This window comes from Luteimonas terrae, from assembly GCF_004358165.1.
GTDB classification, from domain to species: domain Bacteria; phylum Pseudomonadota; class Gammaproteobacteria; order Xanthomonadales; family Xanthomonadaceae; genus Luteimonas; species Luteimonas terrae.
Genome location: NZ_SMTG01000009.1, coordinates 54628 through 112298 on the forward strand (window position 1 = coordinate 54628; position 57671 = coordinate 112298).

The window sequence follows — 57671 nt, forward strand, 5'->3', positions numbered from 1 at the left end:
CGGCAAACGCCTGCGCCACCAGGTGGGCCGCGCGATCGCCGACTTCGGCATGATCGAGGACGGCGACAAGGTCATGGTGTGCCTGTCCGGCGGCAAGGACAGCTACACCATGCTCGACATCCTGCTGCAGCTGCAGAAGAAGGCGCCGGTGTCGTTCTCGATCACCGCGGTGAACCTGGACCAGAAGCAGCCCGGTTTTCCCGAGCACATCCTGCCCACCTATCTCGAATCGCTGGGCGTGGATTTCCACATCATCGAGCAGGACACCTATTCGGTCGTCAGCCGGGTGATTCCCGAAGGCAAGACCATGTGCTCGCTGTGCTCGCGCCTGCGCCGCGGCGCGCTGTACACCTACGCCGAGGCCAACGGCTTCACCAAGATCGCCCTGGGCCATCACCGCGACGATCTGGTGGCGACGTTCTTCCTCAACCTGTTCTTCCACGCCAAGCTCAGCGGCATGCCGCCCAAGCTGCGCAGCGACGACGGCAGGCACGTGGTGATCCGCCCGCTCGCCTACGTCGCCGAAGCGGACATCGTGGCCTATGCCGACGAGCAGGCATTCCCGATCATTCCCTGCAATCTCTGCGGTTCGCAGGAGAACCTGCAGCGCAAGCAGGTCGGTCTGATGATGCAGCAGTGGGAACGCGACACGCCCGGCCGAATCGAGACCATCTCGCGCGCACTGGGCGACATCCGCCCCTCGCAGCTCAGCGATCCGAAGCTGTTCGATTTCCTCGCGCTGGGTGCGAGCGGCGCGACAGCGCACGCCGACCTGCAGGCCTGGCATTCGTCCGAATCCGCGATCGGCGACGCCTGATCGTTTGCCCCCACCCGACCCTCCCCCGTGCACGGGGGAGGACGTCCGTTTTCTGCACCAGGTAGCCATTCGCATGTTCTTCCGCAATCTCACGCTGTTCCGCTTTCCCACCAACCTCGACCTGACCGAAATCGATGCGCGCGTGGCCGAGTTCCCGCTCAAGCCGGTCGGTCCGCTGGAAATGTCCTCGCATGGCTTCATCTCGCCGCTGGGCCGCGATGCCGACGTCGGCACGCACCGCATCGAGGACGCGATCTGGCTGACCGTCGGGGGCGAGGAGAAGATCCTGCCCGGCCCGGTGGTCAACGAACTGCTGGCGCAGCGCATCGAACAGTTCGAGGAGAAGCAGGGCCGCAAGCCCGGCGGCAAGATGCGCAAGCAGATGAAGGACGATCTGCTGCAGGAGCTGATGCCGCGCGCGTTCGTCAAACCCGTGCGCTCCGACGCGCTGATCGATCTCGAACACGGCGTGGTCGCGGTCAACACTTCCAGCCGTAAGAGCGCCGAGAACCTGGTGTCGAACATCCGCACCGCGCTCGGCAGCTTCCCGGCGCTGCCGCTCAATGCCGAAGTCTCGCCGCGCGGCATCATGACCGGCTGGATCGCGGGCGAGCCGCTGCCCGACGGCCTGACCCTGGGCGAGGAATGCGAACTCAAGGATCCGTCCGACCAGGGCGCGATCGTGCGTTGCCAGCGCCAGGACCTGCGCCACGAGGAAATCACGCGCCACCTCGATTCGGGCAAGCAGGTCACCAGGCTCGCACTGAATCTCGACGACCACGTCTCCTTCGTGCTCGGTGAGGATCTGATCATCCGCAAGTTCAAGCTGCTCGACGGCGCCCTCGATTCACTCGAGCACACCGAGAACGACGACATGCGCGCCGAACTCGACGCACGCTTCGCGCTGATGCGTGGCGAGTTCAAGCGGCTGTTCACGGTGCTCGAAGGCGCGCTGAAGCTGTCGAAGGCCGACTGACTGTCGCAGACCCTGCGTCGGCGCAGGTCTACACTTCCGGCCATGCCGTCCCTGTCGCGTCTGCTGTCGCCTGCGAAACGCCCGTCGATCCAGCGCGATGCGGTCGCGCTGCGCCTCGACGACGGCCGCGAGATCGAGGTGCTGCGCGTGCGCGACCCGCGCGCGCGGCGCATCCGCCTGAGCGTCAGCGAACGCGGCGCGCGGCTCACGCTGCCGCTGCGCGCGAGCCTCGCATCCGGCGATGCCTTCCTGCAGCAGCATCGCGCGTGGCTGGCCGCCCAGATCGCCGCGCACGGCGAGACCTTGCCATTGCAGCGCGGCGTCACCGCGCAACTGCCGCTACGCGGCGCATCGCGTCCGTTGCGCTGGGAATCGGGCCGTTTCAGCCACGTGCGCGAGGACGCCGACGGCGCACTGGTCTTCGTCTCGCCCGACCACGCGGGCCCGGCCGCGCTGCAGCGCGCGCTCCGCGAGTTCTACGAGGCACAGGCCCGCGCCGACATCGGACGCTGGCTGCCGGCCTACCTGCCCGGTCTGCCGCGGCCGCCGCGACGGATCCGGCTCAAGTCGATGTCTTCGCAATGGGGCTCGCTGGCACCCGACGGCACGCTCAACCTGGACCTGTCGCTGGTGCTCGGCGCGCCGTCGGCCTTCGAATACGTGCTGGTGCACGAGCTCTGCCATCTGATCCACGCCGACCATTCGCGCAGCTTCTGGCGCGAGGTCGAAGCGCGCTGCCCGGCGTGGCGCGAGGCGCGCGACTACTTCCGCGACAACGGCCGCCGTCTGAAGGCGGACCTGCACGCGCTGTTGTCCTGAGTGCGGATCTGCGGCCCAAGCCCGCGTGGTGGCACCCGGTCGTCGTCGCTGTCCGCTTCCGGCGCGCCACGCCGTTGATTCGCACGAGCGGCCGGTGCCGCCGGAGACCCCCATGGTCCGCGCCCGCGCCCTGCTGCCGCTCCTGCTGCTCGCCGCCGAACTGCTGTCGGGCTGCCGTCCGTCGCCGGAGGCGCTGGGCACGCCCGTTCGCTTCGACGCGCTCGGCGACCGCGTCGCAGCGACGCCGGACCGGCCACGGACGACCACCCTGCGCCTGCCGGCGGACTTCCCCGGCGACGTGCACCTGCCGGCGCGCTACGCGCTCGACACGGTGACCGACATGCCCGGCACCCGGGTGGTCAGCCTGCTCGCGGAAGGCGACGTCGCGCGGCTGTCGCAGGACACACGGCAGGCGATGGAACAGGACGGCTGGCAGCGGCGCCTTGCGACGCAGCTCGGCAGCGACAGCGCCGTGCTCGCCTTCGAGAAAGACGGACGCAGCGCGCTGTTCGCGTTCGACCGCAACCGTGCGGCGCAGCCGTCGGACGATACGGGCGTGACCGTCAGCGTGCAGCTGCAGGGCGGCGCGGCGCCGCCCTGATTCGCTCTGCACCTTCCCCCGTTTGCGGGGGAAGGCCGGGATGGGGCGACCGGCCATATCGCGGGAATGATCGCCACGCATCGAGGGACCGCACGTGGCACACACGGCGCGTGTACCTGATGGGTTGCCCCCGCCCACCCCTCCCCCGCACGCGGGGGAGGGCTCAGATCTTCGGCGCGCTTCAACGTTGCAGGAAATCCCCGATGGCCGCGGCGACCTCCGCCGGCTGCTCCATGTGCAGGTGATGCCCGCCGGCCATGACCACCAGATCGCCCTGCGGCAGCAGCCGCGCGCGGCGCGAGCGATCCGGCTCGGGCAGGTAGGGCTGCGGCGGATCGGCGTAGATCACCCGGGTGGGACAGTCGATGCCGGCGATCAGGGCATCGACCTGGCCGGGCGTCATGCGCACGGCGGTGGGAATCGTCAGGCGCGGGTCGCTGCACCAGACGTGGCCGCCGTCGACCGGCTGCACGCCGCGCTCGACCAGCAGACGCGCGACCGGCTCGCTCAGCGCGTTGACGCGCATGCGCGCGCGGACCGGTGCGTCGAGATCGGGAAACACGCGCAGCGGGCGCTGGCCGAGACTGCGCGAGGCAGCCACCGCGTCGCGCAGGCGCGGCACCGTTTCGGGTTCTGTCTCGGGCAGCGCGCCCAGCGCTTCGATCGCGACCAGGCGCTCGACGCGGTCGGGCACCGCGGCCGCGACGAGGCTGGCGATGCCCGCGCCCATCGAATGCCCCAGCAGCGCGAAGCGCTGCCAGCCCAGCGCATCGGCGATGTCGAGCACCTGGTGCACGGCGCCGACGAAGGTGTAGTCGGTGCCCGGCGGCATGTGCGCGCTGCGGCCATGGCCCGGCAGGTCCGGCGCGACGAGATCGAGCCCGTCGAGTTGCGCGGCCAGCGGCACGAAGCTCGCGGCGTTGTCGAGCCAACCGTGCAGGGCCAGCACGCGACGGCCGCCCTCGGTTCCGAAGCGCAGGCCGCGCACGGTGCCGATGCCGATCTCCAGTTCGAACGGCCTCCCGGATGTCCCGCTCATGCGCGCGCCGCCAGGTCGCGGCGCGTCAGTGCGGCCAGCGCGCGCGCATGCGCCGGCGCGTCGTTGAGACAGGGGATGTAGCGCAGGTCGCGACCGCCGTGCGCATGGAAGATCTCGGCGTTCTGCAACGCGATCTCCTCCAGCGTCTCCAGGCAATCGACCGCAAAGCCGGGGCACACGACGTCGAGCACCCGCACGCCCTCGCCGGCGAGCGCCTTGAGCGTCTCATCGGTGTAGGGCTGCAGCCAGGGCTCGCGACCGAAACGCGACTGGAAGGTCAGCAGCGCTGCGTCCGGTGCCAGTCCCAGCGCGCGCACGATCGCATCGACGCTCGCGCGGCACTGGGCCGGGTACGGATCGCCGGCATCGGCGAGGCGCTGCGGAATGCCGTGGAAGGAGAACAGCAGACGCTCGCCGCGGCCGTGCGTGTCCCAGTGCGTGCGGATCGAGGCGGCGACCGCGTCGACCCAACCTGCATCGAGGTGGTAGTCGTCGCGCATGCGGGCGACGCCCTGCGCGCCGAACACCGCATCGACGATGTCGCCGACCGAGGCCGTGGTCGTCGTCGAGTACTGCGGATACAGCGGCAAGACCTGCACGCGCGCATGGCCTGCGTCACGCAGGTCGGTCAGCACGGTGCGCAGCGAGGGATTGCCGTAGCGCATGGCGTGCACGACGTCCGCCTCGGGCAGTTCCGCCTGCACGGCCTTGGCCAGGCGCGCGGTCAACACCGCGAGCGGCGAGCCCTCGGTCATCCACACGCCGGCGTAGAGCCTGGCCACGCGCGGCGAGCGGAATGGCAGGATGATGAAGTGCAGGAGCGGGCACCACAGCCAGCGGGTCAGTGCGACCACGCGATGGTCGTGCAGGAACTCGGCCAGATAGCGGCGCACCGCCTTGGGCGTGGGTGCATCGGGCGTGCCGAGATTGACGAGCACGACGGCATCGCGCGTCGCGCGGGAGGCGGAGGGTTCGGACATCCGCATAGGATGGCAGGCAGGCCGGTGCAATGGCAGCGCCCCGCACGCCGGAAAAACTCATCTGCGATTCATTGCCCCGTCACTAGCCTGAATCCGTTCCGCGTGCGCGCCACCGCGACGCGGCATCCGATCCGCGTCCTTGCCCCGGAGTCACCATGACCGCTCGTCCGTTCCGCCACACCGTGCTGGTTGCCGCCCTGGCGACCGCATTCGTCGCCGGCCCCGCCTTCGCCGGTCCGACCGAGGATTCGCGTGCGCAGAACGCGGTGCGCGTGCTCAACGAGATCCAGGCGATTCCCGAGTCCGGCATTCCGGACAAGCTGCTCGACGAAGCGCGGGCGATCGTCGTCATCCCGGACACCATCAAGGCGGGCCTGATCATCGGCGGCCGCCGCGGCCATGGTCTGATGTCGGTCAAGACGCCGGAAGGCACGTGGTCCAGCCCCGCGTTCGTCAAGCTCACCGGTGGCAGCATCGGCTTCCAGGCCGGCGTGCAGTCGTCCGACGTGGTGCTGGTGTTCCGCAACGAACGCAGCCTGGAGTCGATCGTCAACGGCAAGTTCACCCTCGGCGCCGATGCCGGCGTGGCCGCCGGCCCGGTGGGCCGCAATGCGGCGGCGCTGACCGACGGCCAGCTCAAGGCCGAGATCTGGTCGTGGTCGCGCGCTCGTGGCCTGTTCGCCGGTGTTGCGCTGGACGGCGCGGTGCTGCAGATCGACGACGACGCCAACATCGCCGTCTACGGCAACACCACCACGCCGCGCGCGATTCTCGAAAACCGCCCTGGCCGCCAGCCGTCGAACGCGGTCGTCGATTTCCGTGATCGCCTCGAAGAAGCCAGCGCCACCGCGCGCGTCGCCCGCGGCGGCAGCGCGGTCCCGGTGTCGCGCAGCGCGCCGCAATCGCAGGCCCCGATGATCCAGGACGTGCCCGAGGCCAGCACCGCACCGCTGCAGTCGCAGCAGGGCCAGCCGGCGACGCAGGGCTTCCAGAACGTCGACGACCAGCCGGCGACCGTCGAACCGCTGCCGGAATACTGAGCGTCCGCACCCGCGCGTATGCGGCACGCGGTTGCGGTGCGTTATCCTCCGGGGCCACCCGCAGCTCTTTCGGAAGTTCCGCCATGGGCAGTTTCAGCATCTGGCATTGGCTCATCGTTCTCGTCGTCGTGCTGCTGGTGTTCGGCACCAAGCGCCTGCGCGGCGCGGGCCGTGATCTCGGCGAGGCGGTCAAGGGCTTCAAGAAGGGCATGCACGACGACGAGGCGCCCGAGCGCCTCGACGACCGCTCGCAGGACGCCGCGGCGCGTGACGCCGACAGGACGCGCCACGACGACAACGTCTCCCGCTGACGCGGGGACTGCAGTTCGATGTTCGGAATCGGTACCGGCGAGCTGATGATCATCGCGCTGGTCGCGCTGATCGTGCTCGGTCCCGAGCGGCTGCCCAAGGCGGCCCGGTTCGCGGGCCTGTGGGTGCGGCGCGCCCGCGCGCAGTGGTATTCGGTGAAATCCGAACTCGAACGCGAACTCGCCGCCGAAGAACTCAAGCGCAGCGTGCGCGAGGCCCAGCGCTCGATCGAGGACGTCGGCACCCAGCTGCGCGATGCCGAGAGCCGCGCCCGCAGTGGGCTCGACGATGTGCGCAAGGGCGCCGAGGATCTGGTGGCCGATGCGCGCCGCATGCCCGGCGATGCGCCCGCGACCCATCGCGATCTTCCCGCGCCCCCGGTTGCACCCGCCCCGGACGAAGCGCCCCTGCCGCCCGAGGCCATCGCCGGCGATCCCACGCGTCCGCCGGTCGTGCCGCCGGTGACCGACGAGGAGGTCCCGCGTGGCGCTGCACGCTGACGACGACGCCGGCGAAGGCAGCCTGATCGACCATCTGATCGAGCTGCGCATGCGCCTGATGCGCGGCCTGGCCGGCACCGGCCTGGTGCTGCTGTGCCTGCTGCCGTTCGCCAACAAGCTCTACGGCATGCTCGCGCAGCCGCTGCTCGACAAGCTGCCGGCCGGCTCGAACCTGATCGCGATCGAAGTCGCCTCGCCGTTCTTCGCGCCGCTCAAGCTGGTGTTCTTCACCGCGCTGGTGGTGACGATGCCGTGGCTGCTCTACCAGGCCTGGGCCTTCGTCGCGCCCGGCCTGTACAAGCGCGAGAAGCGCCTCGCCCTGCCGCTGCTCGCCTCGGCCGTTGCGCTGTTCTACATCGGCTGCGCGTTCGCGTTCTTCTTCGTGCTGCCGTCGGTGTTCAAGTTCCTGACGATGGTGACGCCCGACGGCGTGGCGATGATGACCGACATCAACGCCTATCTGAATTTCGTGCTGGTGATCTTCCTCGCCTTCGGCATGAGCTTCGAACTGCCGGTGGCGCTGGTGATCCTGGTGCTGCTGGGCTGGGTGACCACCGACCAGTTGCGCGAGGCGCGCGGCTACGCGGTGGTCGGCGTGTTCGTACTGGCGGCGGTGATCACCCCGCCCGATGTCGTGTCCCAGCTGATGCTGGCGATTCCGATGTGTCTGCTCTATGAAGCGGGCATCATCGCCGCACGTCTGCTGGCCCCCAGGCCCGGCGCGGTGCGCGACGAGGCATGAGCAGCGCGGCCGCCGCGCCCACGCCACTGCTGCGCCGCTATGCGGCGTGGTCGCTGGATGCGGCGGCAATCGGAGCACTGGCGGGGGTGCTGATGCACCGTCCGCTGCGCGACGCACTGCGCACCTGCGACCGCGCCATCGACGCGCTGTCGCAGACCATGGCCGCACTGACGCAGCAGACGCTCGATCTCGCCGCCTCGCCGGCTGCGCTGCTGCAGGCGTGGATGGCCGACCCCGCGCTGCAGGTGGCGATCACCGCGCTGGCGCTGGCGATCTCGTCACTGGTGCTGCCGGCGATGCTGGTGTTCTCGCTGGTGGCGCTGGCGTGGTTCACCGCCTTCGAAGGCACGCGCTGGCAGGCCACGCCGGGCAAGCGCCTGCTGGGATTGCAGGTCGTCGACGACGACGGTCTGCCGCCGGGCTTCGTGCGCTCGGGCCTGCGCAACGCAGCCGGGCTGCTGTCGTGGCTGAGCTTCAACATCGGCCACCTGCTGGCCGCACGCGGGCCGCGGTACCAGGCGCTGCACGACCGCATCGCCGGCATCCGCGTGGTCCGTCGCGATCACGCCCCGATGCCGTTGGCCGCGCGCCTGTGGCTGACGCTGCAGCCGCCGGCGTTCTTCCTGCTGCTTGCCCTGCTGATGCGCCATCTGGACCGCAGCATGGCCGCCGCGCTCGAGGCGACGCTGGGGCTCTAGGCCCCGGCCGGCATCAGAGTTCGATGCGGCTGCCGTCGTGGCCGGCGCCCGGCGTCGGACCCGGCGCGGCGTCGGCGTCCTGCGGTCCGCAGACATCGCGCCACATCGCGTACATCGCACCGAACATCACGATGTAGAGCACCAGCAGCAGGATCAGATAGAGCGGCAGTACCAGCAGCGCCGCGAGACCCGGATGCACGAGGCTGGCGACGACGCTGATGATGGTCACCACCATCGCGAAGGCGAGCATCAGTGCGAAGCCGCCGGCCATGGCGATGACCGCCGCGACGATCACCGGCAACACGTTGCGCAGCGCACCGCCGAGCCCGTCGGTGAAGGCCTGCAGTACCGGGCGTCCGCCCAGCGAGACCTGGCCCAGGCCGATTGCGTAGACAGTCGCGTAATAGACGCCGAAGAAGATCGCCAGCGCCATCAACGGGCCGATGCCGGCGGGCGGCAGCGGCAGGTCGGGCGGCGTGGCGGGTGTCGACTGCGCGCCCATTTCCTGGCTGATCGTCAGGATCTGCATGTACCACTCCATCACGCCGTCGCCGAACGCGCTGACCAGCGCATAGAACGTCGCGATGTAGAGCGCGCCCATCAGCACGCCGAAGCCGATCAGCCGGCCGGCATTGCCGCCGGTGAAGGTCGCGAACACGTCGGTCGGCCGCGCGGGACGTCTGTGTTCGACCGCGTCGATGACCTGCAGCACGCCGCCGATCAGCAGCGGATAGACGATGATCGACACCAGCGACATCGCACCGACGATCATGATCTGCGTGCCCGCATCCAGGCCGAACGCGAGCTGCAGCACCGCCTGGATGACGTTGGGAATCAACGCGAGCAGCGCGACGACCGCAGTCGCCCCGTACACCGCACGCGGATTGGCGCGACCGACGTTGACGCCCTGCACGATCCACTTCCAGCCGTGGCCGGCTCCTACCGTCCGAGTCGTCATTTCCGCCGTGTTCCAGTGTGCTGTCGCGTGGCCGCGCCACGAAGGGCGCCATCGTATCGCAGGCGTGCAGCAGGCCGCAGAGGCGTCGGCGACGTTCAGCCGCGATCGCGCGGCCGCGCCTGTCAGGCGCGCGCCAGCCTCACGAACCGTTGCAGTACGGCGCGGGCCTCGGGCGCCGCGCGCACGGCCGCGACGGCGGCCACGGGATCGAGACCTTCCTGGTACAGCGCGCCGCTGCGCGCGCGGATGTAGCCGCGCATGTGGGTGGCACTGAACTCGGGATGGAACTGCACGCCCCAGACCCGCGCGCCCCAGCGGAACGCCTGGTGCGGCTCAAGCGCGGACTTCGCCAGCAGCGTCGCGCCCTCGGGCAGGCGCAGCACGCTCTGCAGGTGCGTGACCTGGGCGACGAAGCGCGGGCCGGCGCTCGCGAACAGCGCATCGTCGGCCGCGGCGTCGAGCGTCTCGACCTCGAAGCTGCCCATTTCGCGTCCGCGCGGGTTCGGACCCACCTCACCACCGAGCGCATGCGCGATCAGCTGGTGGCCGTAGCAGATGCCGAACAGCGGCACGCCCGCATGCGCCGCCTCGCGCAGCCAGGCCGCGCTGCGTTCGCTCCAGTCGGCGCGGTCGGTGACCATCGCGCCCGAGCCGGTGACCAGCACGCCGGCATAACCCTCGGCGGACGGCAGCTCCGCCCCGCGTTCGACATCGACCACGTCGACCTCGCGTTCCGACAGCCCGGCGGCGACGCGGATCCAGTGCGGGAAGCCGCCGTAGCGACGCATGGACGGCACGGGCTGGCCGGTTTCGATGATCAGGAATGGGCGGGTGTCGGACATCGTTCCGGATGTGGGCGGGCGATGCGGAAGCGTAGCGGTTCGGCGTCCTTGTGGGAGCGGTCTTGGCCGCGATCGCGCGCGTGCATCGGCGCCGAGGGATGCCGGGCGCCCACGGCGCCAGGCGCATCACGCGCAAGCGCACTCCCACATTCGAGTGTGCCCGTCGCGTGGATGGAGGGCACGAGCGGGATCGAAGCCCTCCCCCGCATGCGGGGGAGGGTTGGGTGGGGCGAACGGTCAGCCGAGCTTCGGTCGGGAGCGCGCGCCGGCCCGGAGTCTTGGCCTGTCGAGGTCGCGAGTTCCAGCTTTGCCCCCATCCCGGCCTTCCCCCGCGAGCGGGGGAAGGGGCGGATTCGGACTACGCGGAGTTCGCTGCGAAATGCACTGCCAGCTCCGTGGAGTAGGCCTCACTCCGTCGGCGGCAGCACCGTCATCACTTCCTCCACCGTCGTCAGGCCCTGCGCGACCTTTTCCGCGCCGGCCATGCGCAGCGTGCGCAGGCCTTCGCCGACGGCGGTGCGGCTGAAGCCGGCCAGCGCCATGTCCGGCTGGATCTTCGCGCGCAATGCCGGCGTGACCGGCATCAGTTCGTAGATGCCGACGCGGCCGAAATAACCGGTGTTGCGGCATTCCAGACAGCCGACCGGGCCGCAGGCGGTCTCCGGTGGCGGCACGTCGCTGTCGGGGCCCAGCAGCGCGCGCCAGCCCTCGGGGTCGACGGCCGCGGGCTGCTTGCAGTGGCGGCACAGCGTGCGCACGAGGCGCTGGGCGAGTACGCCGTTGAGCGTGGACGCGATCAGGTAATGCGGTAGGCCGAGATCGAGCAGTCGGGTGATCGCCGACGGCGCGTCGTTGGTGTGCAGCGTCGACAGCACCAGGTGACCGGTCAGCGAGGCCTGCACCGCCATCTGCGCGGTGTCGAGGTCGCGGATCTCGCCGATCATGATGATGTCGGGATCCTGGCGCAGCAGCGTGCGCACGCCCTGCGCGAAGGTCAGGTCGATCGCGTTGTGCACCTGCATCTGGTTGAGTTCGACCGAGACCATTTCGATCGGATCCTCGACCGTACAGACGTTGACGTCGTCGGAGGCCAGCTTCTTGAGCGTCGAATACAGCGTGGTCGTCTTGCCCGAACCGGTCGGGCCGGTCACCAGCACGATGCCGTGCGGGCGCTGCACCAGATCGTCCCAGGCCGCCGCCTCGCCGGCATCGAAACCGAGCTGCTCGATCGGCTTGAACGCGGTATCCGGGTCGAAGATGCGCATCACGCACTTCTCGCCGAATGCGGTGGGCATCGTCGACAGGCGCATCTCGACCTCGCGGCCACCGGGCGAACGCGTCTTGATGCGGCCGTCCTGCGGACGTCGGCGCTCGGCCAGATCCATGCGGCCCAGCACCTTGATGCGGCTCACCGCGGCGGTCATCACCGGCGGCGGCATCTCGAAGACCTTGTGCAGCACGCCGTCGATGCGGAAGCGCACGCGGCCGACGTCGCGGCGCGGTTCGAGATGGATGTCGGAGGCGCGCTGCTCGTAGGCGTACTGCAGCAGCCAGTCCACGATGTGGACGATGTGGTGGTCGTCGGCATTGACGTCGCCCGAGCGGCCCAGTTCGACCAGCTGCTCGAACGTCGGCGCGGTGTTGTGGGTCTCCTGCCCGTCCCGGGCGCCGCGGATCGAGCGCGTGACGCCGAAGAACTCCATGGTGTAGCGGTGCAGGTCGAGCGGATTGGCCACGACCAGATCGATCTCGCGCCGCAGCAGGCGCTGGATGTCGGGCAGCCAGTCCAGCGCCAGCGGTTCGCTGGTCGCGATGCGCGCATGGTCCGGACGCACCTCCACCGGCAGGATGCGGTGGCGCTTGGCATAGGCGTGCGAGAACAGGTCGGTGACGTCGCCCACCGCGATCTTGGTCGGATCGATGCGCAGGTAGGCGTGACCGGTGGCCTGCGCCAGCCATTCGGTCAGCGTTTCGAGGCCGAGCTCGGTGCCGGGCCGACGCGCCGAGGGCAGTTTCAGATTCGCCAGCAGCACCAGCGGATGCACCGCTTCGAGACCGCGCGTGTTGCGGCCGCCGACGCGGGCGCGTTCGGCATCGGCCGGTGCCAGCAGGCCGTCGGCCAGCAGCGCGTCGATGACCGGTTCGAGGGTCAGCTTGCCGGCCGGCAGACGACCGCCGAACGCGGCGGATGCACGGGTGCCGATCGATGTCTGCGGAGCGCGCGGATCGTTCAAGCCGGTGCCTCCTGGCGCTTGGCGCGGCGGTCGCATGGACGTGGGCCGCTATACTAGCGCGCCGCCGCAGACGCGATTCTTCCGATGACCGGACCGACGTTCCAGGAGCTGATCCTCACGCTCAACGCCTACTGGGCCAAGCAGGGCTGCGTGCTGATCCAGCCGCTGGATCTGGAGGTCGGCGCCGGCACCTTCCATCCGGCGACGTTCCTGCGCGCGCTCGGCCCGGAGCCGTGGAACGCCGCCTACGTGCAGCCCAGCCGCCGCCCCACCGACGGCCGCTATGGCGACAACCCCAACCGCCTGCAGCGCTACTACCAGTACCAGGTGGCGATGAAGCCGAACCCGGACAACATCGTCGAGCTGTACTTCGACTCGTTGAAGGCGCTGGGTATCGATCCGCAGGTGCACGACCTGCGCCTGGTCGAGGACAACTGGGAATCGCCGACGCTCGGCGCCTGGGGTCTGGGCTGGGAGGTCTGGCTCAACGGCATGGAAGTCACGCAGTTCACCTACTTCCAGCAGGCCGGCGGCCTGGAGTGCAAGCCGGTGCTGGGCGAGATCACCTACGGCCTCGAGCGCCTGTGCATGTACTTGCAGAACTGCGACAACGTCTACGACCTGATCTGGACGCACGGCCCCGACGGCACGCCGGTGACCTACGGCGACGTCTACCACCAGAACGAAGTCGAGCAGAGCGCCTACAACTTCGAACACGCCGACGTCGCCGAGCTGTTCCATCGCTTCGACGCCTGCGAGGGGGAAGCGCTCAAACTCGTCGAGCTGGGCCTGCCCTTGCCGGCCTACGAGCAGGTCACCAAGGCCAGCCACAGTTTCAACCTGCTCGACGCACGCCGCGCGATCAGCGTCACCGAGCGCCAGCGCTACATCCTGCGCGTGCGCGCGCTGGCGCAGGGCGTGGCCAAGGCCTACTACGCGCAGCGCGAAGCGCTGGGTTTCCCGGGCATCAAGGGCTAGAGCTGTCATCCCCGCGCAGGCGGGGATCCAGTGACTTCACTCACTTCAAAGGCGCTGGATTCCCGCTTCCGCGGGAGTGACGGGCGACAAGAACGCAGGCACGACGCCATGACTGACATGCACCCCCTCCTGATCGAACTGGGCACCGAAGAACTGCCGGTCAAGGCCCTGCCCGGCCTGGCGCAGGCGTTCTTCGACGGCGTCATCGCGGCGCTCGACAAGCGTGGCGTCGCGATCGAGCGCGGCGACGCGAAGCCTCTGTACACGCCGCGCCGTCTGGCGGTGCTGCTGCCGGGCGTGGCGGGCGAACAACCCGAGCAGCGCTCGGAGGTGCTGGGCCCGTATCTCAACATCGCGCTCGACGCGGACGGCAACCCGACCAGGGCCCTGCAGGGCTTCGCGGCCAAGGCCGGCATCGACTGGACACAGCTCGAGAAGACCAGCGACGCCAAGGGCGAGCGTTTCGTGCACCGCGCGGTGACGCCGGGCGCCGCCACCGCGACGCTGCTGCCGGACGTGCTGCGCGAGGCGATCGCGGCGATGCCGATTCCCAAGCCCATGCGCTGGGGCGCGCATGCCTATGCGTTCGCGCGTCCGGTGCATTGGCTGGTGCTGCTGCACGGCACGCAGGTGATCGACGCCGAACTGTTCGGCGTGCGCAGCGGCCGCACGAGCCGCGGCCACCGCTTCATGCACGACGCCGCGGTCGAGATCGCCGCGCCGGGCGACTACGTCGAAGCGATGCGCAGCGCCAAGGTGCTGGTGGATGCGGACGTGCGTCGCAGCCGCATCGTGCAGGAAGTCGAAGGCGTCGCGCGCGCACTCGGCGGCGATGCCCGCATCGAGCAGGACAACCTCGAGCAGGTGACCTGTCTGGTCGAATGGCCCAAGGCCGTGGCCTGCACGTTCGAGCACGAGTTCCTCGCCGTGCCGCAGGAAGCCCTGATCGCGACGATGGAAGCGAACCAGAAGTTCTTCCCCGTGCTGCAGGACGGCCGCCTGACCGAGCACTTCATCGGTATCGCGAACATCGAATCGCGCGATCCGATCGAAGTCGCCAAGGGCTACGAGCGCGTGATCCGCCCGCGCTTCGCCGATGCCAAGTTCTTCTTCGACGAGGACCTCAAGCAGGGCCTGTCGGCGATGAACGACGGTCTGGCCAGCGTGACCTACCAGGCCAAGCTGGGTAGCGTTGCCGACAAGGTCGCGCGCGTTGCCGCGCTGGCCGAGGTCATCGCCCCGCAGGTCGGCGTGGACGCTGCACTCGCGCGCCGCACCGCGCTGCTGTCGAAGGCCGACCTGCAATCGCGCATGGTCAATGAATTCCCGGAACTGCAGGGCATCGCAGGGCGCGACTACGCCAGGCGCGACGCCGCCCTGGCCGACCTCTCCGACGACGACCGCACCACGCTCGCCAACGCCATCGACGAAGCCTGGCAGCCGCGTTTCGCCGGCGACGACATCGCGCTCTCGCCGCTCGGCAAGACGCTGGCGATCGCCGAGCGTCTCGACACGCTGGCCGGCGGTTTCGCCGCCGGCCTCAAGCCGACCGGCAACAAGGACGCGTTCGCGCTGCGGCGCAATGCGTTGGGCCTGGCGCGCACGTTGATCGAGAGTGGGTTCGATCTGGACCTGCATGCACTGCTTGCCAGCGCGATCGAACGCGTCGGCGCCCTGCCCACCGGCAAGGACGGCGCCACGGCGTTTGCCGACCGCGGCGAGCTCTACGACTTCATCCTCGACCGCCTGAAGGGCTACTACGCCGACAAGGGCGTGACCGTGCAGCAGTTCAACGCGGTCGCCGCACTCCAACCGAAGTCGCTGTACGACCTCGACCGCCGCATCGACGCGATCGGTACCTTCGCCGCACTGCCGGAAGCCGAGGCGCTGGCCGCGGCCGACAAGCGCATCCGCAACATCCTGCGCAAGGCCGACGTCGAAATCCCGGGCATGGTCGATCCGGCGCTGCTGCGCGAGCCGGCCGAAGCCGCGCTGGCCGAAGCGGTGGAAGCGGTGCAGGCCGAGACCGGCCACGCGCTTGCGCATGGCGACTACGTGTCGGTGCTCACGCATCTGGCGCGCCTGCGCCCGCAGGTCGATGCATTCTTCGACGGCGTGATGGTCAATGCCGACGACGCCGCGCTGCGGGCGAACCGTCTGGCGTTGCTGAAGCGGCTGTCGGAACGCCTGGGCAGCGTGGCTGCGATCGAGCATCTGTCAAGCTGATCGCGCTTCGCCGCTTCCCCCGCACGCAGGGGATGAGAGCGTTCTGCTTGCGCGGCACTGCCGCGCGGATCGATCGAATGCCCGGCGTGCTTCGCCGGGCCGGGCCGGGCCGGGCCGGGCAGGCTGGGATGGGAGGCAAACCCCGAGCATCGACTTCTATGCATCGAGCGCATTCCCATCTTCCAAACCACCTGACGTCGTTGGCTCGAGGTCGGGCCGTTCGCCCCCTCCCAACCCTCCCCCGCAAGCGGAGGAGGGCTCCAGTTCGCCGCGGCTTGGGACACCTCGACCCTCACGAAGCACATTCGTGCAGCGCTGCCCTGCGTTTCGCGACACCGTCGTTAATCGACTCTTGACGTCGCTCCGGTATCCTCGCGCGATGCCTCGCGCCCCCGTGTGTTTCGCCGCCGCCGTGCTCCTTCTCTCGTCGGCCGCGGCGCATGCCGCGCGTGTCGACAAGGTCGACATCGTCGGTCTCGACGAGGAGATGACCGAGAACGTCCGCGTCTCGCTCGCGCTCTACGAATCGGTCGGGCGCGACATCTCCGGCCGGCGCATGGCCTACCTGCTGCGCGAGGCCGAGAACCAGACGCGCAAGGCGCTCGAGCCCTTCGGCTATTACTCGCCGACCATCGACGTGCAGCGCAACCGCGAAGGCGAGACCTTCACCGTGCGCGTGACCGTCGATCCGGGCCAGCCGGTGCGCGTGCGCAACAGCGACATCGCGATCATCGGCGAGGGCGGCCAGGACCGCTATCTGGCGCGCGACATCGCGCGTTTCGTGCCCAGCGAGGGCGCGGTGTTCAGCCACCCCGACTACGAGACCAGCCGCAACCGCCTGAGCCGGCGCCTGACCGAGCGCGGGTATTTCGATGCCGACTTTGTGTCGCGCCGCGTCGAGGTCACGCGCGCCGACTTCGCCGCCGACATCGACCTGGTCTGGAACAGCGGTGCACGCTACAACATGGGCCCGACGACGTTCGAACAGACGCCCGAGCGGATCATCAACGACGATCTGCTCGAGCGCCTGGTCTACTGGGAGGAAGGCAGCTACTACCACCAGGGCCGCATCGACCGTCTGCGCGCGTCGCTGGGGCGTCTGGACTACTTCGCCGACATCGACATCGAGCCGATGGTCGAGGAGGCGAACGCGAATCGCGAAGTGCCGGTCAAGGTGAAGCTGACCCCGGCCAAGCGCAGCATCTACACCTCGGGCGTGAGCTACGGCACCGACAGCGGCGCCGGTATCCGCCTCGGCGTCGAGCGGCGTTACGTCAACATGCGCGGCCACAAGGCGCTGGCGCAGATCGACTACGCCCAGCGCCGCAAGACCGCGACGCTGCAGTACCGCATTCCCGCTTTCGCGTGGTTCGACGGCTGGTACACCGCCAGCCTGCAGATGGCCGACGAGCAGACCGACTACATCGACAGCCGACGCGTCGAACTGGTCGGCAGCCGCAACGGCCAGTACAACGAGTTCCTCAACCTCGTCGCGTCCTTCCACGTGCTGCGCGAGCGCTGGGCCTATGCGCCCGAGGAAGACCCGACCAACCCGCCGGTCAACGGCGACGAATTCGATGGTGCGCTGTACCGCTACGCGACCTTCGCCTATCCCTCGCTGCGCGCCGAGTACATCGACGTCGACGACCGCCTGTTCCCGACCGCCGGCATCGGCGGATCGGTGATGCTGCGCGGCGGTCTGGAAGGCGTGGGCTCGGATGCCTCGTTCTCGCAGATCCACGCGCGCGCCAGCTGGTTCAAGGGCCTGGGCGAGCGCAGCCGGTTGATCGTGCGCGGCGAGCTGGGCCACACCTTCACCGACACGCTGGTGGCGATGCCGCCGAGCCTGCGTTTCTATGCCGGTGGCGACCGCAGCATCCGCGGCTACGACTGGCGCGAAGTCGGCCCGCGCATTCCCGCACGCGACGGCCGCCGCGCCTACGCGCTGGGTGCCAAGAACGTGGTCACCGCGAGTGTCGAGTTCGAGCGCTATTTCACCGAGACCCTCGGTGCGGCGGTGTTCGTCGACAGCGGCGACGCCTTCGACGGCAGCTCTCCGGAGTGGCGCACCGGCGTGGGCATCGGCGCGCGCTACCGCTCGCCGGTCGGGCCGCTGAAGCTCGACATCGGGCGCGGGCTCGACAATCCCGATTCGTCGTTCACGATCGGCCTGTCGATCGGCGCGGAGTTCTGACATGGTCTTTGGCCGCCACCGTCTGCCCAACGACCTGACGCCGGAAGAGCGCGAGGCGCGCATCGCCGAATTGCGCGCACGCCGTCGTGCGCGCGCACGCAAGCTCGCGATCCGCAGCGCGATCGGCATCGCTGCCCTGATCGTGCTGCTGATCATCGTGGTGTGGTGGCTGCTGACCACGTTCGGCGGCCGCGACTTCCTGTTGAACCAGGTCGCCTCGCGCCTGCCCGCCGGCACCGAACTGACCTGGCGCGCCGCCGAAGGGCCGGCCTCGGGTCCGCTGACGATGTACGACGTGCGCTACGTGCAGCGCAGCTGCCCGGACGTCGAAGAGCAACCCGTGGCCTACGGCGACTGCGACGAACCCCGCGTGCTGGTGTTCGAGGCCGAGCGCGTGACCATCGACCCGGCGCTGATGCCGCTGGTCGGCCGCCGCCTGCGTCTGGACGTGCTCGACATCGACAACGCCGTGCTGTCGCTGCCGCCGCCCGTCGACACGCCGTTCGAGCTGCCGCGCTGGCCCGATTCGCTGCCCCGTATCGACCTGCCGCTGTCGCTGCAGGCCGACACCATCCGCATCGACGGCTTCCGTGTCGAACAGACCGGCACATCGCTGATCGACATCCGCAGCGTGCGCGGCGGTCTGGACGCGCAGCAGGGCGAACTCAATCTCGCCAACGTCGTCGTCGACAGCGACCGCGGCCGGTTCACCGCGAACGGCGTCTATGCGCCCGACGACGACTACCGCATGGATCTGACCGCCAGCGCGCTGATGCCCGCGCCGCCGGCACGCACGCGGCCGCGCATCGGTCTGGTCGCGCGCGGTGATCTCTCGCGCCTGGACGTCGCGGTGGTCGGCCACGTGCCCGAACGCCTGCGCGCGATGCTGACGCTGCGCGGTCGCGAGAATCCCGGCTGGGCGCTGCGCGCCGACACCACGCGTCTCGATCCGTCGCTGCTGATGGGCAGCGGTGAAACCGGCACCCCGCTCGCCTTCGATCTGCGCGCCGAGGGCGAAGGCGGCGCAGCCGAGCTGCAGGGCAACGCCACCTACGGCGAGGCCGACGCGAATCCGATCCGCGTCGTGCTGCAGCCGTCGAAGGTCGCGCTGGAAGACCAGCGTCTGGACCTCGATCCGCTGGTCGTCGACATCTTTGACGGCCGCGTGACCCTGCGCGGCTTCGCCGACGTCGCCGAACCGGGCGATGTGCGCTTCCGCTTCGCGACCAATGCGCGCGGTCTGCAGTTCGGTGCCGATCCGGAGGCCGCGGAACCTGCGCCGCCGATCACTGCCGACGCCGACCTCGGCATCGCCGGCAGCACGGCTGCCTGGGCGGCGATCGGCAAGGCGACCGTCGAGCGCGACGGCCTGCAGGCCACGGTGGATTTCGACGGCCGCGGCGATGCCGAGCGCATGCGCCTGCACACCGCGCGCGTCGGGATGCCGACCGGCACGCTGGACGCGACCGGCGATGTCGCCTGGGCACCGGCACTGCAATGGAACGTCGACGCGAAGCTCGCCGGTTTCGACCCCGGCTACTTCGCCCGCGACTGGAAGGGCGCGATCAACGGCCGCTTCGCCACGACCGGCGACACACGCGACGACGGGGGTCTCGAAGTCGCGGTGGATGCCAGCGACCTCGGCGGTACCCTGCGCGGTCGCCGCCTCGACGGACGCGCGATGTTCGCGATGCACGGCCCGGCCACCGATGCGGGCGAGGCCGGCCGTACCGATTTCGAAGGCGACGTGGCCCTGACGCTCGGCGGAAGCCGCGTCGATGCGCGCGCGAAGGTCACCGACACGCTCGACATCGACGCACGTCTGTCGCCGCTGCAGCTCGCCGACTTCGTGCCGCAGACCAACGGCGCGCTGCGCGGCACCGTGCGCGTGACCGGCCCGCGCACCGCGCCTGACATCGCCGCCGATCTCACCGGCGATGCGCTGCGCTACGGCGACTACGCGGCCACGCACGTCCGCATCGACGGACGATTGCCGTGGCAGCGCGCGAACGGGGCGCTCGACGTCAGTGCGACCGGCGTGCAGGCCGGTGTCGCACTCGACACCGTGCGGGTCAGCGCGCGTGGCGCGGTGCAGGACCTCACGCTGGAGGCCGATGCGCTCGGCAACATCGGTGCACTCGCGCTCGCCGCCGATGTCCAGCAGCGGGGCGGCAACTGGCAGGGCACCCTGTCGAATCTGCGATTAGCGCCGACGACGGGCGCGAACTGGTCGCTGCAGTCGCCCGCGCAGTTCCGTCAGATCGGCACGCGCTACACGCTCAGCGAGAGCTGCTTCGCCTCGAGCGGCGGCGGCTCGCTGTGCGCCAGCGCCGACTGGCCGCGCAATGGTGTCTCGATCACCGGCACCGGCCTGCCGCTCGCGCTGGCGACGCCGTATCTGCCCGAGCAGGACGGTGGCCGCCCCTTCGTGCTGCGCGGCGAGATCGCGCTCGAAGGCAGCGCACGGCCGGTCGGCAACGGCTTCGTCGGCAGCGCCAGCGTGCGCTCGGCCAATGGTGGCGTGCGCACGTCCGAGCGCGCGCGCAACGACGTGGTGAGCTATCGCGATTTCGTGCTCGACGCCGAGTTCGACGCCAACCGTTTCAGCGGCACGCTGTCGACCACGCTCAACGAGGTCGGCCGCATCCAGGCGCAGGTCACCAACGGCTGGGATGCCTACGCGCCGCTGTCGGGTTCGCTGGTCGCCAACGTCGAGGACCTGACCTTCGTCGAGCTGTTCTCGCCCGACATCGTCGAGCCCACCGGCCGCTTCACCGCCGATGTCACGCTCGGCGGCACGCGTGCGCAGCCGACCATCGGCGGCCAGGCGCGCCTGAGCGACTTCAAGACCGAGATTCCGTCGCTGGCGATCGCACTCGAGGACGGCAACGTCTCGCTCGACGCGTTGCCCGACGGCACCGCGCGGATCGCCGGCAGCGTGCGTTCGGGCCAGGGCACGTTGAACATCGGCGGCGGCATCGGCTGGCAGGGCGAAGGCACGCCGGTGGTGCTGACCGTCAGCGGCACCGACGTGCTGGTGTCGGACACCAGCGACATGCACATCATCGCCTCGCCCGACATCACCGTGCGCTACACCGCGCTGCAGCCGCTCAACGTCAGCGGCAAGGTGTTCGTCGACGTCGCCCTGCTGGATCTCGAAGGCCTGACCGAAGGCGTGTCGACCTCGCCCGACGTGGTGGTGCTCGACCCGGTGGATCCGGAAGAGAACAACACCGCATCCTCGATCGAACTCGACCTCACCCTGACCGTGGGCGACAACGTCGGCCTGCGCGGCTTCGGCTTCGACGGGCGCATGAAGGGCGAACTGCGTGCGCGTGCGATTCCCGGGCGCGAGATGACCGGCAACGGACGCCTGTCGGTCGACGGCCGCTACAAGGCCTATGGTCAGGACCTGCGGGTCACGCGCGGCAACCTGGTCTTCAACAACGGTCCGATCTCCGACCCCATCGTCGACGTGCGCGCCGAACGCCGCATCGAAGCCGAAGACATCACCGCCGGCATCGACGTCAGCGGCCGCGCCTCGTCGCCGCAGGTCAACATCTGGACCAATCCGTCGAGCGACGATTCGCAGGCGCTGTCGTATCTGGTGCTGGGACGCTCGGCGGCGAGCCTGACCAGCAGCGAGGGCGAACAGCTCGACGCCGCCGCGGCTGCGCTCAACGCCGGCGGCAATCTGGTCGCCGGCCAGCTCGGCAGCAAGATCGGCCTCGACAACGCCGGCATCACCCAGTCACGCGCGCTCGGCGGCAGCGTGCTGGGCTTCGGCAAGCAGCTCTCGCCCAAGCTCTACGTCGGATTCGGCGTGTCGCTGCTGGGCACCGGGCAGGTGCTGACGCTGAAGTACCTGCTGCGCGCGGGCTTCGATGTGGAGATCGAGTCGAGCACGATCGAGAACCGCGGGTCTGTGAACTGGCGGCACGAGCGGTAAGGCTTCTCGCTCGCGAACAGTCTCGTGCTCGTCATCCCAGCGGATGCTGGGATCCATGTTCGCGGTAATGTCTTAGATCAAAATGGGCCCCAGCTTTCGCTGGGGCGACGGCTGAAAGTGATGCGACATCGATTCGTCGCCCTAGACATCACTAGGCTGCAGCACTCTTCTTCAACACCGTCATTCCGGCGAAAGCCGGAATCCAGTGACTTGGGGCCTCAGAGCAGAACGCAAAGACGCTGGATTCCGGCTTTCGCCGGAATGACGGGGATTTTCTGGAGTTCCCTTCCGGACGATGCAAGCAGACCCGCGCGACTCAAAGCATCAACGCCCATCCGGCAACACGATCTCGTCCTCGCGGAACACCGCAACATGCGGCACGCCGTCGGCGCCGATCCAACCGCGGTACATGCCCGGCGTATTGAACGGGAACGCCACGCGGCCGTTCGCATCCAGCGCGATCGCGCCGCCGTCGCCACCCGCGCCCGGGATCAGCTGGTCGATCACCGCGTCGGACGCGATGCGGATGTCGTCGCCGCGCAGGCGCACGCGCGCGCAGATCTCGTGCGCGGCGGCGGCGCGGATGTAGTACTCGCCCCAGCCGGTGCCCGACACCGCGCAGCGCGCGTCGGCCCAGGTGCCGGCGCCGATGATCGGGGCGTCGCCGACGCGGCCGTAGCGCTTGTTGGTCATGCCGCCTGTCGAAGTGCCTGCCGCCAGCAGACCATCCGCGTCGAGCGCGACCGCGCCGACCGTGCCGAAGTACGGACGCGCATCGCCGGTCAGTACCGAGGCCTGCGGCTGTGCCTTGCGCTCGGCTTCGAGCGCACGCTGCAGCTGCTGCCAGCGACGCTCGGTGCGGAAATACGACGGGTCGACGAGATCGAGCTTCTGCTCGTGCGCGAAGGCTTCGGCGCCCGCGCCGACCATCATCACGTGCGCCGAGGACGTCATCACCCGGTCGGCCAGCAGGATCGGATTGCGCACGCGCGACACGCCCGCGACGGCGCCGGCCGCGCCGCTCGCGCCATCCATCACCGCGGCATCGAGTTCGTTGCGACCGTCGTGGGTGAACACCGCGCCCTTGCCGGCGTTGAAGCTCGGCGCATCCTCCAGCACGGTGATCGCGGCCTTGACCGCATCCATTGCCGGCGCGCCGGCCTGCAGCTTCGCGTGACCAGCGCGCAACGCCGCTTCGAGCGCGGCGCGTGCTTCGGCCAGGCCCGCTTCGTCGAGATCGCCGCGCTCGACACCGGCGCCGCCGTGGATCGCCAGCACCATCGGCACGCCCTCGGAGGCCGGCAGTTCGCGCAGGCGGCCGCGCTCGACGGCATAGCTCTGGCGCGAGACCGCGTTCTCGACGCGCCCACTCGGCAGGTGCAGCACCGATTCGCTGCCGACGCCAACCGTATCCACGCGCGCCAGCCGCAGCGGCTTTCCACGCTGCTGGGATTCTGCAAAGCCCCCACGCACGACCAGGGCGCCGCCGCTCTGCGCGGTCAGCGGATAGACGCGCGCCGTGCCATCGCCTTCCACCGCGACCGCCGCGTCCTCGTCGACGCCCAGACCGATCACCACCCGGCCGTCGCTCAGCGTCTCGGCCTTGGCGATGAAGGCGATCAGGCGACCAAGACGGTCGCGTTCGCGGAAGTGCGTGTCGGTGACCACGCCGCGGAGAAGCGGCACGCGCAGGAAATCGCGTTCGATGGTGTTGGCGTCGCCGAGCGGATCGGACAGTGCCTGCGGGCTGCGCAGGCTGCCGCCGTCCATCGCGCCGTAGAGAAACTCGCCGAGGATCGCCAGGCCCGCGCTGGTGCCGCCGATCGGCTTGCCGGCCGCGATGTGTGCATTGAGCGCGTCCTCGACCGGCGTGCCCTTCCAGAAGTTCACGTAGTTCGACTGGTCACCGCCGGCGATGAAGATGCCGTCGGCCTTAGCGAGGCTTGCGAGCACGGCCGGATCGGTCGAGGCCTCGCGGCTGGAGAACACGAACGTCTCCACCGAGGCGACGCCGCCGACGTCGTTGTGGAATTCCTCGCCGATCTCGCCGCCGTAGGACGCGCGCAAGACGACCACGTGGCCATGCCCGGCCTTGCCGAGGAACCAGCGGATCGCCTCGTAGTTGCGGTCGCCGCCGCCCATCAGCAGCAGGCCCGGCGTCGGCGTCTCCGGCGTGGGCAGTGCGGTGTCGCCGATCACGTGGCGCTCGACACCGTTGGCGGCATTGGCCATGCCTGCAACGCCCAGCCACAGCAGCAGCGCCCACTGCATCCCGATTCCCGACTTGCGCATGGTTCCAGTTCCCCGTGTCCGGCGTGGCGAGGGCCACGCGTGTGCGATCCATTGACGAACGGAGGCGCGCGATCCCCCCGCTGCCGTCCCGTCGTCGCTTGGGCTATGTTGCCGCATCATGACCGCCGCCCTCGATGCCTGGTTCGTCGAAGAGATCCTCGTCCACGAGGGCGCGCTGCGTCATTACCTCGCGCGGCACTGGCCCAACGTCGACGAGCGCGCCGATCTGCGGCAGGAGGTCTACGCACGCGTCTACCAGGCCGCGGCGACCGAGCTGCCGCGGCATCCCAAGGCCTTCCTGCTGACCACCGCGCGCCATCTGGTGGTCGACCGCGCACGCCGCGGCAAGGTCGTGTCGATCGAGCCGATGGGTGATCTGGAGCCCTTGCACGTCCTTGTGGACGAGGTGTCGCCGGAACGCTGGTGCGGCGGACGCCAGGTGCTGCATCGCCTGTCGGATGCCCTCGACCGCCTGCCCGCCCGCTGCCGCGAGGTGGTGTGGCTGCGGCGGGTCGAGGAACTGTCGCAGCGCGAGGTGGCGCACCGCATGGGCATCACGGAGAAGACCGTGGAAAAACACATCGCCAAGGGCATGCGTCTGCTCGCCGACCAGTTCCTGGGCGGCGACGACGCGTGGCCGCGCACGCGCAGGGACGCCGGTGCCGATCACAGGGATGCGGACGACGATGCACGCCACGCCGACTGACGCCGCGGCCATCGAGGCGGCCGCCGCCGACTGGATCGCGCGCCGCGATGCCGGCGCGTGGTCGGACGACGATGCGCGCGCCCTCGAGGCCTGGCTGCAGGCCGCGACCGCGCATCGCGTGGCGTTCCTGCGCCTGGACGCGGTATGGGCCGAAAGTGGCCGGCTGCAGGCCCTGGGGGCCGGCCGCGGCCGGACAGGGGTGCCGCCGCGTGTGCCCGCCGGTCCTGCGGATCTGTCGACGCTGACCTTCGCGCCGCGTGCGCCCGTGCGTGGGCGGGGTCGCGGCGCCTGGGCTGCCGCCGCGTTCGCTGCGTGTCTGGCGCTCGTCGCGGGTGGCGCGTGGTTCGTGTCGGCGCCGGTCGATCCGGTCGACTACCGCACGCCGCAGGGCGTCACCCGCACCGTCGCGCTGGCCGACGGCTCCAGCACCACGCTCGCCAGTGACACCGCTCTGGCGGTGCGGCTGTCGCGCAGCGAACGCCATCTCCTGCTGGCCTCCGGCGAAGCCTTCTTCGAAGCCGCCAAGGATCCGCAGCGCCCGTTCGTGGTCGAAGCGGGCAACCGGCGCGTCGTCGCGATCGGCACCCGCTTTTCGGTCCGGCGCGAGGCGGACGCATTGCGCGTAGTGGTGACCGAGGGCACCGTGCGCCTGGAGCCGGCATCGGGCGACACGCGCCAGCCGACCACGCTGCTGCCCGCCGGCAGCGTCGCCACGGTGCGCCGCGACGCGGTGCTGGTGCGCAGCCTGTCGCTGGCCGAGGTCGAGGAACTGGTGGACTGGCGCAGCGGCCGGCTGGTCTTCCGCGACACCGCGCTGACCGATGCGGTGGCCGAGTTCAACCGCTTCAACACCCGCCAGATCGTCATCGCCGATGCGAGCGTCGGCGCGCTGCGCATCGGCGGCAGCTTCCGCTGGGAGAACGTGGAAGGATTCGTGCGCCTGCTTGAACGCGGGTTCCCGGTGGAGGCGGAGTACGGGCAGGAGCGAATCGTGTTGCGTACGCCGTAGCTTATGGAGCCCTCCCCCGCGGCGCTGGGGACGGTTGGGTGGGGGCACACCATCAGGTCGCGGCGGACAGTTCGGAAAAAGCAGCCAGTTCCACGACGCTTTCCTTCTCCGCCAATCAGCTGCGATCAGTTCCGCAAGCCCTGAGGATTTGCCCCCTCCCAACCCTCCCCCGCTTCGCAGGGGAGGGCTTGAAGGAGGCTCGCCGCGGCAGCTACGCATCGCAGCGTCCGAAAGCACACGCCCGATAACACGACCGATGTGTCAGCACGGGGGGATTTCCGTGACTCGTTCGTCGGAATGGGATGGGGAGGCGCCGTCCAGGTGCCGATGAAGAAGGGGAAGGTCTTGAATCGCTCACGTCCGTTGCGCGCCGTTCTGCTCGCGCTCGCCGTTTCCGCCGCCCTGTCGGCACAGGCCCAGTCCCCGATCGCCTCGCCGGTGCCGGCCGGTGAGCTCGCGCCGGCGCTCGATGCCTACGCCCGCCAGACCGGCGTGCAACTGGTCTACCGCGCCGACCAGCTGCGCGGTGCGCGCACGCACGGTGTCCAGGCGGGCCTGCCGCCGCAGCAGGCGCTCGACCGGTTGCTGCGGGGCAGTGGCCTCGTCGCGCAACGTGATGGCGACGGCGCGGTGCTGATCGTGCCGGCCCCCTTGCTCGCGCAGGCCGGTCCCGCACCCGCGCCGCGTCCGGCGCCCGCCCCTGTGCCACAGGCCGCGCCTGCGCCCGCGCCGGTCACCGAACTGCAGACCCTGCAAGTCACCGGCTCGCGCATTCCGCGTGCGGAGATCGAAGGCCCGGCGCCGATCACGGTCATTACCGCCGACGACATCGCTGCCGGCGGTTTCACCTCGGTACCGGATGTCATGCAGTCGCTGACACAGAACGGCGGGCAGACGCAGAGCCAGCAGTCGGCCGGCGGCGCGGACTTCTCGCCCGGCGCCCAGCAGGTCGACCTGCGCGGGCTGGGCCCCAACCACACGCTGGTGCTGGTCAACGGCCGCCGCATCGCCGACTTTCCGCTGCCCTTCGGCGGCCGCAGCAACTTCACCGACGTGTCGAGCCTGCCGCTGGGCATGATCGAACGCATCGAGGTGCTGACCGGCAGCGCTTCGGCGATCTACGGCTCGGACGCGATCTCGGGTGTGGTGAACTTCATCCTCAAGCGCAAGGCCGACGGCACGACGCTCGATTACCGCTACGGCCAGACGGAGCGCGGCGATGCGGAGTCGCACCGCTTCAATCTGTCCAGCGGCTTCTCCAGTGGCGCGCTCGATGTCGTCGCCGGTTTCGAATACCGCCGCCAGGAACCGCTGTGGGGCTTCGACCGCGCGCAGCAGGATTCGACCTTCGACGGCCCCACCGCGAACTCGCGGCTGCCGCAGCGCAACTTCCTGATCACCGACTACTACGACGATTACCTCGACCCGGGTGAGGCCACCTGCGACGCGCTGTCCGGGCTCAACGAAGGCAGCATGCAGTACGCCTTCCGTCCGCGTTACGGCTACTACTGCGGCAGCGATCGCTCGGTGGCCTACCGCACGATCATCAGCAAGCGTGACGGCGTCAACGGCTACGCCTCGCTGACCTATGCATTCGGCAACGGCAGCGAATGGTTCGCCGACCTGCAGGCCGGTCGCCACGAGGTCTCGCTGTTTCGCGCGCCGCGCAGCTGGGCACTGATGACGCCTGACGGTGTCGAGCACGATTATTTCTACAACCGGAACACCGAGCAGCTGGAGTACTGGCAGCGCCAGTTCACGCTGGAGGAAATGGGTGGCCTGCGCACCGGCATGGTCGAGACCACGCAGAAGACATTGGGCGTGACCACCGGCCTGCGTGGCAGCTGGGCCGGCGACTGGGATTACGAGCTCGCCCTGTCGCATTCGCAGTACACCGCGCGGATCAGCTGGCCGCAGATCGTCGCCGAGCGTGCGAATGCACTGTTCCTCGGCCCGCTGCTGGGCTACGACGAGGACGGCTACCCGATCTACGACGCCGACCACGCGCGCATGTACCAGCCGCTCTCCCGCGCCGAGTACGACAGCATCTTCGCGCGCACCACCTATCACCCGGAGTCGGAAAGCCAGACGCTGTCGATGACGCTGACCCAGGGCGAGCTGTTCACCCTGCCCGGGGGCGCCGCGGGCTTCGCGGCCACGGCCGAGATCGGTCATCAATCCTACGATCTCAAGCCCGATCCGCTGGCCACGCAGTACTACTACTACAGCTGGAAGGATTCCGACGGCGCCGGCAGCCGCAATCGCTGGGCATTGGCGAGCGAACTGCGCATGCCGTTGCTCGATTCGCTGAGCCTCAGCGCCGCCGCGCGTTACGACCAGTACCGCTTCGCCGGCCGCGATCCGGCCAAGTTCACGTGGAGCACCGGTCTGGAATGGCGCCCGGTCGACACGCTGCTCGCCCGTGCGTCCTATGGCACCGCGTTCCGCGCGCCCGATCTGCATTACGTGTTCACCGGGCCCGGCAACGACGAGACATCGGTCGACGATCTGTACCGCTGCGCCGTCGAGGAGCCGGACGAAGCCATCGACGACTGCAGCTACAGCGGCGAAGGCATCATCCGCAGTCGCGACGGCAATCGTGATCTCGAACCCGAGACCAGCACCTCGTGGACGGCCGGTGTGGTGTGGTCACCGCTGCGCGGCGTGGACCTGTCCGTCGACTACTTCGACATCGACATGCGCAACCAGGTGCGCGACATGGGCACCCGCGAAATCCTGCAGGCCGAACGCGACTGCCGTCTGGGGCTCGACGGCAACACGCTCGGTTCGCCGTTCTGCAACGAGATGCTGGCGCGCATCACCCGCACGCCCAGCGGCAGCCTCTACGGTGTGCACGTCAATCCGATCAACATCGCCCGCGAAAGCACCAGCGGCATCGACGCGTCGCTGACGCTGCGTTGGGACACCGCGATCGGCACGATCGGCCTCAACGGCGGCTACACGTGGGTGCGCGCGCACGAGGTGCAGGACTATCCGGACGTGCCGGTCGTGGACAAGTTCGCGATCAACAGCGGCTACGGCATTCCGCGCACCAAGGCGAATCTGCGTCTGTCGTGGGAGCGCGATGCGTGGTCGGCCTCGATCCAGGGCCGCCGCCTGGGCCGCCTGCCGAACGACGACTCGTATTACGAGCTCTGGTCGCCCGACGACGGCACCGATCCGTGGATCGGCGCGACCTACCGCTACAACGCGAACGTGCAGTTCAACGTCACCGAAGCCGCGCAGCTGTCGTTGACGGTGGTGAACCTGTTCGACAAGAAGCCGCCTTACGACCCGACTTCGACCGCGTACCCCTACTACGACATCTCGTGGTTCGATACGGAGGGGCGGACGTTCTACGTGCAGTACACGCACAGGTTTGGGGGTTCGGCGTCGCGCTGAGCGCGGCACGCTCTGCCTTCTAAGCCCTCCCCCGCCTGCGGGGGAGAATTGGGTGGGGGCAAGCCATCCGTGCGAGAACAGCCGAATCGAGCAGTACAGCTCGCCGGCCTGACGGAGAGGCGATCTGACTGTTCGCCCCCATCCCAGCCTTCCCCCGCACGCGGGGGAAGGGGCTGATCCGCTGCGCGCGACTGGATCCGCGCGAGGGCACGCGCTTCGCTGTGAATCAGCCCAGCGCTTGTTTCAGGAACGGCGCGGTCCTGCTCTGCTTCGACTTCGCCACCTCCGCAGGCACGCCCGCGGCGACCACCTGCCCGCCCGCGTCGCCCGCGCCCGGTCCCATGTCGATCAGCCAGTCGCTGGCCGCGGCCACGCGCATGTCGTGCTCGACCACGACGACCGTGCTACCCGCATCCACCAGGCCGCGCAGCTGCTGCATCAGCAGGTCGACATCGCGCGGATGCAGGCCGGTGGTCGGTTCGTCGAGCACGTAGACGGTGCCCCGCCGCTGCGCGCGTTGCAGTTCGCTGGCGAGCTTGATGCGCTGCGCTTCGCCGCCCGACAGTTCCGTCGCCGGCTGGCCCAGCCGCAGATAGCCCAAGCCGACGTCCAGCAGCACCTGCAGCGGTCGCGAGACCGCGGTCTCGTCGGCGAAGAAGTCCGCCGCCTCCGCCACCGTCATCGCCAGCACGTCGGCGATGTGCTTGCCGCGCAGCGTGACCTCCAGCGTCTTGGCGTCGTAGCGGCTACCTTGGCAGGTCGGGCACGGCGCGTAGACGCTGGGCATGAACAGCAGTTCGACGCTGACGAAGCCTTCGCCGTCGCAGGTCGCGCAGCGGCCCTTGGCGACATTGAACGAGAAACGTCCGGCATCGAAACGCTTGCGCTTCGCGGCCGGCGTCGCCGCGAACAGCTTGCGCACGTGATCGAACAGACCGGTGTAGGTCGCGAGATTCGAACGCGGTGTGCGGCCGATCGGCTTCTGGTCCACACGCACCAGACGCTTCACCGCATCCGCGCCACCTTCGATGCGCCCTTCGAGCGGCACTTCGACGCTGCGTTCCAGCGGATCGAGCGGCGTGTCCTCGTCGTCCCGCCCGCTGCCCAGATGCGCAGCCAGCAGTTCGACCAGCGCCTGGCTGACCAGCGATGACTTTCCCGAACCGCTGACGCCGGTGACGGTGGTGAACACGCCCAGTGGAATGTCGACGTCGAGATCGCGCACGTTGTGGCGGGTGATACCGCGCAGCTGCAACCAGCCGTCCGGTGCGCGCGGAGTGTGCGCGAGCGACGCCGCATCCTCGACGAGATAGCGGCGCGTCGACGAGGCCTCGACCTTATCCAGCCCGGCCAGCGGCCCGCTGTAGAGCACCTGCCCGCCGCCCTCGCCGGCCAGCGGGCCGACGTCGACGATCCAGTCGGCGTGGCGGATCACCTCGATCTCGTGCTCGACGACGAACAGCGAATTGCCCGCGCCGCGCAACTGGTCCAGCGCGCGCAGCAGGGCCTGCGTGTCCGCCGGATGCAGGCCCGCGGACGGTTCGTCCATCACGTAGACCACGCCGAACAGTTGCGAGCGGATCTGCGTGCCCAGCCGCAGGCGCTGCAGTTCGCCCGGCGACAGCGTCGGTGTCGCACGGGCCAGCGTCAGATAGCCGAGGCCGAGATCCTGCAGCACCGCGATGCGCGCGAGCAGATCCTGCGCGATGCGTTGCGCGGCCAAGGCCTGTTCGGGGTGTGCCCTGGCGTGGGTCTTGCCGGCAGCGGCCGGTGCCAGCAGAGCGGCGAGTTCATCGAGCGGTCGCTGCGAGAACGCGGCGATGTCGAGCCCGGCGAAGGTCACCGACAGCGCTTCGCGCCGCAGTCGCTTGCCGTCGCATTCCGGGCATGCGGCGCTGACCAGATACTGCGCGGCGCGCTTCTTCTGCTGCGGACTCTGGGTGTTGGCGAAGGTGTGCAGCACGTACCGGCGCGCACTGGTGAACGTGCCCATGTAGGCCGGCTCGGTCTTCCGCTTCAGCGCGGCCTTGACCTCGTCGAGATCGAAACCCGGATACACCGGCTCGACCGGCTGTTCGTCGGTGAACAGGATCCAGTCGCGGGTCTTCTTCGGCAGCTTCGACCACGGCACGTCCACGTCGATGCCGCGCGTGGTCAGGATGTCGCGCTGGTTCTGCCCGTGCCAGGCACCCGGCCACGCAGCCACGGCACGTTCGCGGATGGTCAGCGAGCGGTCCGGCACCATCGAGGCTTCGGTCGCATCGTAGATGCGACCCAGGCCGTGACAGGTTGGGCAGGCGCCGGCCGGCGTGTTCGGCGAGAAGCCGTCGGCATAGATGATCGCCTGCCCGCGCGGATAGTCGCCGGCGCGCGAGTACAGCATGCGCAGGCTGTTGGAGATCGTGGTCAGGCTGCCGACGGACGAACGTGCCGTCGGCGTGCCGCGGGCCTGCTGCAACGCGACCGCTGGAGGCAGTCCCTCGATCGAGTCGACCTGCGGCACACCCGCCTGGTCGATCAGCCGACGCGCGTACGGCGAGATGGAATCGAGATAACGCCGCTGCGCCTCGGCGAACAGCGTGCCGAAGGCCAGTGACGATTTGCCGGACCCGGACACGCCGGTGAACACCACCAGCGCGTCGCGCGGAATGTCGACGTCGACATCCTTGAGATTGTGTTCGCGCGCACCGCGTACGCGGACGCAGTGATCGGCGCGGGCGTCGCGCGGACCTGCAGGATCGACGGTCTTCATCCGCGTACTATCGCTACGCGCCGTTTGTCGGCCGTTACCGCGCGCGCTCGCAGGCCGCCGGTGTTCAACCGCAGCTTGCGCACGACGCCTTCGCGCATGCTGCGCCGTGCCGTCAGACCGCCAGTGCGGACATCGTGGCCGCGGCGCGCCCTGCATCGGCGGCGTTGCGCGATCCCCTGCCGCGCCGCTCGCGCGCCCGGCGGCTGCGGGCCTCGTCGAGATCGTCTGCACTGAGCGGCAGCACGCGATAGCCGACGTTCGGCAGCGTGTGCACCAGTCGCGTCGCGCGCCCGCGGTCGATGGCCTTGCGCAGCACGTACAGATGGCTGCGCAGCGCGTCGGAATCGGGCGACTCCAGCCCCCACAGTTCCTGCTCCAGCTGCGAGCGGGTCACGACCTTCGGCGATTCGCGCATCAGGATCTGCAGGATGCGCATGCCGGTCGGCGTGAGATCGATCTCCTGTCCATCGCGCGTCACCCGTTGCGCCCGCGGGTCGAGCACCACGTCGCCGACCTGCAGCAACGCTGGCGCCACCTCCGCGCGACGGCGTCGGATCAACGCGGTGATCCGCGCTTCGAGCTCGGCGGGGAAGAACGGCTTGACCAGGTAATCGTCCGCGCCCGCGTCCAGCCCTTCGAGCGTGTCCTCGAGGGTGTCGCGCGCGGTGACCATGACCACCGGCGTTTCGGTGTTGGCGCCTTCGGCGCGCAGGCGCCGGCAGGCGTCCAGGCCGTTGAGCCTGGGCAGAGAGACGTCCATGACGATCGCGTCGTAGGCGTTGTCGTGTGTGAGGTTCACCGCGTCGAGGCCGTCTTCGGCGAAGTCCACCTCGTAATGGTGGTGCTCCAGCCACTCGCCCACGAGGACGGCGACGTTCCTGTCGTCCTCGACCAGCAGCACCACGCCTCGTGTCTTGCTCGGCATCGTTTTCTCCGTGTTGAATCCAATCCGTTCCGTGCGACGCGCGCCCGGCGCGTCAGGGCACCAGGACCACCTTGCGGCAGTCCTCCTGCTTCTTGTCGAAGATCTCGTAGCCCCGCACCGCGTCGGCCAGCGGCAGGCGGTGGGTGATGATCTCGCCAGGGTCCAGGCGGCCTTCGCCGATCAGCTTCAACAACTCGGGCATGAAGCGCTGCACATGGGTCTGGCCCATGCGGAAGGTCAGGCCCTTGTCGAAGGCGTCACCGAACATGAAGCCATGGATGAAACCGGTGTACACGCCCGGCACGCTGACGATGCCGGCGCGGCGCGTGCACGCGATCGCCTGCCGCAGCACGAAGCCGCTCGCGCCCTCGAGCTTGAGGTTGGCCATCGTGGTTTCGATCAGGCTGCCCTTGGCTTCGAAGCCGACCGCGTCGATTGACGCATCCACGCCGCGACCGTTGGTCTTGGACACGATCTCCTGCGCCGGGTCGTCGATCTCGTCGAAGTTCAGACCGATCACGCCGTAGCGCTGCACCGCGAAATCGAGGCGGTACTGGTGATGATCGATCAGGAAGATCGTGTGCGCGCCGAGCATGCGGCAGCACGCGGCGGTCAGCAGGCCGACCGGGCCCGCACCGAAGATCGCGACACTGCTGCCGGGCCCGATCTTCGCGTTGACGGCCGCCTGATATGCGGTGGGCAGGATGTCCGACAGGAACAGCACCTGGTCGTCGCTAAGCGCATCGGGCGCGACGATCGGGCCGACGTTCGCCTTCGGCACGCGCACGAACTCGGCCTGTCCGCCGGCATAGCCGCCGTAGAGATTGGTGTAGCCGAACAGGCCGGCCGGCGGTCGCATGTCCTTGCGGTTGAGCGCGGCGCCCGGCCCGGGATTGGTGGTCTCGCAGGCGGCGAACTCTTCGAGTTCGCAGTGGAAGCAGCGGCCGCAGGCGATCACGAACGGCACCACGACGCGGTCACCGGCACGCAGCTCTGTGACCTCGGGACCGACCTCTTCGACGATGCCCATGAACTCGTGGCCGAGCACGTCGCCTTTCTCCAGCGCCGGCACCTTGCCGCGGTACAGATGCAGGTCCGAACCGCAGATCGCGGTGGCGGTGACCCGCAGCACGATGTCGTCCCCGGCTTCGATGCGCGGATCGTCGACCGTGTCGAGGCGGACGTCCTTGGCGCCGTGGTAGGCGAGTGCCTTCATGTCGTGCTCCAGACCGGGGGGAACCACAGGTATCGGCATTCGCACGTTCCATGTGCGTGATCGCACCTGCACACATTGCGCGCGCTGAAACTGATGCGCGCGTTCACGGCTGAAAAGCCCGCACAGCGTGTACAGGAATGAACCGGTTCGGGTGAGCGCGACCCTCCAATGTGCGGCAGCACACATTGCAGCGGCGCCGCGCGAGAGATGCGGCGGTCAGACCGTCTCGAATATGCGCACCGCCTGCGACACCATCGATTGCGGCCGACGCGCACGCACCCGCAACGTGTCAACCAGTGTCGACAGGCGAATCCGCAGTCCAGGCGCCGAGGGCGTTACTGCGAGCGCTCGCCGTGCGCGTCATCCGCATCGCGCAGCACCTGCGTGGCAGGCAAGGCGATCTCGCAGAGCACGCCATCGGGCATCAGCGTGTAGCGGGTCCGGGCCCGCAACTGGTAGGGCAAGGCTCGCTCAATGAGATCGCGGCCCTGGCCGGAGCTGCTGAAACCGCCGCCGGCGGCACCGAGGTCGACGCCGGATTCATGCCAGCGGATGTGCAACCAGCGCACGCCGTCGCTCGCATGGGCCAGATGCCAGTGGATCGCCAGACGCCCGCCCCGGTTGCCGTTGGCGCCGTACTTCACCGCGTTCGTCGCCAGTTCGTGCACCGCCATCGCCAGCGGTTGCAGGCTTTCCGGTCGCAGGACGATGTCCGACGGACCGGAGACCTCGACATGCGCCGCATCACCGGCAATGCCGTGGGCCGCCAGTTCTTCCTGGATCAGGCGGTCCAGCGTGACCACCGCATCCTCGTCGAAACGCGACAGCAGCCCCTGGACGCGCGCCAGCGCGCCGAGCCGGTCGCGGAAACGCGCGCGGTAGTCGTCGAAGTCGTGACTGCCCTGCAGGGTCTTGTCCGAGATCACGCTGACCAGACCTAGCAGATTGCGTGTTCGGTGCTGCAGCTCGGCCACCAGCAGCGCCTGGCGCTCGTGCAGGCTTCGCAAGTCGTCGACATCGGTCGACGCGCCCAGCCACTCGACGATCGCGCCATCGTCGCGGCGCACCGGCAGCGCGCGACTCTGGAACCAGCGATAGCGCCCGCTGTGCGGATCGCGCAACCGGTGCTCGATCTCCAGCACGCCCTGCTCCTGCGCCTGCACCCAGCGCCCCAGCGATGCCTCGCGATCCTCCGGATGCACGGCGTCCAGCCAGCCGAACCCGACACTCCGCGGCGGCGTCTGACCGGTGAAGGCCTGCCATTGCGGACTGGCCCAGGTCCAGTGACCGCTGTCGACCGCGCGCCAGACCAGCTGCGGCAGGCCGCTGACCAGGGTCTTCAGACGCAGCTCGCTGGCGCGCAGCGCGGCCTCGGCGGATTTGCGCGCCGAGATGTCGATGTCCATCACGACCCACTTGCGCACCTCGCCGTTGTCGTCGACGACGGGCGCGGCGCGCACGTTCATCCAGTCGTAGCCACCGGTCGAACGGCGCACGCGGAATTCGGCATTGACCATGCGCCGTGCCGCGAGCGCGTCGTGCCATTGACGGCGAGCGTACTCGCGATCGTCGGGATGCACCGCATCCAGCCAGCCGTCGCCGATCCATTCCTCGAAGGCCTGACCGGTCTGCGCACGCCAGGACGGCGAATCCTGCACGACCAGACCGGCACTGTCCGCTTCCCATGTGGACCGCGCGATGCCTTCGATCAGCGTGTTCGAGCGCCGGTCGCTCTCCTCGCGGGCGCGCTCGGCCTGGCGCTGTTCGCTCAGATCGATGGTGACGACCAGAAACGTGCCCGGCCCGCCATCGGCACCCTCGAGCAATGTGACCGTGCTACGTGCCCACACGACGGAGCCGTCGACACGGCGGTAGCGCTTCTCCAGCGATCGCGTCTGGCCATCGTCCGCGATCGCCGCGAGCATGCGCCGGCTGGGCGCGAGGTCGTCGGGATGGGTGACATCGACCACCGAGAGCGTCCGCAGCACGTCCGACGTGCGTCCGAGCAGCGTGCACAGGGCCTCGTTGACCAGCAGGAAGCGCCCTTGCGCATCCAGTTCGCACAGGCCCACGGCCGCATTGGCGAAGATCGCGGCCAGACGCGGCGCGATGCGATCGGCAGTCGGCTTTTCGAGGGGCATCGGTCCGTCCTCCTGACGTCCAGTCTGAGCCCATGCCGCAGCGCGGGGCTACGCGCGCGGGGACCTCAGTCGCGCAGTTGCGCGGCCAGCGTGGCCGCCAGCTGGTCGATGTCGACCGGTTTGAGGCAATGGGGCACATCGGCGAATCGTGGCGGCAACAGATTCCGGTCGTAGCCGGACACGAACACCATCGGAACGCCCCGGGCACGCACCGCGTCGGCGACAGCGTCCACGCGGATGCCGTTGAGGTTCACGTCGAGCACCACCGCCTCGATGTCGTCCAGTTCCGCCACCGCAGCCAATGCCCCGTCCACGGTACCGATCGGCCCCGAAACGAGTGCCCCGGTGCTCCTGAGCGCCTGCGCCAGCGCATCGGCCAGCAGATAGTCGTCTTCGACCAGCAGAATCCTGCGCCCCGTCAGAGGCGTCGTCGTCTGCGTCGTCATGTTCGTGTCGTCCTTCGACCGCGTCCGCCCGCGGAACCGGGGGCGTCGCCGGCCGTCTGTCCGGGGGCGCACATCATGGCGCTTCGCACGTGCAGCGGACGCGACGCTCGCTTCAGTCGCCTTGCGGCGGAGACACGTCGCCGATCCGCCCGGCGGCGCCATCGCGGCGCATCAGCGTGGACACCCGCTGCAGCGCGAGTTCGGTACGCGACAGCGACTCCAGCGCGCGGGCCGTGTCGCCTTCCTCCATCAGCCGCCTGGACAGCGCGACCGACATGGAGATCGCATTCACTGCATTGCGCAGCTCGTGCATCCACTCGTCTTCGCGCGCGGGCCGCTCATGCGGGGTCACGGTCTTTCATCCGCGCCAGATGGTTGTGCACGGTACGCACGCTGATGCCCAGCAAACGCGCCGCCGCGGTCTTGTCGTTGTCGCAATGGGCCAGCGCCTTGAGCAGCATGCGCCGTTCGATCTCCGCCCACGGCGTGCCGAGCGTGAATGCGATGGTGTCGCCACCCTCGATCGGTGCGGGCGCGCGCGAGGTATCCAGCGCCACGACGATCTCGTTGCCGGACGCGGTCATGTAGGCGCGGTGCACCGCGTTCTGCAGTTCGCGGACGTTGCCGGGCCACAGGTGGTGCCGCAGCACGCGCGCACTCTTGGGCGACAGGCGCTTCTCGAGGTCGTAGCGCAGGTTCAGTGCCTGCACGACACGACGCGCGAGCAGCAGCGCGTCGTCCTCGCGCTGGCGCAGCGCGGGCAGCGGAATGTGCACATCCGCGATGCGGTAGTAGAGATCTTCGCGCAGATGGCCGCGCGACATCGCCGATTCGGGTTCCAGACGCGAGGCCGCGACGATGCGCACCGGCGCGTCCTGCAGACCGCTCGCCGACGCGACATCGAGCTGCCGCTCGATCCGCTGCAGCAGCGCCCCCTGCAGGTCCAGCGGCAGCTCGTCGATCTCGTCGACGAACAGGGTGCCACCGTCGGCATCGGCGAAGGCATCGCCGGCGCCACCCGGCACGCCGAACAGCTGGTCGACCAATCGGTCGCGCGGCGTGGAGCCGCACTCGAGTCTGACGAAGCGGCCTCGCCGGTCGCTCATCGCATGGATGGCGCGCGCGAACAGGTCCTTGCCGGTCCCGGTCTCACCGGTCAGCAGCACCGAGGCGTCGGTGGCCGCGAGCGCGCGCGCCAGCCGGGTCGGCTCGTGCATCGCCGCACTGGTCGCGAACACGCCCGGAATTGGCTCCGAACCGGGGACGTCGACCATGCGCGCAATGCGCCGGGTTTCGCGCAGCAGCGCGATCAGCGTCTTCGGATCGAACGGCTTGATCAGATAATCGCTGACCGGGCCCGATACCGCCCGCATCGCCGTCTCGACGCTCGGATGCCCGGTGATGATGACGATGCGGCCGTGCCGGTCGGGATCGATGTCGGGGAACAGCTCCATGCCGGAGCCGTCGGGCAACTCGAGGTCGAGCAGCAACAGGTCGGAATCGCGACGCAGCTGCTCGCGCGCCTGCGCGACCGTGGTCGCCAGCCGGGGCGCGAATCCTTCCAGACGGGCGAGCTCTGCGGCCGAGGCCGCGAAGCTGCTGTCGTCATCGATGATCAGGATGTCCGACATCGTTCCCTCAAACCCACGCAGTCATCAATCGGAAATGCTCGCCGAGCCGCCAGCCGGTCATTGTGGCTCACGGCACACACGTGTGCGGCAGACCGGATGAACGCGCGCAACTTCTGCGCGCATCCGCGCCGGATTCATGCAGATCGACTGTTTGCGCGACGACTTTTGAGACAAGTCTCAAGGTGACGCGTGCGTCGCGCTAAAGCGCAATCGCCGATGGACGCGCGATGCGCACACGTGTGGGCGTCGGTGTTCCGACGACTTCCGGCTGCACCGGTCCGTCGATGGGCTCGTAGGTGCCGTCGGCATTGCGGATGCGCAACGTGCCGCCCCGCTCGACGATGGCGCGCACCGCGGTGTCGTGCAGGGCGGCGATGCGGCTCAGCCACGTCGCGAGCGTTTGCCCTTTCGGACCCGTCAGCACCCACAGGCGCAGGCCCATGTCGTATTGCAGCGTGTAGATCGTCATCCCTGCCTCCTGCTTCGAGGCGCGATGATCGAGGCCGCGCGATGGTCCGGACGTGAATCCTGGCGAAAACCTGCAATGGCGTGCTGCACGGGTTTCCGCGAGGGAAACTCGTGCATCTGTCGCGACGCGCGACCATGCAGAAGTCACGAACGAATCACGAGTGCCGGCGCGCAATGCCCAGCCTACCCGACGCTGGAGCCCACGATGGCCGTGAAAACCCTGGAAGACCTCTTCGTCCACGAACTCTCGGACGTGCATTCGGCCGAACGCCAGATCACCAAGGCCTTGCCCCGGCTCGCGCGCGCCGCGGAGAACCCGGAGCTCGCGGCCGCGTTCGAGGCGCATCTGGAGGAAACCAACGGTCAGATCGAGCGTCTCGACCAGGTGGTCGAGCAGCTCGGCATCCGTCTCAAGCGCATCAAGTGCGCGGCGATGGAAGGCCTGGTCGAAGAAGGCAAGGAAGTCATCGACACGATCGAGAAGGGCCCGGTGCGCGATGCCGCCCTGGTCGGCGGTGCGCAGAAGGTCGAGCACTACGAGATCGCCGCCTACGGCACGCTGTGCGCGCTGGCCAAGGAACTCGGCTACACCGACGCCCTGAAGCTGCTGAAGGCCACGTTGGAAGAAGAAAAGGCGACGGACGAGAAGCTCACCGTGCTCGCCGAATCGGGCGGCAACCAGCGCGCCGCCGAAGCCTGATCCACCGCTTGAGACCGGGCACAGGGACGTGCCCGGCTGTCCGACTCAGCGCACGACGCGCACGCCCCGCAGCTGCGGGGCACCGTCCACGACATCCGTCCAGACGATGTAGGCCTGCCCGCCGAGCACCTGCATCTGCGGAAAGCCCGTGCCGCGACCCCGACCCTGCGGCTGCGCGACTTCCAGCCGCTCGTATTCGGTGACCAGGTCCGGACTGCGACGCGACAGCCACAGGCTCTGCGTACCGGCCGCGTCCTCGCGCATCCACAAGGCCCAGGCCTGCCGCTCGTCGAGCGCGACGGCGACGCGGCCCTGCACGGTAGCGTCGCGGTCGAGCACGATCGGCGCGGCGAAGCTGTCGCCGGCATCCATGCTGTGCGCGATCTGCACCTGCGGCGTGCCGGACTGCGCGCTGTACCAGCCGACCACGACACCCGCCTGCTGCGCCGCGACGTCGGGCCCGTTGACCGGACAGGCCGGCATCACCCAGTTGTCGGCATGCACCGCGGCCGGCGTCGTCCAGCCCTCGCCTTCCAGACGCGTGACCATGATGTCGCGCACCTCGCCTTCGGTGCGGCCGCGATAGACGACCAGCGGCCCCTTCGCCGTGACCGCAGCCGCGGTCTGGCAGCAGTCGCAGACGCTCGCGTCGATCTCCTGCTCGCGCACGCGCGCCAGGCCCGCGTCGAACTGCGCCGCGCGCAGCGTCATCGGGCGGCCGCCGGTATGCGCATCGTGATCGGCCTCGTGGCCTTCGTGACTCGCGCCCACCGTATTGCGGCCATCGAGCCAGGCGATGCCGATGCCGTCGCCCTGCGGCCACATCGACACGAAGCCGTGTTCGGTCTGCGTGCCGTCGTCGTGCGGCACGGTGTAGGCGCCCCAGTTCGAACCGCCATCGCGCGAGCGCACCAGCGCCACGTCGTAGGCATACGGCGCATCGCCGTTCTTCTGCAGCCAGTGCGCCCACAACGCGCCATCGGCGGTCGGCAGGACGTGCGGGGTGTCGGCCCAGTTGACGAACATGCGGTTGCCGATCGCGATCGTCGTCGGCGCGTTGCGCCAGCGCTGCTCGGCGGTGTCGAAACGCGAGAACTGGAACACGTGGCGCCGGCCTTCGCGCGAGTTCACCCACGACAGCAGCAGTTGACCGCCGGGGCCGGCCACGAGGTCCGGCGAGGCCGAACCGGGGGTGGTCGCCGGCAACGCCCACTCGACGACCTGGCTCTGCGATTCCACCGCCGCCGTGTCACCGGAACCGCTGGCGGGCGTCGCGTCGTCGCGGCCGCAGCCGGCGAGCAGCAGCAACGCGCAGGCGAGCGGTGCAAGGGACAGGCGCACACGGCGCAGCGCAGGCGTTTCGACGGGCATGGCCCAGCTCCAGTGAGCGTCGGATTCAGTGCGCAAGGGTACCCTTTCGTCCATGCATGCAGCCTCAAGGACCCGGCCATGACCACCATCGTCGCCCGCTACGACGACCCGATCGAGGCGCAGATCGCCTGCGGCCTGCTGCAGGCCGAGGGCATCGAGGTGCACGTCGGCGATGCGCACACGGCGCTGGCGAACTGGGAATGGCGACTGGCGATCGGCGGCGTGAAGCTGCACGTGCCCGACGACCAGCTCGAACGCGCACGGGGCATCCTCCAGCGGCTAGAGGCTGGCGACTACGCCCTGCCCGACGACGCCACCGCGGCGGCCGCCGACGCGACCACGGCGCCGGGCCGACCGCGCTGGTGGGCATGGCTGGGCTATCTCGCGCTGGTGCTGCTGGCAGTGCTGGGCGTCAACGTCATCGGGCGCTGATCCATCGCGGCGCCCGGAACCGTGAGGGACAGGGGCTGTCAACGGGTACCGCTGTCCGGACCCGGCGGCGACAATCCACGCGCGGCGCTGCTGCCGCGACCTCCCGTGGAACCGATGTCCAAGCCCGACGCCGCCCTCGCCCGACGCATCGCCGAGACCATTGCCGCCGAAATCGCCGCCCAGCCCGCACAGGCCATCGCCGCGATCGAACTGCTCGACGAAGGCGCGACCGTGCCCTTCATCGCGCGTTACCGCAAGGAAGTCACCGGCGGTCTCGACGACACGCAGCTGCGCAATCTCGAGGTGCGCCTGGTGTATCTGCGCGAACTGGAGGACCGGCGCGCCGCGATCCTGTCCAGCATCGACGAACAGGGCAAGCTGACCCCGGAACTGCGCGGCGACATCGAAGCGGCCGACAGCAAGGCACGGCTCGAGGATCTCTACCTGCCCTACAAGCAGAAGCGCCGCACACGTGCGCAGATCGCGCGCGAGGCCGGCTTGGAGCCACTCGCCGATGGCCTGCTCGCCGATCCTACTCGGGTGCCCGAAGATTTCGCCGCCGGCTTCGTCGATGCCGACAAGGGCGTTGCCGATGCCAAGGCCGCGCTGGAAGGTGCACGCGCGATCCTGATGGAGCGTTGGGGCGAGGATGCCGCCCTGCTGGGCGAACTGCGCGACTGGCTCGACGCCAACGGCGTCATCCGCGCGAAGGTCGTCGCAGGCAAAGAGAGCGCAGCCGAGAAGTTCCAGGACTACTTCGACCACAGCGAAGCGCTGGCGAGGATTCCCTCGCATCGCCTGCTGGCGCTGTTCCGCGGCCGTCGCGAGGAATTCCTGACCCTCGAACTCGATCCGGGCAGCGACGCCGAACAGGGCAACGCGTATGCCGAAGGCCGCATCGCGCGCCACGCCGGCATCGCCGCGCAGTCGCGCGCGGCCGATGCCTGGCTGCTCAACGCCTGCCGCCTCGCGTGGCGCGCGAAGATCCACCTGCACCTGATGATCGATCTGTTCGGCAAGGCGCGCGAGAAGGCCGAGGCCGAAGCGATCACCGTGTTCGGCGACAACCTCAAAGACCTGCTGCTGGCCGCGCCCGCCGGCCCGAAGGCGGTGCTGGGTCTCGACCCGGGCATCCGCACCGGCTGCAAGGTCGCCGTGGTCGATGCGACCGGCAAGCTCGTCGCGACCGACACCATCTATCCGCACGAACCGCGCCGGCAGTGGGACCAGTCGCTGCATGCCTTGCGCAAGTTGTGCGTCGAGCACGGCGTGCAGCTGATCGCGATCGGCAACGGCACCGCCTCGCGCGAGACCGACAAGCTGGCCGGCGATCTTTTGAAGCTGTTGCCCGAGCAGAAGATCCAGAAGATCGTCGTCAGCGAGGCCGGTGCATCGGTGTATTCGGCATCGGAAACGGCAGCGAAGGAATTCCCGGGTCTGGACGTGTCGCTGCGCGGCGCGGTGTCGATCGCGCGTCGGCTGCAGGACCCGCTGGCCGAGCTGGTCAAGATCGATCCCAAGGCGATCGGCGTGGGCCAGTACCAGCACGACGTCGACCAGTACCGCCTCGCCCGCGCACTCGACGCGCGTGTCGAGGACTGCGTGAACGCGGTTGGCGTGTTCGTGAACACCGCTTCGAGCGCGCTGCTGTCGCGCGTCTCCGGCCTGTCTTCGGGCGTGGCCGAGAACATCGTCGTGCACCGCGATGCGAACGGGCCGTTCAAGCGCCGCAAGGATCTGTTGAAAGTGCCGCGCCTCGGCGAGAAGACCTTCGAACAGTGCGCGGGCTTCCTGCGCATCGCCGATGGCGACGAGCCGCTCGACGCGTCCTCGGTGCACCCGGAGGCCTATCCGGTGGTCGAGCGCATCGCCGGCAGCAGCGGCCGCGACGTGCGGCAGATCATCGGCGACGGCGCCTTCGTGCGCGGGCTCAAGCCCGAACAGTTCACCGACGAGACGTTCGGCGTGCCGACCGTGCGCGACATCCTCAAGGAACTGGAGAAACCCGGCCGTGACCCGCGCCCCGAGTTCAAGGCCGCGCAGTTCGCCGACGGCGTCGAAGACATCAAGGACCTGCGCCCCGGCATGATTCTCGAAGGCGTGGTCAGCAACGTCGCCGCGTTCGGGGCCTTCGTCGACATCGGCGTGCACCAGGACGGACTGGTGCACATCTCCGCGCTGTCGGACACCTTCGTCAAGGACCCGCGCGACGTGGTCAAGGCGGGCGACATCGTCAAGGTGAAGGTGCTGGAGGTCGACGTGGCGCGCAAGCGCATCGCGCTGACCCGGCGCATGGACGATGTGCCCGGCGAGAAGCCGGCGCGCGAGATGCGCAGCGAATCGCGCGTACCCGGCGGCCCGCGCGGCGGACGACCGGGGGGCGGCAAGCCCGCGGCATCGGCGCCGCCGGCCAACAACGCGCTGGCCGATGCGTTCGCCCGCGCGCGGGGACGCTGAGATCGCAGTGTGGCGCGCGTCGAGTGCGCGCGCGACGCGCGGTGGAATTCAGATCCGCTCCACGCCTCGACGCGGACGCTGGTGACGCGGTCGCACCGGCCGCGCAACCGATGCATCGAGGTGCAAGATGGCGCATCCCAGAAGCGGCAATGAAGGCGCGTTCGCCGACCAGAGCGCGGAAGGTCCTTCCGATCACAGCGAAGGCGATCGCAATCCCGACCAGGGCAGCGAATCGCTGGGTGGCGACGATGGCGACAAGGGCGGCGACACGCCGTCGCGCCAGGGCCCCGGCGCCGAACGCAGGTAAACGCGTAGCCTGCTGATCTCCCGGCGCGACGCCGGGAGATGCCGGGCGAGGTGCACGCGCAGCGCGGTTCGAGCGTGGCGCTTCCGGCGACGCGACGTCAGAGCACGCGGTACTCGCGTCCTGCGGTGTCGGTGAAGACGTGGCCCGACAGAGGATGCCCGACGAGCGTGCCGGGAATCACCGTGTCCGGGGTCACCATCTCCCAGGCCGTGCCCTGCTGACGCAGGGATCCACTGATCTCGGTCACGGGCGTCATCGCGCCATCGGCCGCCGGTTCGAACACGGTGTACATCGTCTGCATCGGATCGGGTTCCTCGAAGGAGACGTGTGCAGGACACGGTGGGGCCGATGCAGCGCAGTCCACGCTGCAATCGGCCCGACGGTCCTGTGTTACTTGCGCGCGGTCACGCCTGGCGTTTCCGAACGTGCCAGGAACTCCTGCACGACCTCGGGCAGGTGCGCGGCGAGCCATTCGGACATCGCGACTTCCTGCTGCAGGATCTGCTCACAGACGCGCTTGGTCTCGTGGTCGCCCACCACCTCGGCCGCGGCGATCAGTGCGGTGTACGAGGCGATCTCGACGTTCTCGAACACGTAGCCGGCCATCGCGCCCTTGACGATCTCGTCGCTCGCGGTCATGCCGCCGATCGCCTGCCCGAGCGCGGCGAGCTTGCCCATGGTGTCCTTGACCACCGACGGCGAACCGTCGAGACGCGCGATGCAGCCTTCGAGCGCCTGCTGCTGGCCCAGCGTTTCCTCGATGTGCTCCTCGATACGCGCCTTCAGACGCGGGTAGTGCTCGATGCGGGCGGCCTGGGCCTTGAGCATCTTCTCGGCCTGCTGCTCCATGGCATGGGCATCGCGCAGCCAGTCGAGCAGATGTTCGCGGGCGTCCGTCGTCATGTCGTTCTCCAATGGAAGGGGCAGGCGAGCGTGTCCATGTCGCGGTGGAGCAAGCGCGAATTCCGTGCGCGCACGTGGGTGTCGAAATCGGCGCGCGGGTAACACCTGCGTGTCGCCTGCAAGCCCTGCAGGCACGCACATGCGCCATGCGAATCGCCGCGGTGGATTCGCGATTGCTTGATGCATGCGCTGTTGCTGTGGGCGCTCCTGGACACACGACGCCGCGCGACTGCCGGCGACCAGGCTCCCGACCCCACCCGACCCAAGGCAGGTGACGCATGTTCATGCACAACAAGAAGCTGCAGTACACGGTCCGCGTACGCGAGAGCAATCCGCATCTGGCGACATTGATGCTCGAACAGTTCGGCGGCCCGCAGGGCGAACTGGCCGCCGCGATGCGCTACTTCACCCAGGCGCTGGCCGAAGACGATGCAGGCCGCAAGGATCTGTTCTTCGACATCGCGACCGAGGAACTCAGCCACCTGGAAATCATCGGCTCGATCATCACCATGCTCAACAAGGGCGCCAAGGGCGAACTCGCCGAGGGCATGGAGGAGATGGCCGAGATGCGCCACCTCACCGGCAACAGCACCAGCCAGACGCAGGCGATCCTGTACGGCAACGGTCCGGCGCTGGTGAATTCCAGCGGTGTGCCGTGGACGGCTGGCTACGTCGACACCATCGGCGAGCCCACGGCGGACCTGCGCTCGAACATCGCCGCCGAAGCGCGCGCGAAGATGGTCTACGAGCGCCTGATCACCGTGACCGACGACCCCGGCATCCAGGATGCGCTGACGTTCCTGATGACGCGCGAGGTGGCGCACCAGAAGGCGTTCGAGAAAGCCCTGTACTCGATCACGCCGAACTTCCCGCCGGGCAAGCTGCCGGGCAATCCGGCCTATACCGACGTCTACTACGACATGTCGCACGGCGACGACGTGGTCGCGTCTTGGAATTCTGGCGAACTGTGGACGCCGGTGTCCGAGCGCGAGCAGCAGGCCGCGGTCGACGGCGGCGACGGGCTGGCCACGGTCGAACTCAAACCGGCCGAAGCGGCCGCGCTCGAGGCGTTCGCGGCGCGCACCGCGTCCGTGCCCGATGCCAATCCGGTCACCGGCGCGGAACTCGGCGCAGGTCCCGGCGCCGGCGCGGTGCTGCGCTGACGGCATGGCGGCGCCGCGTGCACGGTCGACGCGGCGCCAGCAGACGATGCAGCAGTCATCCCCACCCCTCGCACTGCTGATCGTCGACATGGTCAGCACGTTCGATTTCCCACGCGGCGCGTCCTTGAGGCGCGCCGCGCACGGGATTGCGCCGCGACTCGCGGCGCTCAAGGCCCGGGTCAAGGCCGCGGGCGGGCTGTGCGTCTACGCGAACGACAACTTCGCCGACTGGAGCAGCGACTTCCAGACGCTGGTGCAGCTGGCACGCCAGTCACCGGCGCGCGAGGTGCTCGAGCCGATTGCGCCGGACGCCGACGATGCGCACGTGCTCAAGCCGCGCCATTCGGCGTTCCACCAGACCGCGCTGCATCACCTGCTCAAGTCTCGCGACGTCGCGCGCGTGCTGGTCACCGGCGTCTCGACCGAATCCTGTGTGCTGGCCACGGCACTCGATGCGCGCATCCGCGAACTCGAGGTCTGCGTGGTCTCCGACTGCGTCGCATCGAGCAGTCCGGCGCGGCGCATGCACGCCCTCGCGGTGCTGCGCCACTGCGACATCCCGGTGCGGGCCGCAGCGCGCGCGCTCCACGCGCGCCGGGCCTGATCGCTCAGCCGCGCTGGGCGAGATGGTTGCGCACGGCCTCGGACGTCGAACCGACGGCGTCCACGGCCTCGCGCAGTTCGTCTTCCGAGACGCCCAGTGCCTGGGTCCAGTACTGCACTTCGTAGTCTTCGCTCAGATTGATGCGGTCGCGGTCCGGCGTGCCGGTGTTGCGCTTGTCGTCGCTCATGTGGGGTCTCCTGCAGCGGCTGGGTGGGCGGTGTCGGCGCGTGCGTCGGGCGCCGGTGTCGGGTCTGCGCCGCGTGCGGATGCGTGGCGGCGATGACGCCAGGTCACGATCTGTCCGAACACCGCGGTGGCGAGGATGCAGACATTGGTGACGATGAAGACCCAGTCGCCGACGAGCGCGCTGTAGGTCACGAAGCCGGTGGACGCTGCGATCTGGCCGATGAACAGCCAGCGCGAGACGCCCTGCGCGTTGCGGTCTCGGACCTGGGTGGCGATCTGCCGGATCAGCGTCGCCAACAGGATCGCGGACGCGAGCCATCCGATCAGCTCAGGCGGCATCTGCCACCACGCCGGTCGTGCGACACGCGACGATGCGCAGCGCGCCTTGGCGCGTTGCCGGTGTGCTCAAGCGCTGCACTGCCCGTTGCATGCCCCGCATCAGCGTCTCCGTTCGGAAGGAAGGCGGAGACTGGCGTCGGCGTCGAGGCGCAAACGTGAATCCTGTGCGCGTCGGGCGCGGCTGCGTCCTGACGTGCACGCGCCTGCGAAAGTTGCACGCGCTGTCTTCAAACCGTCATCCGGATTCACGCGCGCATGATGACGCGCTGCCGATAGTCCGTGCCAGACGCCCCCAGAAGGCGTTGCTGTTCCGGCAACACTGCCGTGCACCTCGGCAGCCGAACCACCTCCCCCTGGATCGAACCGTTATGCCCGCTCCCGACAGCGCCGGCCGCACACGACGTGCAGCCAGTGCAGGCGCCCTGCGCTCGAAATCCCCCCGGCTCCGAGATGCGAAGGGCCGCTTCCAGCGTTGCCTCGTCGCCACCGCGCCGTGCGCACCGGATGCACATCGCTCGCTGTTCGTGACGTCGGAGATGAGCGACTTCATCAAGGCCGGCGGCCTGGGTGAAGTGGCCGCCGCGCTGCCGCGCGCACTGCGCGACCGGCACGACGTGCGCGTGCTGATTCCCGGTTACCAGGCGGTGCTCGAACGGGCGATCGGCGCGGAAGTTGTCGGCCGCATCGAGGCGCATGCGGACCTGCCGGCCTGCGAGATCGCCCTGGTGCATCAGCCTGACGGCCTGCCGGTGTACATCCTGCTCAACGCTGCACTGTTTGCACGGCCGGGTTCGCCCTATGTGACTGCCGAGGGCGTCGAGTGGGACGACAACGCCTTGCGCTTCGCCACGCTCTCGTACGCGGCGGCGCAGATCGCCGCGGGCGCCGCCGGTCTGGACTGGACGCCGGAACTGCTGCATCTCAACGACTGGCCCTGCGCGTTGGCGGCCGGCTATCTGCGCTGGTCGGGTACGCCGGTGCCGAGCCTGCTGACGATCCACAACCTCGCCTACCAGGGCCTGTTCCCGCACGCCATGGCCGGCGCGCTGGGCGTGCCCGATGCGGCGCGCGATGCGCTCGACTTCTACGGACGCCTGTCGTTCCTGCAGGCGGGCATCGTGTTCGCCGACCAGGTCAACACGGTCAGCATCAGCTATGCGCAGCAGATCACCGGGCCGGAACTGGGCTGCGGCCTCGACGAGCTGCTGGCGCGCCGCGCCGCGGCGGGGCGGCTGAGCGGCATCGTCAACGGCATCGATCCCAGCTACGACCCGCGCACCGACACGCACCTGCAGGTGCCCTTCAGCGTGAACCAGTGGCAGGGCAAGAACGTCAACGCGCAGCACGTGCGCCGCGCCTTCCATCTGCCGCAGAGCCGTGGCCCGCTGTTCGCGGTGGTCTCGCGCCTGGTACACCAGAAGGGTCTGGACCTGGTGGTGGACGTGGCGCCGCAGATCGCCGCGGCCGGTGGACAGATCGTGTTCGTCGGCCAGGGCGAGCGCCCGATCGAGCAGTCGGTGCGCGCGTTGTGCGCGCGCTATCCCGCGCACGTCGCGGCGATGATCGGCTTCGAGGAAGCCACCGCGCGCCGCGTCTACGCAGGCTCCGACTTCCTGCTGATGCCCTCGCGCTTCGAACCTTGCGGCCTCAGCCAGATGTACGCGCAGCGCTTCGGCAGCCTGCCGATCGCGCATGCGACCGGCGGCCTGATCGATACCGTCGACGACGGCGTGACCGGCTTCCTGTTCGCCGAGCCGTCGGCCGATGCGCTGCGCCGCTGCGTGGGACGCGCGTTCCGCACATGGCGCCAGCCGACGCTGCTGTCGGCGATGCGTCGCGCGGCGATGCTGACGCCGTCGGGCTGGGAACGCGCCGGCGCGCGCTATGCCGAGCTGTACACGCGGACCACGACGACGCGCGCGAACGCCACGCGGATGCGGGCGGTCGGATGACGGACGGCATGGACGACCGCATGGCCCACACGGACGGACTCGACGCGGTCGATCAGGAACGCCAGGACGCGATCCTGCCGGCATCGCTCGACGCGGTGCTCGAAGGCTGGCCGACCGACGCCTTCGCCTGCCTGGGCCCGCACGGCACCGACGACGGACGCTGCCGGGTCACGGTGATGGCGCAGGGTGCGCGCGGCGTGGCGCTGGTAACAGACAGCGAAGTACTCGCGATGCGCCCCACCGACGCGCGCGGCCTGTTCGAATGGACCTTGCCGGCCGCCAGCGCATATCGCCTGCGCATCGACTGGCCCGGCGGCGTGCAGGACACCGAGGACCCGTATCGCTTCGGCACGGTGCTCGATGACGCGACCGTGCAATTGCTGGCTGCCGGCGATCCCGATGCGATCCGCCACGCGCTCGGCGCGCACGCCGTGACCCATGAAGGTGTCGTCGGCACGCGCTTCGCGGTCTGGGCGCCGAATGCGCGGCGTGTCGCCGTGGTCGGCGAGTTCAACGGCTGGGACGCGCGCCGCCATCCGATGCGCCTGCGCCACGACGCCGGCGTGTGGGAGCTGTTCCTGCCGCAGACCCTGGCCGGCCAGCGCTACAAGTACGCGATCACCTCGGCCGATGGCGCGATGCTGCCGCAGAAGGCCGATCCGCTGGCGCGCTGCACCGAGCCGCCGCCGGCGACCGCGTCGATCGTGCCCGCGCCGTCCACGCACGTCTGGCGCGACGCGGCCTGGATGGCCGGCCGCGCCGCACGCGGCGACGCGCCGGTGAGCATCTTCGAGGTCCACGCGGCCTCGTGGCGCCGCAACGACGACGGCAGCCCGCTGGACTGGGATGCGCTGGCGGCGACGCTGGTGCCCTATGTGCGCGATCTGGGATTCACCCACGTCGAACTGCTGCCGGTCAGCGAACATCCCTTCGGCGGTTCCTGGGGCTACCAGCCGATCGGCCTGTACGCGCCGACCGCACGCCATGGCGATCCCGAAGGCTTCGCGCGCTTCGTCGATGCCTGCCATCGCGCCGGGGTCGGCGTCATCGTCGACTGGGTGGGCGCGCACTTCCCCGACGATGCGCACGGCCTGCAGCGCTTCGACGGCACCGCGCTCTACGAACATGCCGACCCGAAGGAAGGCCTGCACCGCGACTGGAACACGCTGATCTACAACTACGGCCGCAACGAAGTCGCCGGCTATCTGGTCGGCAGCGCGCTGGAGTGGATCGAACGCTTCCATCTCGACGGCCTGCGTGTCGATGCCGTCGCCTCGATGCTCTACCGCGACTACAGCCGCGGCGACGGCGAGTGGGTGCCCAACGAGCACGGCGGCCGCGAGAACCTGCAGGCGGTGGCGTTCCTGCGCCGGCTCAACGATGCGATCCGCAGCCGCCACCCCGACGTCTGGGTGATGGCCGAGGAATCGACCGCATGGCCAGGCGTCACCGCGCCGACCGGCGACGGCGGCCTGGGCTTCTCGCACAAATGGAACATGGGCTGGATGCACGACACGCTGCAGTACATGCAGCGCGACCCGGTGCATCGCGCACATCACCACAGCGAGATGACGTTCGGCATGGTCTACGCGTTCTCCGAACGCTTCGTGCTGCCGCTCTCGCACGATGAAGTCGTGCACGGCAAGGGCGCGCTGCTGTCGAAGATGCCGGGCGACGACTGGCAGCAGCACGCGAACCTGCGCGCCTACTACGGCTTCATGTGGGCGCATCCGGGCCGCAAGCTGCTCTTCATGGGCGGCGAGATCGGCCAGCGTCGCGAGTGGTCGCACGACCGCGAGATCGACTGGTCGCTGCTGGACGCGCCTCGTCATGCGGGCCTGCAGCGTCTGGTCGGCGATCTCAACGGGCTGCTGCGCGCGCATACCGCGCTGCACGCCGACGACGACCGGCCCGAGGGCTTCGAGTGGAGCGTCGGCGACGACCACGCCAACAGCGTGTTCGCCTTCATCCGCCACGACCGCGCCAGCGGCCGTGAGGTGCTGGCGGTCAGCAACATGACGCCGCAGGTGCATCACGGGTATCGCGTCGGCGTGCCGCGTGCGGGTCGCTGGCGCGAGATCCTCAACACCGACAGCGCCTTCTACGGCGGCAGCAACGTCGGCAACGGCGGCAGCCTGCACACGGTGGCCGACAGCATGCACGGCCATGCGCAATCCCTGTCGCTGACCCTGCCGCCGCTGGCGACGCTGTGGCTCGAATGCGAAAGCTGAGTGCGCCGGGTCCCGCGTGGGGCGCGCGGCTCGACGGTGACGCGGTGCGATTCCAGGTCTGGGCGCCGGCCTGCGAGGTCGCCTGGCTGCTGCCGGAGGATGCGCCGCCGGTGCCGATGCGGTCCGATGGCGATGGCGGCTTCCACGTGCGCCATGCCTGCGCGCCGGGCACGCGGTACCGCTATCGCCTCGGAGACCGGGACGTGCCCGATCCGGCGTCGCGCTGGCAACCCGACGGCGTCGACGGGCCGAGCGCGGTGCTCGATCCCGCGGGGCATGTCTGGCGGCACGACGCGTGGCGCGGACGCCCGTGGAACGAGGTCGTGCTCTACGAACTGCACGTCGGCAGCTGCGGCGGGTACGCGGGTGTGCAGCGGCAGCTGCCCGCGCTCGCGGCGATGGGCATCACCGCGATCGAACTGATGCCGGTGGCGCAGTATCCGGGCGCGCGCAACTGGGGCTACGACGGCGTGCTGCCGTATGCGCCGGCAGCCGCCTACGGTCATCCGGATGCGCTCAAGGCGCTGGTCGATGCCGCGCACGGACTCGGCCTGCAGGTGTTCCTGGACGTGGTCTACAACCACTTCGGGCCGCACGGGAATTTCCTGCCCGCCTACGCACCCGCATTCTTCCGCGCCGATACCGATACGCCCTGGGGCGCGGCCATCGATTTCGAGCGACCGCAGGTGCAGCGCTTCTTCATCGACAACGCGCTGATGTGGCTGCACGAGTACCGCTTCGACGGTCTGCGCCTGGACGCGGTGCATGCGATCAGCCCGCCCGCGTTTCTCGGCCAGCTGCGCGATGCGGTGCGCGCCAGCCTGCCGCCCGATCGCCACGTGCACTTGGTGCTGGAGAACGAACACAACACGGCCTCGTGGCTGGGGCCGTCGGGCTTCGATGCGCAATGGAACGACGACTTCCACAATGCGCTGCACGTGCTGCTGACCGGCGAGCACGAGGGCTATTACGCGGCGTTCGCCGACCGGCCCGAAGCCCATCTCGCCCGCGTGCTCGGTGAGGGCTTCGCGTACCAGGGCGAGCCCGATCCGCGCGGCCGGGTGCGCGGCGAGCCGAGCGCGCAGGTGCCGCCGCGGCACTTCGTCGCATTTGCGCAGAACCACGACCAGATCGGCAATCGCGCCTTTGGCGACCGGCTCGCCGCAAGCCTGCCGATCCCGCGGCTGCGCGCCGCGTTGGCACTGACCGCGCTGACGCCGATGGTGCCGCTGTTCTTCATGGGCGAACCCTGGGCCGCCACGGCGCCGTTCCCGTTCTTCGCCGATTTCCCGCCGCCGCTCGACGACGCGGTACGCGAAGGGCGCCGGCGCGAGTTCGCGCAGTTCTCCGCATTCGCCGATCCCGACATGCGCGCCCGCATCCCGGATCCGAACGCGCTGGCGACGTTCGAATCGTCCCGCGTGGACGCGGCCGATGCCGACACGCAGGCAGGCGCGGCGCACGTGGCCTGGTTCACCGCCTTGCTGGCCCTGCGCCGTCAGCTGCTGGTGCCGCGCCTGTCGACACTGCGCGCGGCCGGTGCGCGGGTGCTCGGCCCGGGCGTCGTGCAGGCGACGTGGGCAGACGGCGAGGGCCGCATCGAACTGGTGCTCAACCTCGGCGGCGCGGACATCGCGCTGCCGGCTGCGGACATGCCCGACGGCCACTACCGCAGCGACTGCGGCCTCGACGGCGACCGCGTGCCGCCCGACACCTGTCTGCTGCGCTGGTGGGCCGCGACATGAGCGCCGCCCTGCACGCGCTCGCCGACGCGGCCGGTCTGTGCCGCCACTGGGAGGACGCCGCGGGCGTCCCGCGCACCGTGTCCGATGCCGACCTGCGCGCGATCCTGCTGGCGATGGAGTTGCCGGCCGCGACGCCTGCGCAGTGCCGCGACAGCACGCAGCGTCTCGCGGCCGACACGCAGCTGCCGCCGCTGCTGACGGCCGAAAGCGGCGGCACCGTGCAGCTGCCGGGACTTGCGAACAGCCGCCTGCGGTTCGCATCGGCAGACGGCAGCCACGTCGACGGCGTGATCGACGCCGCAGGCGTCGCGCGTGCGCCGACCCGTCCCGGCGAGTGGACCTTCGAATACGCCGGCCGGCTGCACACGCTGGCCGTCGCGCCGGTGCGCTGCTTCGGCGTGGCCGATGCGCTGGACGTGCCGGACCCGCGCGCCTGGGGTGTCGGCGTGCAGGTGCATGCGACGCGCCATGCCGACGATGCCGGACTCGGCGATGCGGCCGGTGTCGCCGAATGGGTGCGCCGCGTCGCCGCCGCCGGTGGCGACGCGCTCGCGCTGAGCCCGGTGCACGCCGCGCGCCCGGTGTCCGGCGTGCGCAGCCCGTATGCGCCCAGCGATCGCCGGTTCTTCGAACCCACGTATGCGTCGCCGGCGCTGGTGCTCGACCCGGATTTCGTACGCCACGCCTGTATAGGCCTCGAGGCCGCACCGGGCGACGATGCGCTGATCGACTGGCCGGCTGCGGTCGCGCTGCGCTGGGCACGCCTGCGTGCGCTGTACGCGGCGCGCGCGCAGCTGCCGGATGCCGCACTGACCGCGTTCGCGGAATTCGAAGCCGCGGGCGGCGATGCATTGTTCGCGTTCGCGCGCCACGCCGCCGCCGATCACGGCGACGCCGATGCGGGCCTGCACCGCTTCGCGCAGTGGCTTGCAGTGCGCAGCTGGTCGCGCGTGCAGCGCGCGGCGCACGACCGCGGCATGGGTCTGGGGCTGATCGCGGACGTCGCCGTCGGCTTCGATCCCGGCGGCGCCGAAGCGTCCGCGTGGCCCGATGCCGTGCTGCGCGCTCTCGAACTCGGCGCGCCGCCCGACGCCTTCAATGCGGCCGGCCAGACCTGGGGCGTCACCGGCTTCAATGCGCTGGGCCTGCGTGCCAGCGGCTTCGCGCCGTTCCGCGCCTTGCTGCGGGCGACGATGCACGACCGCGGGGGCGTGCGCATCGATCACATTCTCGGTCTGCTGCGCCTGTGGCTGGTGCCGCGCGGTGCAGCGTCATCGTCCGGCGCCTACCTGCGTGCGCCACTGCAGGATCTGCTCAATCTGCTGGCGCTGGAATCCTGGCGCCAGCGCTGCATCGTAATCGGCGAAGACCTCGGCGTGGTGCCGCCCGGCCTGCGCGAGACGCTTTCGCGCCGCGGCGTGCTGGGCATCGACGTGCTGGCCTTCACCCGCGACGCCGACGGCGCCTTCCTGCCGCCGCGGCGCTGGCGCCGCGATGCCGTCGCCACCACCACCACGCACGACCTGCCCACGCTGGTCGGCTGGTCGCGCGGACGCGACCTGGAATGGCGCGCCCGCATCGACGATGTCGACGACGCGACACTCGACGCCCAGCGACGCGAACGCGCCGCGGATGTCGTTGCGCTCGATGCCGCCAGCGCGGCGGCCATCGGCGAAACCGGTCCCGCAGCGTGGATGGCCTTCGTCGCCGCCGCGCCCGCGCCCCTTGCGCTGTTGCCGGCCGAAGACGCGCTCGGCCTGATCGAACAACCGAATCTGCCCGGCACCGTGGACACGCATCCGAACTGGCGGCGTCGCCTGCCGCAGGAGATCGATCCCACGCCGTCCCTGTCCGCCTTCGCCTCTGCCAGGTCCCTGAACGCATGACGCCGCTGCGCGCCACCGTGCGTCTGCAACTGCACGCCGGCTTTCCGTTCGAGGCCGCGCGCGCGCAGCTCGACTATTTCCGCGCGCTCGGTATCAGTCATCTGTATCTCTCGCCGATCGGCGAGGCCGTGCCCGGCTCCACCCACGGCTACGACCAGGTCGACCCCACCCGCATCAGCGAAGCGCTCGGTGGCGAGGCGGGATTCGTGCGTCTGGCGCAGGCCGCGCGCGATGCGGGCATGGGCATCGTCGTCGACCTCGTGCCCAACCACATGGCCACGCATGCCGACAATCCGTGGTGGTGGGACGTGCTGCGCCACGGCCGGCAATCGCCGCATGCGAACTGGTTTGACATCGACTGGCGCGCGCCCGGCCGCGGTGGTCGGCTGTGGTTGCCGGTGCTCGACCGGCCGCTGCGCGAGGCGATCGACGCGGGCGTGCTGCGGGCCGTGCGCGGGCGCGACGGTGTGGTGCTGGATCACCATGGCACGCACTTCCCGGTCCAGGACGCGCGCTATGCCGATCTCGACGGCTGGTGCGAGGCGATCAACCCCGCGCCCGCGCGGCTGCTGGCGCTGGTGCTGGCCCAGCCTTACCGCCTGGCGTGGTGGCGGACCGGCAACACGCTGATCAACTACCGCCGCTTCTTCGACGTCACCGCGCTGGCGGCATTGCGCATCGAGCGTCGCGCGGTGTTCGACGCGGTCCACGCGCTGCCGCTGCGCCTGCTGCGCGAAGGGTTGATCGACGGCGTGCGCATCGATCACGTGGACGGTCTCGCCGATCCGGGCGGCTATCTGCGACGCCTGCGTCATGCGCTCGATGCAAGCGCGCCGGAGGATGCACGGCCGGTGCTGCTGGTCGAGAAGATCCTCGCGCCCGACGAGATGCTGCCCGAGGACTGGGACTGCGACGGCACCACCGGCTACGACTTCATGGACCAGGTGGGCGGCGTGCTGCTGGACGCGCAGGGTGAGGCGCCGCTGCGCGCCGCCTGGCGCGCGCGCAGTGGACGCAGCGGCGATTTCGCGATCGAGGAACACACCGCGCGGGTGCAGCTGCTGCACGGCGCGCTGGCCGCCGAGCGCGCGCGGACCGGCCGCGCGCTCGATGCGCTGATCGGCGACGACGCGACGCTGCAGGAACTTGGTGGGCCGATGCTGCGCGACGCGCTCGACGCGGTGCTGGCGGAGTTTCCGGTGTATCGCACGTACGCGGCGCGCGGCGGCGCGGACGCAGACACGCGCGCACGCTGGCGCGGCGCGGCCGATCGCGCCTTGGCACGCACATCCGATGCCGGCCTGCGCGCGGCCATCGACACGCTCGTCGACGACGCGCTGCAACGCCCCGGTGCGCTGGCGAACACGTTCCGCACGGCCTGCGAACAGCTCTCGGCGCCGCTGAATGCCAAGTCGGTCGAGGACACCGCGTTCTACCGGCACGGCGTGCTGCTCGCGCGCAACGAGGTCGGCAGTCATCCGGTCGCACTGGCGCTGCCGCCTGCACGCTTCCATGCCCTCGCCGCCACGCGCAGCCCACGCGCACTCGTCGCGACCAGCACGCACGATCACAAGCGCGGCGCCGATGCGCGCGCGCGACTGGCCGTGCTGGCGAGCGATGCGGCGTGGTGGTCGCAACGCGTCGACGTCATCGAAGCCGCGTTGCCCCAGGCGTGCGCGGCCGTGGACGCCGGCGACCGCTGGATGCTGTGGCAGACCCTCGTCGGCGCCTGGGCGCCGGATCTCGACGCCGGTGATGCGCCCGCCATCGAGACCCTGCGCGAACGCGTCGCCGGTTGGCAGTCCAAGGCCCTGCGCGAAGCCAAGTTGCGCACGTCCTGGCTCGATCCCGACACCGCCTACGAAGCCGCATGCGATGCGCTGCTGCGCGCGGCCTTGGAAGACCCGATCACCCGTGGCGCCCTCGCCGACACCGCGCACGCCATCGCGCCGGCGGGCGCGATCTACGGACTGGCGCAGGCGACGCTGCAGCTGTGCGTGCCGGGGGTGCCCGATCTCTACCAGGGCTGCGAAGGCTGGGACCTGTCACTCGTCGATCCCGACAACCGTCGCCCGGTCGACTACGCGCAACGCAGGCAGTGGCAGACCGATGCCGCGACGACGCCGGGCGACTGGCGCGATGGGCAGCTCAAGGCACGCGTGTGGCAGCGCCTGCTCGCGCTGCGGGCCGCCCACCCTGCTCTGTTTGCCCGCGGCGATTACACACCTCTGCACGGCGACGGCGCGCGGGGCGATCGGGTGCTCGCCTTTACACGGCGGCACGACGACCAGCAGTCGATCGTCGCGGTGCCACGCGCCTTTCCGCGCGCGTGGGTCGAGGACGACGCGCCTGCCTGGCGCCGCGACGCGTGGGACGACACCCGGCTCGCGTTGCCGCCGGGCCGCTGGCGCGACGTGTTCGGCGATCGAATGTGGAACGGGGGCGACCAACCGGTCGCCGATCTGTGGTCTGGGCTTCCTGTCGCGGTGCTGATCCGCGACTGAC

The 57671-nt window shown here is 69.7% G+C and carries 45 protein-coding genes and 2 pseudogenes (1 of these 47 running past the window's edge); 27 read left to right on the plus strand and 20 right to left on the minus strand.

The features are described from left to right. The 4 genes from ttcA to E2F49_RS15545 form a co-directional block, all read left to right on the plus strand. Positions 1-817 carry the 3' portion of a tRNA 2-thiocytidine(32) synthetase TtcA gene (gene ttcA, locus E2F49_RS15530; RefSeq protein WP_133394735.1) on the plus strand. Its footprint begins 80 nt before the window's first position, so 817 of the gene's 897 nt are visible here — the last part of the coding sequence; the start codon falls outside the window, past its left edge; it ends in the stop codon at positions 815-817. A 73-nt stretch (positions 818-890) separates the two neighbouring features. Further along, complete coding sequence (locus tag E2F49_RS15535) at positions 891-1793, plus strand: recombination-associated protein RdgC (RefSeq protein ID WP_133394736.1); 903 nt, start codon at positions 891-893, stop codon at positions 1791-1793. 42 nt (positions 1794-1835) lie between these two features. After that, positions 1836-2612 (plus strand): M48 family metallopeptidase, encoded by a 777-nt coding sequence (locus E2F49_RS15540; RefSeq protein WP_133394737.1) that lies wholly within the window; start codon positions 1836-1838, stop codon positions 2610-2612. Positions 2613-2724: 112 nt separating this feature from the next. Then, positions 2725-3213 carry a hypothetical protein gene (locus E2F49_RS15545; protein WP_133394738.1) on the plus strand — a complete coding sequence of 163 codons (489 nt, stop codon included), beginning with the start codon at positions 2725-2727 and terminating at the stop codon, positions 3211-3213. 181 nt (positions 3214-3394) lie between these two features. Here E2F49_RS15545 and E2F49_RS15550 read toward each other — a convergent pair whose 3' ends face one another. Beyond that, entirely contained in the window at positions 3395-4252 is an 858-nt protein-coding gene (locus tag E2F49_RS15550; RefSeq protein WP_133394739.1) for an alpha/beta fold hydrolase, read from the minus strand. Beyond that, positions 4249-5232 (minus strand): ferrochelatase, encoded by a 984-nt coding sequence (gene hemH, locus E2F49_RS15555; RefSeq protein WP_133394740.1) that lies wholly within the window; start codon positions 5230-5232, stop codon positions 4249-4251. Before hemH ends, E2F49_RS15550 begins: the two co-directional genes overlap by 4 nt. Positions 5233-5387: 155 nt before the next feature. On the opposite strand from hemH, the gene E2F49_RS15560 reads away from it, so the two are divergent. The 5 genes from E2F49_RS15560 (at position 5388) to E2F49_RS15580 (ending at position 8521) form a co-directional block, all read left to right on the plus strand. After that, positions 5388-6272 (plus strand): lipid-binding SYLF domain-containing protein, encoded by an 885-nt coding sequence (locus E2F49_RS15560; protein WP_133394741.1) that lies wholly within the window; start codon positions 5388-5390, stop codon positions 6270-6272. An 83-nt stretch (positions 6273-6355) separates the two neighbouring features. After that, a complete protein-coding gene (gene tatA / locus E2F49_RS15565; RefSeq protein WP_133394742.1) occupies positions 6356-6583 on the plus strand; it encodes a Sec-independent protein translocase subunit TatA in 228 nt (75 codons plus the stop codon). Positions 6584-6601: 18 nt separating this feature from the next. Then, on the plus strand, positions 6602-7081 hold the full coding sequence (tatB, locus tag E2F49_RS15570) for a Sec-independent protein translocase protein TatB (protein ID WP_133394743.1): 480 nt from the start codon (positions 6602-6604) through the stop codon (positions 7079-7081). Next, positions 7071-7823 carry a twin-arginine translocase subunit TatC gene (gene tatC, locus E2F49_RS15575; RefSeq protein WP_425481406.1) on the plus strand — a complete coding sequence of 251 codons (753 nt, stop codon included), beginning with the start codon at positions 7071-7073 and terminating at the stop codon, positions 7821-7823. The genes tatB and tatC overlap by 11 nt, the downstream gene beginning before the upstream one ends. Next, a complete protein-coding gene (locus tag E2F49_RS15580) occupies positions 7820-8521 on the plus strand; it encodes an RDD family protein (RefSeq protein WP_133394745.1) in 702 nt (233 codons plus the stop codon). Before tatC ends, E2F49_RS15580 begins: the two co-directional genes overlap by 4 nt. 13 nt (positions 8522-8534) lie before the next feature. Here E2F49_RS15580 and E2F49_RS15585 read toward each other — a convergent pair whose 3' ends face one another. From E2F49_RS15585 to E2F49_RS15595, 3 genes are all read right to left on the minus strand, one after another. Further along, positions 8535-9479, minus strand: a complete 945-nt coding sequence (locus tag E2F49_RS15585) for a hypothetical protein (protein WP_133394746.1) — start codon at positions 9477-9479, stop codon at positions 8535-8537. Positions 9480-9601: 122 nt separating this feature from the next. Further along, positions 9602-10321 carry a glutamine amidotransferase gene (locus tag E2F49_RS15590; protein WP_133394747.1) on the minus strand — a complete coding sequence of 240 codons (720 nt, stop codon included), beginning with the start codon at positions 10319-10321 and terminating at the stop codon, positions 9602-9604. Positions 10322-10728: 407 nt separating this feature from the next. Continuing rightward, positions 10729-12525, minus strand: coding sequence for a GspE/PulE family protein (locus tag E2F49_RS15595; protein ID WP_243713631.1), 1797 nt, complete (start codon positions 12523-12525; stop codon positions 10729-10731). A 114-nt stretch (positions 12526-12639) separates the two neighbouring features. Between E2F49_RS15595 and glyQ the strand changes: the two genes are divergently transcribed. The 4 genes from glyQ to E2F49_RS15615 all read left to right on the plus strand — a co-directional run bounded on the left by glyQ (position 12640) and on the right by E2F49_RS15615 (position 21902). Further along, on the plus strand, positions 12640-13533 hold the full coding sequence (gene glyQ, locus E2F49_RS15600) for a glycine--tRNA ligase subunit alpha (RefSeq protein ID WP_133394749.1): 894 nt from the start codon (positions 12640-12642) through the stop codon (positions 13531-13533). Between the two features lie 108 nt (positions 13534-13641). Further along, on the plus strand, positions 13642-15759 hold the full coding sequence (glyS, locus tag E2F49_RS15605) for a glycine--tRNA ligase subunit beta (protein WP_133394750.1): 2118 nt from the start codon (positions 13642-13644) through the stop codon (positions 15757-15759). Positions 15760-16138: 379 nt separating this feature from the next. Next, entirely contained in the window at positions 16139-17953 is a 1815-nt protein-coding gene (locus E2F49_RS15610) for an autotransporter assembly complex protein TamA (RefSeq protein ID WP_133394751.1), read from the plus strand. A 1-nt stretch (position 17954) separates the two neighbouring features. Beyond that, positions 17955-21902 carry a translocation/assembly module TamB domain-containing protein gene (locus E2F49_RS15615; protein ID WP_133394752.1) on the plus strand — a complete coding sequence of 1316 codons (3948 nt, stop codon included), beginning with the start codon at positions 17955-17957 and terminating at the stop codon, positions 21900-21902. A 324-nt stretch (positions 21903-22226) separates the two neighbouring features. Here E2F49_RS15615 and E2F49_RS16690 read toward each other — a convergent pair whose 3' ends face one another. Then, positions 22227-23183, minus strand: a complete 957-nt coding sequence (locus E2F49_RS16690) for an isoaspartyl peptidase/L-asparaginase family protein (RefSeq protein ID WP_243713632.1) — start codon at positions 23181-23183, stop codon at positions 22227-22229. 510 nt (positions 23184-23693) lie between these two features. Then, positions 23694-24314: pseudogene (locus E2F49_RS16755) on the minus strand (cyanophycinase); the annotation flags it as partial. Here E2F49_RS16755 and E2F49_RS15625 point away from each other — a divergent pair. From E2F49_RS15625 to E2F49_RS15635, 3 genes are all read left to right on the plus strand, one after another. Beyond that, positions 24313-24900: an RNA polymerase sigma factor gene (locus E2F49_RS15625; RefSeq protein WP_133394753.1), complete on the plus strand. Its 588-nt coding sequence runs from the start codon at positions 24313-24315 to the stop codon at positions 24898-24900. The pseudogene E2F49_RS16755 and the gene E2F49_RS15625 overlap by 2 nt on opposite strands. After that, on the plus strand, positions 24869-25909 hold the full coding sequence (locus tag E2F49_RS15630; protein ID WP_243713626.1) for a FecR family protein: 1041 nt from the start codon (positions 24869-24871) through the stop codon (positions 25907-25909). The genes E2F49_RS15625 and E2F49_RS15630 overlap by 32 nt, the downstream gene beginning before the upstream one ends. A gap of 327 nt (positions 25910-26236) precedes the next feature. Further along, the gene (locus E2F49_RS15635) at positions 26237-29311 is read left to right on the plus strand and encodes a TonB-dependent receptor (RefSeq protein WP_133394754.1); all 3075 of its coding nucleotides are present in this window, start codon (positions 26237-26239) and stop codon (positions 29309-29311) included. 226 nt (positions 29312-29537) lie between these two features. On the opposite strand, the gene E2F49_RS15640 is transcribed toward E2F49_RS15635, so the two are convergent. The 8 genes and pseudogenes from E2F49_RS15640 to E2F49_RS15675 all read right to left on the minus strand — a co-directional run bounded on the left by E2F49_RS15640 (position 29538) and on the right by E2F49_RS15675 (position 38891). Beyond that, positions 29538-32063 carry an excinuclease ABC subunit UvrA gene (locus tag E2F49_RS15640; protein ID WP_133394755.1) on the minus strand — a complete coding sequence of 842 codons (2526 nt, stop codon included), beginning with the start codon at positions 32061-32063 and terminating at the stop codon, positions 29538-29540. Between the two features lie 229 nt (positions 32064-32292). Next, a pseudogene (locus tag E2F49_RS15645) lies at positions 32293-32988 on the minus strand (response regulator transcription factor); the annotation flags it as partial. Positions 32989-33040: 52 nt separating this feature from the next. Continuing rightward, positions 33041-34204 (minus strand): zinc-dependent alcohol dehydrogenase, encoded by a 1164-nt coding sequence (locus E2F49_RS15650; protein ID WP_133394757.1) that lies wholly within the window; start codon positions 34202-34204, stop codon positions 33041-33043. Positions 34205-34539: 335 nt separating this feature from the next. Beyond that, positions 34540-36345 carry a PAS domain-containing sensor histidine kinase gene (locus E2F49_RS15655; protein ID WP_133394758.1) on the minus strand — a complete coding sequence of 602 codons (1806 nt, stop codon included), beginning with the start codon at positions 36343-36345 and terminating at the stop codon, positions 34540-34542. Positions 36346-36410: 65 nt separating this feature from the next. Further along, on the minus strand, positions 36411-36791 hold the full coding sequence (locus tag E2F49_RS15660; protein ID WP_133394759.1) for a response regulator: 381 nt from the start codon (positions 36789-36791) through the stop codon (positions 36411-36413). 112 nt (positions 36792-36903) lie between these two features. Next, complete coding sequence (locus E2F49_RS15665) at positions 36904-37143, minus strand: hypothetical protein (RefSeq protein WP_133394760.1); 240 nt, start codon at positions 37141-37143, stop codon at positions 36904-36906. Continuing rightward, positions 37130-38422 carry a sigma-54-dependent transcriptional regulator gene (locus E2F49_RS15670; RefSeq protein ID WP_133394761.1) on the minus strand — a complete coding sequence of 431 codons (1293 nt, stop codon included), beginning with the start codon at positions 38420-38422 and terminating at the stop codon, positions 37130-37132. Before E2F49_RS15670 ends, E2F49_RS15665 begins: the two co-directional genes overlap by 14 nt. 199 nt (positions 38423-38621) lie before the next feature. Further along, the gene (locus tag E2F49_RS15675; RefSeq protein WP_133394762.1) at positions 38622-38891 is read right to left on the minus strand and encodes a hypothetical protein; all 270 of its coding nucleotides are present in this window, start codon (positions 38889-38891) and stop codon (positions 38622-38624) included. A gap of 204 nt (positions 38892-39095) precedes the next feature. Here E2F49_RS15675 and E2F49_RS15680 point away from each other — a divergent pair, with 204 nt between their 5' ends. Then, a complete protein-coding gene (locus E2F49_RS15680) occupies positions 39096-39590 on the plus strand; it encodes a YciE/YciF ferroxidase family protein (protein WP_133394763.1) in 495 nt (164 codons plus the stop codon). A 45-nt stretch (positions 39591-39635) separates the two neighbouring features. Here the strand turns inward: E2F49_RS15680 and E2F49_RS16530 are convergent, their stop codons facing one another. Continuing rightward, complete coding sequence (locus tag E2F49_RS16530) at positions 39636-40961, minus strand: sialidase family protein (protein ID WP_165971269.1); 1326 nt, start codon at positions 40959-40961, stop codon at positions 39636-39638. Between the two features lie 78 nt (positions 40962-41039). On the opposite strand from E2F49_RS16530, the gene E2F49_RS16535 reads away from it, so the two are divergent. The 3 genes from E2F49_RS16535 to E2F49_RS15700 all read left to right on the plus strand — a co-directional run bounded on the left by E2F49_RS16535 (position 41040) and on the right by E2F49_RS15700 (position 44157). After that, entirely contained in the window at positions 41040-41393 is a 354-nt protein-coding gene (locus E2F49_RS16535; protein WP_165971270.1) for a putative signal transducing protein, read from the plus strand. A 114-nt stretch (positions 41394-41507) separates the two neighbouring features. Then, complete coding sequence (locus tag E2F49_RS15695) at positions 41508-43850, plus strand: Tex family protein (RefSeq protein ID WP_133394766.1); 2343 nt, start codon at positions 41508-41510, stop codon at positions 43848-43850. 127 nt (positions 43851-43977) lie between these two features. Next, a complete protein-coding gene (locus E2F49_RS15700; RefSeq protein ID WP_055250374.1) occupies positions 43978-44157 on the plus strand; it encodes a hypothetical protein in 180 nt (59 codons plus the stop codon). Positions 44158-44254: 97 nt separating this feature from the next. On the opposite strand, the gene E2F49_RS15705 is transcribed toward E2F49_RS15700, so the two are convergent. Together E2F49_RS15705 and E2F49_RS15710 are read right to left on the minus strand one after the other, a co-directional pair. Beyond that, positions 44255-44458: a hypothetical protein gene (locus E2F49_RS15705; protein ID WP_133394767.1), complete on the minus strand. Its 204-nt coding sequence runs from the start codon at positions 44456-44458 to the stop codon at positions 44255-44257. Positions 44459-44547: 89 nt separating this feature from the next. Continuing rightward, a complete protein-coding gene (locus E2F49_RS15710) occupies positions 44548-45060 on the minus strand; it encodes a ferritin-like domain-containing protein (protein ID WP_133394768.1) in 513 nt (170 codons plus the stop codon). Between the two features lie 278 nt (positions 45061-45338). Between E2F49_RS15710 and E2F49_RS15715 the strand changes: the two genes are divergently transcribed. Together E2F49_RS15715 and E2F49_RS15720 are read left to right on the plus strand one after the other, a co-directional pair. After that, on the plus strand, positions 45339-46223 hold the full coding sequence (locus E2F49_RS15715) for a manganese catalase family protein (protein ID WP_133394769.1): 885 nt from the start codon (positions 45339-45341) through the stop codon (positions 46221-46223). A gap of 46 nt (positions 46224-46269) precedes the next feature. Further along, positions 46270-46827: a cysteine hydrolase family protein gene (locus E2F49_RS15720; RefSeq protein ID WP_165971271.1), complete on the plus strand. Its 558-nt coding sequence runs from the start codon at positions 46270-46272 to the stop codon at positions 46825-46827. Between the two features lie 4 nt (positions 46828-46831). Here E2F49_RS15720 and E2F49_RS15725 read toward each other — a convergent pair whose 3' ends face one another. Both E2F49_RS15725 and E2F49_RS15730 read right to left on the minus strand, forming a co-directional pair. Beyond that, complete coding sequence (locus E2F49_RS15725; protein ID WP_133394771.1) at positions 46832-47014, minus strand: DUF3606 domain-containing protein; 183 nt, start codon at positions 47012-47014, stop codon at positions 46832-46834. Continuing rightward, complete coding sequence (locus tag E2F49_RS15730) at positions 47011-47352, minus strand: hypothetical protein (RefSeq protein WP_133394772.1); 342 nt, start codon at positions 47350-47352, stop codon at positions 47011-47013. Before E2F49_RS15730 ends, E2F49_RS15725 begins: the two co-directional genes overlap by 4 nt. Positions 47353-47720: 368 nt before the next feature. Between E2F49_RS15730 and glgA the strand changes: the two genes are divergently transcribed. From glgA to treY, 5 genes are read left to right on the plus strand one after another with little or no spacing between them, the layout of a single operon-like run. After that, positions 47721-49304 (plus strand): glycogen synthase GlgA, encoded by a 1584-nt coding sequence (gene glgA / locus E2F49_RS15735; RefSeq protein WP_133394773.1) that lies wholly within the window; start codon positions 47721-47723, stop codon positions 49302-49304. 20 nt (positions 49305-49324) lie between these two features. Beyond that, positions 49325-51535: a 1,4-alpha-glucan branching protein GlgB gene (glgB, locus tag E2F49_RS15740; protein WP_243713628.1), complete on the plus strand. Its 2211-nt coding sequence runs from the start codon at positions 49325-49327 to the stop codon at positions 51533-51535. Next, the gene (gene treZ, locus E2F49_RS15745; RefSeq protein WP_133394775.1) at positions 51523-53280 is read left to right on the plus strand and encodes a malto-oligosyltrehalose trehalohydrolase; all 1758 of its coding nucleotides are present in this window, start codon (positions 51523-51525) and stop codon (positions 53278-53280) included. The genes glgB and treZ overlap by 13 nt, the downstream gene beginning before the upstream one ends. Further along, positions 53277-55166 carry a 4-alpha-glucanotransferase gene (locus tag E2F49_RS15750; protein WP_133394776.1) on the plus strand — a complete coding sequence of 630 codons (1890 nt, stop codon included), beginning with the start codon at positions 53277-53279 and terminating at the stop codon, positions 55164-55166. Before treZ ends, E2F49_RS15750 begins: the two co-directional genes overlap by 4 nt. Continuing rightward, entirely contained in the window at positions 55163-57670 is a 2508-nt protein-coding gene (gene treY, locus E2F49_RS15755; protein ID WP_133394777.1) for a malto-oligosyltrehalose synthase, read from the plus strand. The genes E2F49_RS15750 and treY overlap by 4 nt, the downstream gene beginning before the upstream one ends. The last annotated feature ends 1 nt before the right edge of the window (position 57671 follow it).

Bases quoted from the DNA above. Each gene is read 5' to 3' on its own strand.
- glgB (WP_243713628.1), top strand. From the start codon at position 49,325: ATGGCCCACACGGACGGACTCGACGCGGTCGATCAGGAACGCCAGGAC.
- E2F49_RS15660 (WP_133394759.1), bottom strand. From the start codon at position 36,791: ATGACGACGCAGACGACGACGCCTCTGACGGGGCGCAGGATTCTGCTG.
- E2F49_RS15545 (WP_133394738.1), top strand. From the start codon at position 2,725: ATGGTCCGCGCCCGCGCCCTGCTGCCGCTCCTGCTGCTCGCCGCCGAA.
- E2F49_RS16530 (WP_165971269.1), bottom strand. From the start codon at position 40,961: ATGCCCGTCGAAACGCCTGCGCTGCGCCGTGTGCGCCTGTCCCTTGCA.
- E2F49_RS15550 (WP_133394739.1), bottom strand. From the start codon at position 4,252: ATGAGCGGGACATCCGGGAGGCCGTTCGAACTGGAGATCGGCATCGGC.
- E2F49_RS15625 (WP_133394753.1), top strand. From the start codon at position 24,313: ATGACCGCCGCCCTCGATGCCTGGTTCGTCGAAGAGATCCTCGTCCAC.
- E2F49_RS16535 (WP_165971270.1), top strand. From the start codon at position 41,040: ATGACCACCATCGTCGCCCGCTACGACGACCCGATCGAGGCGCAGATC.
- E2F49_RS15535 (WP_133394736.1), top strand. From the start codon at position 891: ATGTTCTTCCGCAATCTCACGCTGTTCCGCTTTCCCACCAACCTCGAC.
- E2F49_RS15725 (WP_133394771.1), bottom strand. From the start codon at position 47,014: ATGAGCGACGACAAGCGCAACACCGGCACGCCGGACCGCGACCGCATC.
- E2F49_RS15710 (WP_133394768.1), bottom strand. From the start codon at position 45,060: ATGACGACGGACGCCCGCGAACATCTGCTCGACTGGCTGCGCGATGCC.
- E2F49_RS15580 (WP_133394745.1), top strand. From the start codon at position 7,820: ATGAGCAGCGCGGCCGCCGCGCCCACGCCACTGCTGCGCCGCTATGCG.
- E2F49_RS15540 (WP_133394737.1), top strand. From the start codon at position 1,836: ATGCCGTCCCTGTCGCGTCTGCTGTCGCCTGCGAAACGCCCGTCGATC.
- tatA (WP_133394742.1), top strand. From the start codon at position 6,356: ATGGGCAGTTTCAGCATCTGGCATTGGCTCATCGTTCTCGTCGTCGTG.
- E2F49_RS16690 (WP_243713632.1), bottom strand. From the start codon at position 23,183: ATGGTGCTGGCGATCCACGGCGGCGCCGGTGTCGAGCGCGGCGATCTC.
- E2F49_RS15700 (WP_055250374.1), top strand. From the start codon at position 43,978: ATGGCGCATCCCAGAAGCGGCAATGAAGGCGCGTTCGCCGACCAGAGC.
- E2F49_RS15610 (WP_133394751.1), top strand. From the start codon at position 16,139: ATGCCTCGCGCCCCCGTGTGTTTCGCCGCCGCCGTGCTCCTTCTCTCG.
- hemH (WP_133394740.1), bottom strand. From the start codon at position 5,232: ATGTCCGAACCCTCCGCCTCCCGCGCGACGCGCGATGCCGTCGTGCTC.
- E2F49_RS15670 (WP_133394761.1), bottom strand. From the start codon at position 38,422: ATGTCGGACATCCTGATCATCGATGACGACAGCAGCTTCGCGGCCTCG.
- E2F49_RS15635 (WP_133394754.1), top strand. From the start codon at position 26,237: ATGAAGAAGGGGAAGGTCTTGAATCGCTCACGTCCGTTGCGCGCCGTT.
- glgA (WP_133394773.1), top strand. From the start codon at position 47,721: ATGCCCGCTCCCGACAGCGCCGGCCGCACACGACGTGCAGCCAGTGCA.
- E2F49_RS15730 (WP_133394772.1), bottom strand. From the start codon at position 47,352: ATGCCGCCTGAGCTGATCGGATGGCTCGCGTCCGCGATCCTGTTGGCG.
- E2F49_RS15590 (WP_133394747.1), bottom strand. From the start codon at position 10,321: ATGTCCGACACCCGCCCATTCCTGATCATCGAAACCGGCCAGCCCGTG.
- E2F49_RS15680 (WP_133394763.1), top strand. From the start codon at position 39,096: ATGGCCGTGAAAACCCTGGAAGACCTCTTCGTCCACGAACTCTCGGAC.
- glyS (WP_133394750.1), top strand. From the start codon at position 13,642: ATGACTGACATGCACCCCCTCCTGATCGAACTGGGCACCGAAGAACTG.
- E2F49_RS15720 (WP_165971271.1), top strand. From the start codon at position 46,270: ATGCAGCAGTCATCCCCACCCCTCGCACTGCTGATCGTCGACATGGTC.
- E2F49_RS15705 (WP_133394767.1), bottom strand. From the start codon at position 44,458: ATGCAGACGATGTACACCGTGTTCGAACCGGCGGCCGATGGCGCGATG.
- E2F49_RS15640 (WP_133394755.1), bottom strand. From the start codon at position 32,063: ATGAAGACCGTCGATCCTGCAGGTCCGCGCGACGCCCGCGCCGATCAC.
- tatB (WP_133394743.1), top strand. From the start codon at position 6,602: ATGTTCGGAATCGGTACCGGCGAGCTGATGATCATCGCGCTGGTCGCG.
- treZ (WP_133394775.1), top strand. From the start codon at position 51,523: ATGCGAAAGCTGAGTGCGCCGGGTCCCGCGTGGGGCGCGCGGCTCGAC.
- E2F49_RS15615 (WP_133394752.1), top strand. From the start codon at position 17,955: ATGGTCTTTGGCCGCCACCGTCTGCCCAACGACCTGACGCCGGAAGAG.
- glyQ (WP_133394749.1), top strand. From the start codon at position 12,640: ATGACCGGACCGACGTTCCAGGAGCTGATCCTCACGCTCAACGCCTAC.
- E2F49_RS15560 (WP_133394741.1), top strand. From the start codon at position 5,388: ATGACCGCTCGTCCGTTCCGCCACACCGTGCTGGTTGCCGCCCTGGCG.
- E2F49_RS15695 (WP_133394766.1), top strand. From the start codon at position 41,508: ATGTCCAAGCCCGACGCCGCCCTCGCCCGACGCATCGCCGAGACCATT.
- E2F49_RS15715 (WP_133394769.1), top strand. From the start codon at position 45,339: ATGTTCATGCACAACAAGAAGCTGCAGTACACGGTCCGCGTACGCGAG.
- E2F49_RS15750 (WP_133394776.1), top strand. From the start codon at position 53,277: ATGAGCGCCGCCCTGCACGCGCTCGCCGACGCGGCCGGTCTGTGCCGC.
- E2F49_RS15650 (WP_133394757.1), bottom strand. From the start codon at position 34,204: ATGAAGGCACTCGCCTACCACGGCGCCAAGGACGTCCGCCTCGACACG.
- treY (WP_133394777.1), top strand. From the start codon at position 55,163: ATGACGCCGCTGCGCGCCACCGTGCGTCTGCAACTGCACGCCGGCTTT.
- E2F49_RS15655 (WP_133394758.1), bottom strand. From the start codon at position 36,345: ATGCCCCTCGAAAAGCCGACTGCCGATCGCATCGCGCCGCGTCTGGCC.
- E2F49_RS15585 (WP_133394746.1), bottom strand. From the start codon at position 9,479: ATGACGACTCGGACGGTAGGAGCCGGCCACGGCTGGAAGTGGATCGTG.
- E2F49_RS15630 (WP_243713626.1), top strand. From the start codon at position 24,869: ATGCGGACGACGATGCACGCCACGCCGACTGACGCCGCGGCCATCGAG.
- E2F49_RS15675 (WP_133394762.1), bottom strand. From the start codon at position 38,891: ATGACGATCTACACGCTGCAATACGACATGGGCCTGCGCCTGTGGGTG.